This is a genomic window from Accumulibacter sp. (assembly GCF_029255145.1).
Taxonomy (GTDB): domain Bacteria; phylum Pseudomonadota; class Gammaproteobacteria; order Burkholderiales; family Rhodocyclaceae; genus Accumulibacter.
Genome location: NZ_JAPUVQ010000112.1, coordinates 1 through 57,671, shown reverse-complemented (window position 1 = coordinate 57,671; position 57,671 = coordinate 1). Strand labels below are relative to the sequence as shown.

Below are 57,671 nucleotides of genomic sequence, written 5' to 3'. Positions count from 1 at the left end.
AGCGGGGGTGCCAGCCCCCTGTGACGAGCGTGCGGAACAGTTCTGCCGATTTCAAGCGCATGTGCGTGGCAATAGCGTAGAAAAGACGCTTGTCTTCCTTCGCTTGCCGACCCGGACCAACCGCGTGGTTATTTCGTAGAGGATTTTCATGGTTGCCAGGCCCCTTTCTCCCAGGGCTGCCAAGCGAGCCGCTGCCAAGCTGGTCGATGACCTGGGTCGAACCGATCGTAGACGGCTGGAGGATCTGCTCGGCTTGCTCGCCGACGATGGCCGGATCTCACTTGCCGACGCGCTGCAGGCCTTGTTTCCGGATCAGGCGAGGGAAGCCGCGCTGACCGCTTTCCGCCAGTTCAGGAGCCGACTCCGGGAGATCGTGGCGGAACTCGGCGTCAGGTTTTCGCTGGAGGCGGACAGCCAGACCCGGGCAGCGCCCGAGGAGCGCTGGTGCTGGTTCGAGGGCGACGACGGCGCGGTCGAGACGGCGACCCGGCTGGCGATGGAGGAAACGGGCAATGTCGAGCGGAGCGGCCTGTCGGCGATCGAGTTGACCGAGACGCGCGACGGCAAGCCGCTGATCCGCTATTTCGTTTCCTACGCGCACCAGGACAAGTCCGAGTCGGAAAAGCTTCTGCGGCAATTACAGAACCAGCTCGACATTGCCAAGGACTATGCCTTCGAGGCCTGGACCGATCGCAACATCCTTCCGGGGGAGGGGTGGCACGAGGAGATCCAGGGCGCCATTGCTCGTTGTCAGTTCGGCCTGCTACTGGTCTCGACTGCTTTTCTCGGCAGAAAGCACATCACAGCGCACGAGCTGCCGTCATTTGTTGCTGGAGAGCCGGGCACCCCTGACCCAGGCAAGCGAGCGATCCCGGTGGCGTTGAAACGCGTTCTGCTCGATGGCAAGATGGACCTCAAGGGTCTCGAGCGACGCCAGATTTTCCACGACAACGGCGGCCGGGCCTTTTCCGAGCGGACCACAGGCAAGACGCGCGATGATTTCGCCCGCGAGCTCTTTGAGAAGATCCTGGCCGTGGTGGCCGGTCGCTTTACGCTACCGCCGACCCCCACGGCTGCACGCTCCCTGTCACCCCGCGAGCGCGCGGAGAGCGCGCAGCGGCGCTACATCGACGAGGCCGTCGACTGGAGTTGCCATGTGCCGACGCAGGGATTCGCCAGCGCCATGCACAAGCTGGAAAGCGAGCCGGAAAAACCCGCCGCCGAAGTACAGCGCGCCGATGCCCTGGCTTTCCTCGACGACTGGGTCGGCAATCCGCAGGCGCAGCCGTACTGCGCGCTGCTCGGCGAACTGGGCATGGGCAAGACCACCACCTGCATGGCTTTCGCCCGCTCGCTGCTCGAGCGGCGCAAGCACGACCCGGCGGCGCCACTGCCGATCTACCTTGACCTGCGCCACCTTGGCGATCGCGCCAAAGGCGAGCCGGAGCTCAAGCAAATCCTCGAAAGCGTGCTCGTCAAGAGCTGGCGAGGCGGCCACGGCGAGCCAGACCTGACGGCTGACGAGGCGATCCGGCTGGTGCAGAGCGAAGGCGCGGTGGCGATCTTCGACGGCCTCGACGAGGTGCTGGTGCACCTGTCGGCTGCCGGCGGGCAGCGTTTCGTCCGCGAGGTCTTCAGGCTGCTGCCGCCTGTTACGCGGGCCGGGAAGGCTCAGGGGGGCGCAAATCCGGCGGTCAGGCCGGGCCGGCTGCTGATGGCGTGCCGTACGCACTTCTTCCGCACGCTGCGCGAGCAGAAGAATTTCTTCACGGCCGAGGACCGGGACGGCGTCCGCGCCGAGGACTACCGGGCTTTCGTCCTCCTGCCGTTCAGCGAGGAACAGATCCGCAGCTACCTCGCCCAGACGTTGCCGGATCAGGACCCCGGACGGGTTCTGGATCTGATTCGTGCGGTACACAACCTTTCCGAGATGGCAGAGCGGCCGTACACCTTGAGCCTGATCTCTCGCCATATCCCCCAGATCGAGCGCTGGAAACTCGAAGGCCGCCGCGTTACCGGCGTCATGCTCTATCGGCATATGATGCTGTCGTGGCTGGAGCGCGACGACGGCAAACATCAAATCCTGCCAGATCACAAGCGCCGCCTGATGGAGTACCTGGCGGCTGAACTATGGCGGGCCGGGCGGCGGGTGTGGTCGGTGGGTGAACTCGAACAGTGGCTGATCGACTTCCTGGCTCGTCGTCCCGACATCGCAGCGCACTACGAAGGCAAGGACCGGGAACTGCTCAAGGAGGATCTGCGCACCGCGACCTTCCTGGTGCGTGAGGGTGAAGACAGCTTTCGCTTTGCGCATACGTCGCTGCAGGAATTTTTCCTCGCCGGTTACCTGCTGGAAGCCTTGCTTCAAGGCACACCGGAATCCTGGGCTTTGCCGATGCCCAGCCCGGAAACTCTCGATTTCCTCGGCCAGTTGCTGGTCGAGGATGCGTCGGTGGCCGACAAGGCATTGGCGACCCTGCGCGAACTGCGCGATACGCGGCGGCCGCAAGCCAGTGAGCTGGCGTTCTCGTACGCGCTGCTCGCACTGCGCAAGGGCTATCCAGCGCCGTCCACCGTCGGTTTTCGTCTTGACGGGGCTGATTTGCGGGACTGGGAGATTGGCGGGCGCGAAAGCGAGCCGCGGGTGAATCTGCGCGGCGCGTGCCTGCGCGGTGCACGGCTGTCCGGCGCGGTGTTGTCCTGCCTCGATCTGGAAGGTGCCGATTTCAGTGGGGCCGACCTCTCCAGGGCGGTTTGGCTTTCGATCAGGGCTCCCGGAGTGAGCCTCGCCGGGACGCAACTGGCTGGCGCAGTTTTCCGCGAGTGCAATCTAACGCAGGCCGATTTCACCGCTAGCCGCTTGCACCGCACGAAGTTTCTTTTCTGTCATCTGCGCGCGGCAATGGGATTGACCGCCGAGCCTCCGGCGGCATTCCATGTGACATGTGAACCGGCCGACCCTGGCCTTGCTCCGGATCGCGCTGACAGCGTGCTGGCGACCCTCGATGGTCACCCGCAAAGCGCAAGCGCCTGCGCGTGGTCGCCCGACGGGAGTCGCCTGGCGTCGGCGTCGTGGGACGGGACGCTGCGGCTGTGGGACGTGGCGAGCGGCGAATCGCTGCTGGTGCTGCGCGGCCATCAAGGGGGGGTGGCGGCGTGCGCGTGGTCGCCCGACGGGAGTCGCCTGGCGTCGGCGTCGTGGGACGGGACGCTGCGGCTGTGGGACGTGGCGAGCGGCGAATCGCTGCTGGTGCTGCGCGGCCATGAGGAGTGGGTGACGGCGTGCGCGTGGTCGCCCGACGGGAGCCGCCTGGCGTCGGCGTCGAGAGACGGGACGCTGCGGCTGTGGGACGTGGCGAGCGGCGAATCGCTGCAGGTGCTGCGCGGGCATAAAGGGGGGGTGACGGCGTGCGCCTGGTCGCCCGACGGGAGCCGCCTGGCGTCGGCGTCGTGGGACGGGACGCTGCGGCTGTGGGACGCGGCGAGCGGCGAATCGCTGCAGGTGCTGCGCGGCCATGAAGAGGGGGTGATGGCCTGCGCGTGGTCGCCCGACGGAAGTCGCCTGGCGTCGGCTTCGTGGGACCGGACGCTGCGGCTGTGGGACGTGGCGAGCGGCGAATCGCTGCAGGTGTTGCGCGGCCGTAATGGGGGGGTGACGGCGTGCGCCTGGTCGCCCGACGGGAGTCGCCTGGCGTCGGCGTCGTCGGACGGGACGCTGCGGCTGTGGGACGTGGCGAGCGGCGAATCGCTGCAGGTGCTGCGCGGCCATGAAGGGGACATGACGGCGTGCGCGTGGTCGCCCGACGGGAGCCGCCTGGCGTCGGCGTCGAGAGACGGGACGCTGCGGCTGTGGGACGCGGCGAGCGGCGAGTCGCTGCAGGTGCTGCGCGGCCATAATGGGGGGGTGATGGCCTGCGCGTGGTCGCCCGACGGAAGTCGCCTGGCGTCGGTGTCGTGGGACGGGACGCTGCGGCTGTGGGACGTGGCGAGCGGCGAATCGCTGCAGGTGTTGCGCGGCCATAATGGGGGGGTGACGGCGTGCGCCTGGTCGCCCGACGGGAGTCGCCTGGCGTCGGCGTCGTCAGACGGGACGCTGCGGCTGTGGGACGCGGCGAGCGGCGAGTCGCTGCTGGTGCTGCACGGCCATGAAGAGTGGGTGGCGGCGTGCGCGTGGTCGCCCGACGGAAGTCGTCTGGCGTCGTCGTCGTGGGACGGGACGCTGCGGCTGTGGGACGCGGCGAGCGGCGAATCGCTGCAGGTGTTGCGCGGCCGTAATGGGGGGGTGACGGCGTGCGCCTGGTCGCCCGAAGGGAGTCGCCTGGCGTCGGCGTCGTCGGACGGGACGCTGCGGCTGTGGGACGCGGCGAGCGGCGAATCGCTGCTGGTGCTGCGCGGCCATGAAGAGGGGGTGATGGCCTGCGCGTGGTCGCCCGACGGAAGTCGCCTGGCGTCGACGTCGTGGGACGGGACGCTGCGGCTGTGGGACGTGGCGAGCGGCGAGTCGCTGCAGGTGCTGCGCGGCCATAATGGGGGGGTGACGGCGTGCGCGTGGTCGCCCGACGGGAGTCGCCTGGCGTCGGCGTCGTGGGACGGGACGCTGCGGCTGTGGGATGTGGCGAGCGGCGAGTCGCTGCTGGTGCTGCACGGCCATGAAGAGTGGGTGGCGGAGTGCGCCTGGTCGCCCGACGGAAGTCGTCTGGCGTCGGCGTCGTCGGACGGGACGCTGCGGCTGTGGGAGGCGGCGACAGGCGCACCGCTTGGCCTGCAAATTCGCTTCTTCAACACCGGTGCCTGGGCGTCGCTCGATCTGGAGCATAACCGCATCATCGAAGTTCACGGCGACGCCTGGCGCTGGCTCGGCTGGCGAGTTCGTGATCAGGAGACCGGCCAGTGGGAAGTCTGGCCGGCGGAGATCTTCGGCGCGCTGCCGAGCAAGCAGGTGTTGATCTGACTGCCAAGGCTGGACCGCCATGCCGCTGCGCTCCTCGCAGTAACGGGCGGAGGGGGCGTGCGGCTGTCCGGGGCTTGGTCGGATGATCAACGCCTGCATCCTCCGCATTCGGATCCCGACGATTTCTGTCGGCTACTTGCGCGCCAGTCGTGCCACTTGCCCTGGAAGCGGCTAGACTCGGCCCACCCGTTCCGGAGCGTTCGCATGACCACCGCCGTCGACTCGCTGCCCGAAGAAAGCCACGATCTGGAAGTGATTTCGCTGGTCGGTTTCGCGCATGGCGTTTCGCATTTCTTCCACCTGCTGCTGCCGCCGCTGTTTCCGTGGCTGATGCACGATTTCGGGCTGAGCTTTACGGGCATCGGCGCGACGATGACCCTCTTCTTTGTCGTTTCGGCAATCGGCCAGGCGCTGGCCGGTTTCCTGGTCGATCGTTTCGGTGCGGCACGGGTGCTCGGCGGCGGCATCGCCTGCTTCCTGGTCGCCGCGCTGCTGCTCTCGGTGGTCGATGGCCCTCTCGGGCTGACACTGGTTGCCGGGCTGGCCGGGCTGGGCAACAGCGTTTTCCACCCGGCCGATTTCACGGTGCTCAACCGCCACGTTTCGCAGCCCCGGCTGGGGCACGCCTTTTCGATTCATGGTTTGTCAGGCAACCTCGGCTGGGCGCTGGCGCCGGTGTTCATGACCGGGATTGCGGCCACCGCCGGCTGGCGGGTCGCTGCTTTGGCCGCCGCCGGAATTGCCGCACTGGCGTTGGTGCTGGTGGTCTGGCGCCGGCGCACGCTTGCCGACCCGCCGGGCAGCCTGACGGCCGCCGGCCCGGCTGGCGCGCCCGCTGTGAGCGCGATCCCGCCGTTCGCTTTCCTGCGCACGCCGGCGGTGTGGATGTGCTTTCTGTTCTTCCTGCTGGTCACTACGGCGTTCGGCGGCATCCAGAACTTCGCGACGCCGATCCTGCAGAACCTGCACGGCCTGTCGCTGTCGGCCGGGGCGAGCGCGCTGTCGGCGTACCTGGTCGGCGGCGCCGGCGGCATCCTTACCGGCGGCTTCCTGGCGCAGAAGGGTGACCAGGAACGATTGATCGCCGGCGCGCTCGGCGCTGCAGCGCTGCTCACCGTCGCGCTGGCGCTGCTGCCGCTGCCGCAATGGAGCGTGCTGCCGCTGATGGTCGGCATTGGCTACTGCACAGGCATCGCCGGTCCGTCGCGCGACCTGCTGGTGCGCCGGGCGGCGACCTCGCGTTTCGGGCAGGCGGCCTACGGTCGGGTCTACGGCTTCGTCTACTCCGGCCTCGACACCGGGCTGGCGCTGGCGCCGCTGGTCTTCGGCGGCTTGATGGACGGCGGGCACTTGGCCGCGGTGCTGGTCGGGATCGCCGCCTTGTGGAGCCTGTCGATCCTGACCGCGCTAGGCGTTGCTGGCGCCACCCGGCAGGTGGCCGCCTGACCGCTTGCCGGGTGCGGGCCGGCCGGTGGTTTGCGCGGCTTCCCAGTACGGGCGGTCGCCGATGCGCCCGGCGAGATAGTCGACCAGCATCCGCACCCGCTGCGGGACGTAGCGATTGCCCGGGAGCAGGGCGTAGATGCCGAGTTCGGGCATCGGGTAAGCGCGCAGGATCGGTCGCACCGATCCGGCCTCGATTGCCGCGGCGGTGATGAACGTCGGCTGCACGGAAATGCCGAGTCCGCGAATCGTCGCTTCGAGCAGCGCGTCGCCGTTGTTCGCGCGCAGGCGGCCACGCACCGGGAAATTCTCCATCACGCCGTCGACCAGGAACGGCCAGCCCTGCTGATGGACCGGCAGGTAGAGCAGACACTCGTGCTCGAGCAGTTCGCGCGGGTGGGCGGGTTCGCCGTGGCGACGCAGGTAGTCGGGTGAGGCGGTGGCCAGCAAGCCGCTGGTGCCGATCCGGCGGGCGACGTCGAGCGGGTCGAGGCGCGCGCTGATCCGGATCGACAGGTCCAGTCCTTCCTCGACCAGGTTGACGCGCCGGTCGGTGAAGTCGATCTCGGTGCCGACTTCGGGATAGGTGACGTTGAAGTCGAGCAGCAGCGGCAGCAGGTGGCGCAGCCCGAAACTGAGCGGTACGCTGAGGCGGATCAGGCCGCGCGGGTCCTGGCGTTCGCCGGTGAGGTCGGTCTCGGCCGCTTCGACCAGCTTGAGGATTTCGCGACAGCGCTCGAGATAGGCGCTGCCGGCCGAGGTGAGGCTCAGGCGGCGGGTGCTGCGGGCGATCAGCTTGACGCCGAGCTGTGCTTCGAGCGCGGCGATCTGGCGGGTGATCACCGAGCGGGCAACATCCATCTGCCGGGCCACCGCGGCAAAGCTGCCGAGTTCCGCGACCCGGATGAAGATGCGCATGCTGTCAAGCCTGTCCATGCCCTGGCCCTGTTGCTTATATGGCAACGATCAATTGCAGATTGTGCTCTATTTTATCGTCAATAGGTCGGCTACAGTTCGTCCATCGCCAGGAACAAGCCTCGCGAAGCCATCAAGGAGAACAGCATGATCCTCGTCACCGGAGCAAACGGCCACCTCGGACGCGGCATTGTCGACCAGCTCGTCGCCCGTAGTGGCCGCGTCGCCGGCATCGCCGCCAGCGTACGCGATCCGCGCAGGGCCGCCGATCTCGCTGAACGCGGCATCGCCGTCCGCCAGGGCAACTTCGACCAGCCGGAAACGCTGGCTGCCGCTTTTGCCGGCGTCGACACGCTGATTCTGGTGTCGACCGACGGCCCGAAGGAGGTCCGCATCGCCCAGCACCGGAATGCCATCGCCGCCGCACGGGCGGCTGGTGTCAGACATGTCCTGTACACCAGCTTGATCGACGTCGCCGCCGATTCGCCCGCCGATTTCGCCGCCGTCCATCGGGCGACCGAGGCGGATCTGGCAGCCAGCGGCCTTCAATTCACGGCGCTGCGCAACCCGCTCTATGCCGACTTCCTGCCGATGACCGTCGGCGCAGGACGTGCAACAGGCGTCTTCCAGCTGCCTGCCGGAAGCGGTCGCGCCAGCTTCGTCAGCCGCGCCGAACTTGCCGAAGCGACTGCGGCGGCGGCGCTGGCGCCGGCGCTGGCACGCAGCGTCTACGAATTGACTGGCCAGGCGACGCACGACTACCACGAGGTGGCCGCCGCGGTCGCCAGAGTCAGTGGCCAGCCGGTGCGCTACCAGGCGGTCAGCGAGGACGCCTACGCCGACGCGCTCGAAGCGTCCGGCGTGCCGGGCTGGTTGGCGCGCTCGCTGGCCAACATGTACTCGGCGGTGGCGGCCGGCAAGTTCGACCGGGTGAGCAATGACTTTGCCACCCTCGTCGGGCATCCACCGCGGCCGCTGGCGTGCCTGGCGCAGGAACTCTTCGGCGCCCGCTGAACTCGGACAGGAAATGCACATGATCAACAGCTCATTCCCCTCGCTTTTTGCCGGCCACGGCGCACCGACGATGGTCCTCGACCCCGGTCCGGCTGGCGCCGCTCTGGCCCGCGTTGCGGCCGACCTGCCCAGGCCGCGGGCGATCCTGGTGGTCAGCGCGCATTGGCAGAGCGAAGCGCCGACCGTCGGCGTCGCGCCCGACTTCGAGACGATTCACGACTTCAGCGGCTTTCCGGCGGCGCTCTACCGCGTTCGCTATCCCGCACGGTCGGACCCCGGCGTCGCCGAGGAGGCTCGCCGCTTGCTTGGCGAGGACGGATTCGACGTCCGGGTCGACTGCAGCCGTGGTCTGGATCACGGTGCCTGGACCCCCTTGCGCCTGATGTACCCGGCGGCCGATATTCCGGTGGTGCCGGTGTCCTTGCTCAGCGGCGTCGGTCCCGAGCCGCATTTCCGGCTTGGCCGTGCGCTCGCGCCGCTGCTTGCCGACGGCGTACTGCTGCTGGCTTCGGGCAATCTCACCCACAACCTGGCGGACTTCCGCGGCGCGCCCGTGGCCGGCGGCGAAACGCCTGCCTACGTCAGCGAGTTCGCCGAGTGGATGTGGCGGCACCTGGCCATTGGCGACCAGCGCTCCTTGCTGGGCTATCGGCAGCAAGCGCCGCACGCAGCCCGTGCCCACCCCAGCGAGGAACATCTGCTGCCGCTGTACGTCGCTCTCGGTGCCGCCGGTGCCGGTTGCCGGCCAGAACGCCTCTACGCCGGCATCGATTCGGGCGTTCTGGCGATGGACAGCTTCGCTTTCTGGCCTGCCACCAGCGAGCACGCGCAGGACCACCAGTCGCAGTCCGTCCGTTGATCCTGGTCTTGGTCGCAAGGAGAACCCAATGCCCGCAACCCGCTACACCCACCCGGCAATCGCGCTGCACTGGCTGATGGCCGTGCTGCTGACCGGCTTGTTCGGCCTCGGCCTCTACATGAGCGAAATGGCGCTGTCGCCAGAGAAGCTGAAGCTCTATTCCTGGCACAAGTGGGCCGGTGTCAGCGCTTTCCTGCTGGTTCTGCTGCGCATCGCCTGGCGTGCCGGTCACCCGCCGCCGGCGCTGCCGGCGGCGATGCCGCGCTGGCAGCAGGCCGCCTCACATGCCCTGCACCATTTGCTCTACCTGTCGATGGTCGCCATTCCGCTCTCCGGCTGGCTGATGAGTTCGGCGAAGGGCTTCCAGACCGTCTATTTCGGCGTCTTGCCCTTGCCTGATCTGCTGGCCAAGGACAAGGCACTCGGCGAACTACTCGAGACCGTGCACGCGACTCTCAACTACACCCTGGCCGTCCTCGTCGTCGCGCATGTCGCCGCGGCTCTCAAGCATCATCTGCTGGACCGCGACGACGTCTTGTCGAGGATGCTGCCCTGGGCGCAGCGAAGTCGCTGAACCCGGTGCCCGAATGGAGAAAACCGTGAACGCCCTGCGCCTCGCCCAGGCGCTGCTGGTATTGGCCTGCGGTTCCGCGCAGGCGGTCGAGTTTACGCATTTCCAGGCCGACCAGAGTACGCTGCAGTTTGTTTCCAGGCAGATGGGCGTCCCGGTTGACGGCCGCTTCAGGAAATTCGCCGCGACGCTGGCTTTCGATCCGGCGCGGCCGGCAGCCGCCAAGGCCAGGCTCGAACTCGATCTGGCCAGTGTCGATGCGGGCTCGCCGGACGCTGACGGCGAGGTTGTTGGCAAGTCCTGGTTCGACGTCAAGTCCTTTCCGACGGCGGTGTTCGTTTCGTCGTCGATCCGCCCACTCGGTGACAACAGGTTCGAACTGGCCGGAAAGCTGACGATCAAGGGCAGGACGCGGGAAGTCAGCGCCCCCTTCACTTTCCGCCGGGCCGGTGGCAACGGTGTTTTCGACGGTGCCTTTGTCCTCAGGCGGCTCGATTTCGCGATCGGTGATGGCGTGTGGTCCGACCTCGGCGCGGTCGCCAACGAAGTGCAGATCAAGTTCCACATCGTTGCTGGGCCCGCTGCCGGCAGCCGATAAGCAGTAACCCGCAGGCGTCAGTATTTTTCACGCAAGCCCAACTCATGGAGCCAACGCATGCAGAAGCAAATCGCCCTGATCTCCCTGGCCGGCGTTTTCGCCGGGCCGGTGTTTGCCGCGCCGGAGACCTATGCGGTCGACCCGACGCACACCTACCCGCGCTTCGAGTACAGCCACTTCGGCTTCTCCAACCAGGTGCAGCGCTTCAACAAGACGTCGGGCACGATCACTCTCGACCGTGCGGCGAAGACCGGATCGGTAAACATCACCATCGACGCCAGGTCGGTCGATACCGGTTATCCGCTGTTCAACGAGCACATCCAGGCCGAAGACCTGCTCGATACCGCCAGGTACCCGACGATTACCTACAAGTCGAGCGCGGTCCGATTCGACGGCGACAAGCCGGTAGCGATTGATGGCAAGCTGACGATCAAGGGGATCACCAGGCCGGTGACCCTGACCGTCACTTCGTTTCAGGCGATGCCGCACCCGATTGTCAAGAAGGACGCGATTGGCGCCAACGCTGTCGCCAGAATCAAGCGGTCCGAGTACAACGCCGGCAAACACGCGCCACAGGTCAGCGACGAGGTGACCCTGAACATCGCCGTCGAAGCGGTAAAGCAGTAGACTGCCGAGCAAGCGGGCAACGCAGTCCGCAGGCTCCACCCGCCCAAAGCCGGATCATCACCCTCGGTGAGCCGCAACAAACTGGAGACAAGCATGGGTGAAAACGGCCCCAACATCGCCCAGAAATCCCCCTACGCCGTCGCCGTCGAAGCCGGCACCAGCTATTGGTGGTGCGCCTGTGGCAACAGCAAGAACCAGCCTTTCTGCGACGGCAGTCACAAGGGCGGCGCCTTTACCCCCCGCGAGTTCAAGGCCGAGCAGTCGACAACGCTCTATTTCTGCGGCTGCAAGCACAGCGCCAACGCGCCGCTGTGTGACGGCACTCACAAGAAACTGTAGGGACAAGCCCGTCAGTCCAGTCAACCCGGCAGCCTCTGCCTCAATCCGCCAAGGAGACCCCATGCCAGCCCTGCCCGCCGAAGCGCTCGATCAGCTTTTTGTCGAGGCGCGAACCCACAATGGCTTCGCCCCGGAAGCGATCCCGGAGGCGACGCTGCGCCGCCTCCACAGCCTGATGAAATGGGGCCCAACGTCGATGAATTGCCAGCCGGCGCGACTGGTCTTCGTGATCAGCGCGGAAGGCAAGAACAAGCTTGCACCGGCGCTGTCGCCCGGTAACCTCGACAAGACCCTGGTCGCCCCGGCGACGGTCATCATCGCTACCGATACACGCTTCTACGAACACCTGCCGACGATGTTTCCGGCCTACGACGCGAGGCCGATGTTTGCCGGCAACCCCGAACTGGCTGCCAGCACCGCTTTTCGCAACGGCACCCTGCAGGGCGCCTACCTGATTCTGGCCGCCCGCGCCCTCGGCCTTGACTGTGGTCCGATGTCCGGCTTCGACGGCGACAAACTCAACGCCGCGTTCTTCCCCGATGGGCGCTACCAGGCCAACTTTCTCTGCAACCTCGGCGTCGGCGATCCATCAGCCCTGCATCCGCGTGGTCCGCGGTTGAGCTTCGAGGAAGCCTGCGAGATCGCGTAACGGGCAGGGCGGCTCGAGCGACCGGCTGTACCGCTGTAGCCAATCACTCTCTACCGAGACGGTAGGCAAAGGCGGCATCGGTAGTTCCTGGCGGCCGGCCTGGAGGGCGGCGGTGAGGTAATCGCAAGCGGACGCCTTCCGTATCGATGATGCTGCTGAGCAAAGCAAAGGCTCGGGTTCCTTGCTCGCCGCGGGTACCGAAGCTCAGGTGACGGGCAATGACCCAGTGGCGCAACAGACGCTCGGCCGCATTGTTGGTGAGCGGCAGGCTGAGGTCGAGCAGCGGGCGGATGATCGCTTCCCAGTCGTTGAGCATTTCCCGGGAGAGTTCGGCGAGTTTGGCGAAGTTCCTCCGGCTGTTTAGCCCCCTCGTGCGAACGCTTTTTTCCCCACCTACCCCCAGGCTTTGAGAGTACAGCGCTGGCGCACTCATGCGTCAGGGCTGTGGCAGCCGCGGCACCCGGCCGCGACGACTTCGGTCGCTGTGAACTTGGGGCGGCGCCGCCATCAACAGGGTAAAATTGCCCCCTGCCATCCACCGGAAATTGACCAGCGCTCATGCCGTATCTGATTCTCGCCGACGCTTCGCTCGCTTTTGGCCATGTGCCGCTCCTCGATCACGCCGACTTCCAACTCGACCCCGGCGAACGCGTCGCGCTGATCGGCCGTAACGGCACCGGCAAGTCCTCGCTGCTGAGCGCGCTGGCGGGCTGCGGCGGGCTTGACGACGGCAGCGTCTGGCGACAGCCCGGACTGCGCATTGGTTATGTGCCGCAGGAGCCGCCTTTCGACCCGGCGCTGAGCGTCTTTGCTGCGGTCGTTGCCGGCATGGGCGACTTGTCCGCCTTGCTCGCCGAGTACCACGAGGTGTCGCATGCCCTGGGTGAGACCGACGCCGATCACGAAGTGCTCCTGGAACGGATGCAGGAGCTGCAGAGCGAACTTGAATCGCGGCACGCGTGGTCGTTCGAGGCGCAGGCCGAACGCGTCATCCAGCGCTTCTCGCTCGACGCCGACGCGCTGGTCGGCACGCTTTCCGGCGGCCAGAAGAAGCGTCTGGCGCTGGCGCAGGCACTGGCCGTCTCGCCGGACCTGCTGCTGCTCGACGAGCCGACCAACCACCTCGATATCGGCGCCATCGAATGGCTGGAGGAAATGCTGGTGACGTCGAACGTGACGCTGGCGTTCATCACCCACGACCGGCGCTTTCTCGAGCGCGTCGCGACGCGGATCGTCGAACTCGACCGTGGCCGCTTGCTGTCGTGTCCCGGCAGCTTCGGCGAATACCAGTCGCGCAAGGAGGCGATGCTGCACGACGAGGAGGCGAACAATGCCCGCTCCGACAAGTTTCTGGCTCAGGAAGAAGTGTGGATCAGGCAGGGGATCAAGGCCCGCCGGACGCGCAACGAAGGCCGCGTCTTGCGCCTTGAACAACTGCGCCGGGACCGTGCCGCAAGGCGCGAACGGCAGGGCAAGGTCGATCTGGCGCTCGACGCCGGCGTCAAGAGCGGCAAGCTGGTGGCCGCGCTCGAACACGTCAGCAAGAGCTTCGGCGACAAGAGCGTGGTGCGCGACTTTTCGTGCCGCCTGCAGCGTGGCGACAAGATCGGCGTGATCGGTCCGAACGGCGCTGGCAAAACGACGCTGCTGCGTCTGATTCTCGGTGAGTTGCAGCCAGACGCCGGCAAGGTGTATCTCGGGACCAAGGTGCAGGTCGCGTATTTCGACCAGTTCCGCAGCCAGCTCGATGACGATGCGACGCTGATCGACGTCATCTCACCGGGTTCGGACTTTGTCGAAATCGGCAACCAGAGAAAGCACGTGATCAGCTATCTGGGCGATTTCCTCTTTGCGCCGCAGCGCGCGCGTTCGCTGGTCGGTTCGCTGTCCGGCGGCGAGCGCAATCGCTTGTTGCTGGCCCGCCTGTTCGCCCGCCCGGCGAACGTGCTGGTGCTCGACGAGCCGACCAACGACCTCGACATCGAGACGCTCGAACTGCTCGAGGAGTTGCTGCAGGAATACCGCGGCACGCTGTTCCTGGTCAGCCACGACCGGGCCTTCATCGACAACGTCGTCACCCAGACCATCGCTGCCGAAGAGGACGGGGTGTGGCGCGAGTACGCTGGCGGCTATCAGGATTGGGCGGACTATCAGGCGGGTCGACGCAAGGACGAGGCGCAGGCGGCGGGCAACGCCAGACGCGGCGATCTGCGCCCGGCCGAGACGGCGAAGCCCGCCAGCCAGAAGTCGGCAGGCAGCGGCAAGCGGTCCTGGAAGGAGGCGCGCGAACTGGAGGAGTTGCCCCAGCGGATCAGCGCCCTCGAGGCCGAGCAGAAGAAGATCGGTGCACGCCTGGCCGACCCCGCCTTGTACCAGTCGCAAGCGCACGAAGCACAACGACTGTCTACGCGCCTGAGCGAAATTGACGAGCAGCTGCTCGTCCTGCTGGAGCGCTGGGAAGCGCTCGAGGGCTAGAGCTGCCCTGTAGCGCTGCTTGTTTCGCTAGCCGGCCCTCGTCGCACGGGGACCAAGGCCTTCGCGGATCGGTCTGCGCCGAGGTATTTCTTGCCGCGCGGGAGCGGGCCGCCTGGTGGGTCGCGGTGTCCGCCGTGATTCCGGGATCTCGAGGGCAACCGCGCCGCTGCGGGCGGGCAAGGTCGGCGATGGGCGCAGGTCTGGCCCTTTTCGTTCCGGTTGCCGGCTGTCGAATCCCGCGCCCACTCAGCGGTCGATCGTGATCTGCCAGGCGGGCAGGTCGGGACGGCTTTTCTGCCTGGCTTGGACGCCGAGGAACTCGGCCAGCCACTTGTTCTGCTGGATCACTGCGCCGCCAAGGCCGGCCGCTGGTTTGCCGCGCCAGTCGATCGTCGCCGCCGGTGTGGGCTGTCCGCCATGCTGGCTCACGACCTGACGCTCGCCGCTCGACCGACCCGCAGCGAGCGCGGCGCTGGCGAGCACCCGCAGCGAAGCGGGCCTGCCCGGGCCGCTGGCCGGGAAATCCGGCGCTGTCGTCGAGCGCGCCGCGAAGCGCTGCTTACCCCGGTCGCCCGGGCCACCTTGGCCCTCATCGACCGCCAGCCGATCGGCATCAATGGCCGGCGCGCAGTCGGTGAACGGTATCGACGCCACGGTGACGCCTCGGCCGTCGATTGCCAGAGCAGCCAGATCGAGATCGCCGCGATCGCGTATGGATGGTGCATGGCCGGCGCGCCAGGCGGAAAAAGCCAGCGGCGGCGGCGTCCGCCCCGGTTGATCGTTCACCGGCGTAACCGTCAGGCGGATGGTCGCCGTAGCCGTCAGCGCACCGTCGGCGACGCTGAAGGTGAAACCGTCGGCGCCGCTGTAGCGCGGTTGCGGGACGTAGCGCCAGGTGCCGTCGGCGTTCCGCGCGACCGTCCCGTGGCCCGGATCGCCGACCTTCAGCGTCAGCGTATCGCCATCGACGTCGCCGACCAGCGCCGCCAGGTCGATGTCGATCCGGCCGCCGGCGGGCAGCGTCAGGCGCGCATCGCGTGCCACCGGCGCGTCGTTGACCGGCAGCACCGTGATCGCCAGAGTGGCTGACGTGCTGGCGCGAGCCTGATTAGCCTGCTCGATGGCCGTCGCGACGACCGTCAGCGCGAAGCGGCCGTTCGCATCGGGCGGTGGCGTGAACCACAGCTGTTCGAGATTCCAGCCCGTGATCCGCACGCCGGCCGCGCTCGCCTCCTCGTTCCCACCCGCGTTGCCGGTGGCCGTGAACCGGTGCACGCCGTCGCTCAGCGTCGCCGCCGGCGGCAAGCCTTCAATGAATATCTCGAGTGCCTCCGAGCCGTCGGCATCCAGGAGACCGCCGCGGATCGCCGGCAGGCGGATGGCGGTATCTTCGAAACCGGTACCGGCCGGCAGCGCTTCACGGAGCGTGATGTCGTCGATCATCAGGCCGCGGCCCCTGCCCGGATAGCGCGCCGGCTCGGCGGCGATGCGCAGCGTCTGCGGACCGCCGCGACCGACGAACTGGAAGCTGCGGGTCTGCCAGGCAAGTCCGTCCAGCGGACTGGTGCTGGCCTCCGAACCGATCGGCTGGCCATCGACGGCGATCCCGACGCGCGCGAAGTCGGCGCTGTAGCCCGGCTCGCCGGCCAGGTCGAGCGACACGGTGTAGGTCGCCCCGGCGACGGTGTCTATGCTGCGCTCGATCGCCTGGGTCGGGTGCAGGCTGCCGCCCGCGTAGGCCAGTTCAAGCCAGTTCCGGCCATTGCCGGCAGCCGCCGACAGCGTTCGCCACTTGCCCTGGAAATTGAGCAGGAGGTCGCCGCTACTCCAGACCTCGAAGCCACCATCGGCACTGGCTGGCGGCCGGTTGACCAGCCGCCAGCCTTCGAGCTGGTCCTGCTTGACCACGGTCGAAGCGCCGTCCGCGTTCGCAACGCTCTCCCAGCCGGTGCGGAAGACTTCGCGCGCCGCGCCCGCGCGGTCGATCAGCGCCAGCGTCGGTGCATCGGCCAGGGGCGAGACGATCAGCCGCACCGTGGCCACGCCAGAACGCGCCAGACCATCGTCGACGAGGTAGCCAAAGGCGTCTTCGCAGCTCCAGTCGGCGTCCGGCGTGTAGATCACGCGCTGCTCGGCGTCGCGCGTGAGGGTGCCGTGCGCGGGCGGGTGGTCGACGATCAGCGCCAGCGCATCGCCGTCGGCGTCACGGTCGTTGTCCAGCAGGTCGAGGACGATGTGACCGTCCTCGGCAAGCGTCGCGGTATCGTCGGCAGCGACCGGCGCATCGTTCACCGCGTTGATCGTGATCCGCAGCAGGCTCGCGGTCTGCAGCTCGCCGTCGCTGACCGTCCAGAGAAAGCTGTCCTCGCCGCAAAAGTCGGCCACCGGACGGTAGGTGATGGTACCGTCGGCGTTGCCGACCAGCGTGCCGTGCCGCGGGCTCGCGGTCGCGACGCTCAACGCGTCGCCATCGACATTGCTGGCCCCGTCCAGAAGGTCGAGCGTGACCTCGCTGTCTTCATCGAGCGTGACGCTGCGCGCGACGATGGTGGGAGCGTCGTTGACCGGGGTGACGGTGAGGCTGACAACGGCGACGTTGGAATCGACGCCATTGCCACGCAGGCGGTACGTGAAACGATCGTCGCCATGCCAGTCGGCCTGGGGACGGTAGGTGAAGCTGCCGTCGGCGGTGACCGTGACTTCGCCGTGCATCGGCGCGTCGACCAGCACCGGCGAGACGCCGGGCTGGCTGGCGCCAGGGTCGTTGCCCGTCAGGTCGAGGGTGATCGGCGTGTCTTCGGCGGTCGTCGCCTCGTCGTCGCGGGCTTCCCGCACGGCGCCGCCGAGCCGGAGCTGACTGATCGTGACCTGGCTGCTGGTGGCAGCGGCGCCCCGTCCGAAGCCAATCAGGTCGAAGGACAGGTTTGCCACCGTGCCGGCGGCAACGCCGGCCAGGTCGATGAGGACGCTGCGGCTACCGTCCGGGTTGCCAACGATCGTGACGCCCGCCGCCAGGTGCTCGCTGCCGTCGGCCTGCAGGTTGAGGATTGCGTCACTGTCGGCCAGACCGGTGCCAGGCAGCAGCGAGCGGCCGCTGCTGGCGTCGATGAGGGCGACTTCGAAGGCGTCGTCGGGGGCGCCATCGATATCATCGAGGGCGATGCCGCTCAAGTTGAAAGCCAGGAAGCGATCGTTGGCGCCGATCACGAAAGCCTGATTGAGCCGGGTCTGTGTCGCGGCGCTTTCCTTCAGGGTGGCGCTGTCCCCGACGAAGAGGACTTCGCCGGTGGTGGTCCAGCCGCTGCCGTTGGTGAAGGTCGGGTTCTCCAGCGTCAGGTTGGCGGCGGTGTCGAACTGGCTGCGGCCAGGACGCTGGCTGCCGGCACTCGAATCGGCCGGCTCCGAGGGCCGGATGCGGCTGCTGTGCGAGCTTCCCAGGCTGCGGCTCAGCGGCAGCGGTGCGCCGGGTGGGGTGAACGGGTCGTAGGGCAGCGGTGCCGAGTCGGCGCCGAAGAGCAGCCCACGCAGGGCGGCGAGTTCGCTGGAAGAGGGCAGCCGGCGGACGCCGGGAAGGAGCGTCGACGCCATCAGGTCGTGGCTGTCGGCGGTGTGCTCCAGTCCAACGACGTGGCCGTACTCGTGCAGCAGGACGGTGCGCAGGTCCACCCTGCCTTCGGCGCCGCCACCCGGCCTGGCGATCCACTCCAGGGGATTGCTGGTGGGAAGGAATTCCGCGTTGTCGGCGGGGGTGGGGTCGATGAACCAGCCGTGGCCGGCGGCGGTGGGGGAGAGGGTGATGGTAAAGTTGCGGCCTTCGCTAAATGCCTCCCCTAAGGCGGCATGTGCAAGTTCACTGCGTACCAGGGCGACATTATCATATTCTGCGATCATAGCGTCCGCGTGGGACACTGGCAGCACGGCGTAGATTGGCGGTTGCCCATCGACAGATACTTCTCTTAGATTTGCGTTGTCGCTTGGTGACGAAATCCGATAATAGAGATGTTCCCTAGGACATTTTATTAGCATGTCTGCCGGAACATTATCGACACTGTCGGCGACGTACATGGTAAAGACGACCTTAAATCGCTTGCCGTTAGCTTGTACCTCGAAAGTTATCTGATCTTTTCCTCGATAATCAACATTCGGAAAGTAGTGATGGTTGCCGCCGGTCGGGTACGATTCGTGCGGGTCGAGCTCAAGGATGCCGTGCTTGGGTGGATTTAGTACTCTCACTTGCACATCAGTAAGACGCTGGCCTGGTCGGAGCCTTAGGAACTGGGCAACAGGGCTTAGAACCGGAATCCCATTGATCGCAGAATCAAGTGGGGCTCCTGGCTCCGCAAACCGACACTGTCCTAGGACTGCGTCGTAATTCCCAAGCGGCGCTACTTGCGCCACCAGAACGGAAAAGTCACGGCTTTCGTAGAGCGGTTGAATATCCATCGGAACCATTGTGCTCTCCTCTACGGACGGTTTTGCCGAAACAGACGAAGCGATTAAAGACGAGGAATTACTGATTTTCGCAAGCCTTGGGGCGTGGAGGTCCACGTGGAAGTGATGATGGTGCGGTGAAACTTGGAGCCTTCGCCAGCCACTCAGCCCAAGCAAGTCGAGGATTTCGCCCATTCGAAGATGCTGCGCTTCACCGGGCCCACTTCCTCCGACGATAACTCGCTGGATCAGGCTGCCGGTCAACGCCCCATCGCCGAAGAGAGCACTACGAACCCGTTCCCCATTGCGAGCGGGCAGGGAATCCACGCCAAAGCTGGACGGAAGTGGATCCTGTCTCGTCACCGAATATAGTGCTAGGAAGTTGCGCAGGGCGTTGCCCATGAAGTCGTTCCCATGAACCGGATCGAGCTCATTTTTTAGTTGCTCAGCTAATTCCAAGGCAGCGACATTGCTCCAGGCGAAGTCGTTGTTCTTCGCTGGAATGGGCGCTGTCAGAGTTCCAATGGTGATTGTCGCCGGGAATTCGGCCGCTTGGCTACTCATGAAATACCCATCCAGATAGGGCTTGACGGAAAGATCAAAGCTCATTCCCAGCCAGTGGGCACTATGTTTGCCCGGGTTGCCTCCATTTCCATCAATTCCAGCGGTGAATCGGGATCCGGTAGTTGTCAAGCCCGCCAGGTATCGCGGATCAGCGTATTCTTGAGCCCGCATCAAGTCGCGCATCCAACTGACACCATAGGTCTCTTTCTTTGAGTCGCCATTTTGCCATCGGGGTAGGCTGTAGCTCGTTTGCTGTGTGTTCCCCCGGTATTCCATCTGCCCGCCAATATCCATCCAGTGCGGCGCGTTGTACGCGCTTAGCCACTCGATGGATGTTCCGCTGGTGTTGTCGCCGGGGATGATCGGCCCATCAATGGGCGCGATCGCCCCGTCGGCGCCGTTGAAATCGCCGGTGTACTTGTTGTTGCCAACCGCCTTCGGGTCCGGCTTTCCATTGCTCACTGTTCCGTCCTTCGAATAACCAGGTTCGCCCGGCACGCGGAAGCGAATGATTTTTTCGAACAGCTTGAGGGCAGCTTTTTCGTCCCCGTCGAATCTTCCATCAACGGTGTAGTCCTTGATGTTGGTGCCTGAGCCTTTCTGATAGGCAGGGAACCCAAGATACCGCAATCTCTGCTCCACCCGCCACACATCGAGTGGTTGGTTGGTGTTCTCTGCGCCAGCACCGACGGAACTTTCCAGCGCGAACGCGTGATACCCCGGATTGTTCAGCGGCCGATCGCCAAAGAAGACCGTGTCGGGCGCTTTCTGGTAGTCGACCACGCGCAGTTTCAGTGACAGGGCCTTTTCCGGGTCTTTCCGGTCGAATCCCTTGATCGTAATCGAGATGTCGCCAGCAGGCAGGTCTCTGCCCATCCGGAGGCGATTGACGTCAATGATCGGCGCCAGGAAGATGACGCCGCTTTGGCTGAGCGTCTTCTTGCCCTGGTCGGTGTTTACCGCCTGCAGCCCCTTGTAGGTCGGTGCGGTAGCGGCTGCCACCGAAGCCAGTCCGTCCTCGCGTTCGGCGGTGAGCAGGAAGCCCTTGGCATCCTTGACGACTTGCGCCGCGCCGCTGGCCTCGATGTTGTCCCAATTGACGAGGAGATCCGCGTCCTTCAACCCGGCGAGGGTGTTGGCGTACTGATCGCGGATCAGCTTGAAGAGGTCTACCCGGACGATGTCGCCGTAGTTCAACACGGGTACCTGGTGGTCAGGGTCGGGCTCGATGCTCGTCTTCAGGAAGTGGCCGCCATCGACTGGCGTCGTGAATTCCACCGCATCCGGATTCAGGAAGGTGCTGGTGGCCATCCCGTACACCCAGCCGGAAGTCAGCTGCTGGCTGTTCGCGAGATCATGCTTGCTGGGCGTGACGACCTGGCTGGTGACGCCATTGACGCGCTCACGATCGATCGGAAGCGGCTTCGTCGATGCCTGCCTGGCGAGCGAATTCCTTTCTGCGGCGGCAAGCAGTTGCTCCAGATCCCAGACCAGCATCCCGCTTGCTGGCGGCGCTTCGCCGATCGTCGGCCAGTAGCGGATGTCGGCCCACAGCGTCCGGCCGGCGCCGGTCACCTGCAGACGAGAAAAGTTGGCGTCGATGATCGGCGACGTCGCACCCAGGTATTCCGGATGGGCGCCGAAGGGGTCCTTGACGATGCCGATTTTGCCTCCCATCTGTCGGGCGCCGTTCTGCGGGTCGTCAAGGCCGTACAGTGGATCGACAAAGTCGAAAAAGTAGTCGGCAACGAGCGCGTAGTCGATGCCGTTGTGGGCGACGACGGCCGCGGGCGACTGCGCCCGCTGGATGTTCAGCTGATAGCTCCCGTCCAGGCGGCTGATCCCGGGCAGCGTACCCGACATCGCGACCTGCCTGAACACCGCTGCGCCATTGAACTGGCCGGTATCGCGCAAGTCGACGGTCACCGTCGCCAGTCCGGCATTCTGGTCGAGGGCGTCGCTCAGCAGCAGGCGGAGCGTGTTGCCCTGGATTCCCGCAGACGAAATGAACTGCGGTGCCTTGCCTTGCTGCGCGGGAAAATCGACCGGCAGGAAGGCGCCGGCGCCGGTTGCCGCGAGGTGGCCATGCTGTTCAAGCAGTTGGTCGAGGTCGAGGATGAAGACCTTGCCACTCTCCGGCTGGCCGCGTCCGGTGGCAACGCCTGCGCTGTGCCTGGGGGCGGTCACCGCGAGATACGAATGCACACCATGGCTGATCGCCAGGTCGAGGTAGCCGTAGGGTGCGTTGGACCCGCTCGCTGCGGCAGGCAGGTCGATTTGCTCGATCGCCAGGAAGTCGGCAGCGGTTTCGTCGATGTTCACCCGCAACAGGCGATGGCCGCCCGGCCTGTAGTGGCCGCCTTCGGCGACATACAGCGACTGTCCGGAGACCGCGAGGCTGCTGACGTTGGCGGTGCCGACGCTGAAGGTCGCGGCCAGGTTCAGGGTTGCGGTATCGATTACATGGATCTCGCCGCCCGTCCCGGCAACGAACATCAGGCGGTTATCCAGGCTGAAGGCGATCTGGTCGGTCTTGCTGCCGTTGACCCTCGCCGGATTGCCGCTGGCATCCTGGTAGCCGATTTCCTTGAGCAGCTGGCCGTTCCTGAAAATCCGGATGGCCTGGTCTTGGGTGACGACGCTGAAGTCGGTCTGGCCTTCGACGGTGACGCTGGCGGGGTCGCCGTCGGCCAGCCAGCGGGTCGCGCCGGGAACCGCCGGGTCGAGGGTTTGCAGCAGGCGTTGAACGGTCACCCGGTGCAGACCCATCGCCAAGCGCTCGGGAAGGTCGAGGTCCAGCGTCATGCTGGTGGCGCCGGCGGCCAGGGGTTCGACGTCGAGCAGCCGCTGCCACAGGCGCATGCCGTCGCGGCGGGTCGGCTGCTGGTCGCTCCAGAGTTCGGAGCCGGCATTGCCGTCCTGGTCTACGGTCAGCGCCTCCGGCGAGAGCCAGACCCTGAGCGCCGCTGGCTGCGCTGGGATGCCGGCAGCCGTCCCGGGCTGGATCTGGTCCAGCGTCAGCCGGAGCTTGCCCGAGGCCAGCATCTGGACAGCGGTGATCGTCGGCGACCCATTGCTGGCGCTTCCCGACCCACCGGCCGGCGGTGACGCGATGCTCAGCGTGAGCTCGCCGTTGGCGCTGCTCTTCTGTAGCGGCAGGACCTGGTACACGCCGCCGAAGTCCATGCTGATGGCGAACAGTTCGGACAAGCCGGCGAGGGTTCCGATCAGCCCGGTCGCGGTGCCGACGCCGGACAGGCCGCTTTCGGCGAAGCCCGCGGACATCGCCATGGCCAGCGAATTCATCGTCAGGGCGAAGACGTTGAGCCCCGAGCCCTGCACCTTTACCGCGCCGGTCTGGCTGTTGACGGTGGTCTTGACGCAAAGCAGGTCGCCGGAGGCATTGACGCCGCTGTAGGGTGGGCTGGCGGTGCCGGCGACAAGCTTGCCGTGCGCATCGAGCCCGACGAAGCCGTTGTCGACGATCCACCATTTGTCCTGCAGCACGCCGTTGAGGTCCGGCGCCGTGCCGCGCCGCAGAAAGAGGATCTCGTCGCCGACCGCGACATCGGTATCGTCCTGCAGCGGGATCGCCAGCTGGACGGGGCGTGTGCTGGGGCGCTCACCGAGATTGAGGCGGAACGCCGCGAGGGTCTGCAGGAGCGCCGGTTCCGGCACAGGCATTCCCGTTTCGCTGGCGAGGTTCGCCAGATCGATCCGCCGGATGCTGACCACCGTGTCCGCCGCCAGCGCTCCGGCGCCGATCATCACCGTTTCGCCGCTTGCGGCCTGCACGACGCCGCCTTCGTCGGCGGCGACGGTGATCCCTGCCGGGGTGGCGGTGGCCGGGTCGTCGTCGGTGACCTGGGCGGCTTGCACGTTGAGCCGGATGTCGGTCTGGCCGATGATCTGCTGGCTGACGCTGCCGAAGTCGTCGACGATGCTCGCCAGATGGACGACCGCGATCGTCACCTGGCCGGCCTGCACGGCGGTAACCAGTCCGTCTGCACTGACGCTGGCGATGCTGGCGTCCGAGACCAGGTAGCGGGTACCGCTATACACCGCCGGGGTGGCCGGGATCAGCAGTTCGACGGTCTCGCCGGTGTCCGGGTCGGTGTAGCTTTCCAGCACTTCCGGCGTGCCGGCGAAGGCCGTCTGGCTGGCGCTGTGGATGTCGATCGGCTGCTCGCGGTATGGATCGATCAGGTGCACCTTCAACTGTCGCGTGTCGCCCGGTACCAGGGTGAGCGTTCCCGGGTAGACGTCGGGCTCGACGGTCGGCACTTCGTCGCCGGCGGCATCGCTTTCGTCGTCGCTGGCATCCGGGTCGACGGGCAGGGCCGCGGCGTGGATATTGGTCGCCGCCACCGCCTGGATCAGGCGCCCGTCGGTGTCGAGGCGCGTGACGACGAGCAGTGCCGGTCCTGCGCCGCTGGCCTGGACGAGGTCGCGCGAATCGTCCACCTGCAAGGGCGTTGGCGAGGTTCCACCCAGCGCGCCGAGCGCGGCGGCGCTGACCGTGAGATAGGCGGCATCGGTGATGACCACACCTTTTTCGTCCGCGAAGTCGGCAGTGGCCTGGAGGCGGGCGAACTGGCCGGTGCTCAGCGCCGGCAGTTGCGCGAGGTGCAGTTGCAGCAGCCTGGCGCTGCTGACGTCGATCCTGAGTTCGATCGGGGCGCCGGCAGTGAAGCCATCGTCGGCCTGTACGGTGACCGTGGCTTCGCCGGTATGGCCCGTTGCCGGGGTGAAAACGATGCTTTGGCCGTCGGCGCCCAGTCTGGCGCCGCCGTGCGTGCTGCCGAGGATGCGCCAGAACAGGCCGTCGCCTTCGCGGTCCTCGGCAATTTGGTCGAGCGCGCCGCGGCTGGCAAGTCCGGCGTGGGTGGTGAGCGGAGCGAGGTCGGTGTTGGCGAGGGGCGCCTGATTGGCGCGAAAACCGGTATTGGCGTAGAGGATCTGGCGGTCGGCGCTGCCGATCTGACCGTCGCCGTTGAGGTCGGCCAGGCCATCGTTGGCGGCCTCGGATTGCTGCCACGCCTGGCTGTCGATGGCGTCGACCAGACCGTCACGATTGAGGTCGCCAGCCAGGCTGATCCGTAGCTGCGCCGGGCCGGTGCCGCTCAGGCGAATCAGCTTGACGCCGGCTTCGCTGACCCGCAGCAGCCGGGTCACCTGGCCGTTCACCATCGCCGTGCCGACGATCTGCGCGCCGACGACTTCCACCTCGGCGTCGGCCGGAAGCGTCGTCTCCAGCGCCAGGATCACCGCTCCCCGGGCACCGGGGGCAGGGACCGTCGATGCCATTTCGCTCTCGCGAACGGCGAATGCCAGATTGACCCGGTCGGCAGGCCGCTTGCCGGCGAGCGTGCCGCTCCAGGCGTTGGCCGTGCCGCCGCCCCAGTTGGTCACCGCGCCGAGGTTTGCGGCGAGTGGTTCGCCGACCGGTTGGCCGTCGGCAGTGTAGGCGATCGGCGTGCCCAGATCGGCGGCGTCGAGCTGGCGGACCAGGATCAGCCGGCCGGCGCCGTCGTAACGGTAGGCGATCGCCGTGGCGCCGCTGCCGGCGTGGCCCGGGCCGTTGCCCGCGCCTTGCTCGGGCGCGGTGACGCGGACGATGCGACCGGAGCTGTCGCGCAGGAAGTCGATGCGTTCGCCGGGGCCGCCGCCGACCGCCGCGATGCCGGCGTCCGAAACCAGCCAGGTCTGGCCATCGGCGAAGCGCACGCTGCCGATCGCTCCCTGCGCGTCAAGCGCGTAGCGCGTGCCGTCGGGCGCGCTCAGCGTGTAGGCCGCAGGCACCCAAGGCAGACCGCGGACCTGTTCGTAGAGGCGGTCGCCCTGACGCTGCAGACTGTCCGGCGTCGAGTGGTCTTCTGTGGCATGGGCCTGCAGCGTCCAGCCCCGGTCGGCAGTGAACCGGGGGTGCCAGAGCTGCGGTGCGCCCGCATCGCTGCCCAGGCGCTCGTTTTGCGTCGACAAGGTGAAGGAAAGGTTCGTCAGGCCGGCGCTGGCGTCGGCGAGGTCGGCGGGGACGCTCAGCCAGACCCGCGCGCCTTCCGACCACGCGGCCGTGGCGCCACTCGCCAGCGTCGCCGGCTGGTCGCTGGTGAGCCGGGTGGCGAGCAGCGGCAGCGTCCAGTTGCCGAAGTCGCCGTCGAGCTTCGGGTCGAGCGCCGTGCCGCCTTCCGCTTCGCGCCACTGGCGAGCAAGCGCCAGGGTGTGGCCGGCCAGGGTGACGCTGGCGTCGGTTTGCAGCTGGCTGACGAAGGTCTTGTCGGCCGTCTCGATGAGCACCCTGGCGGCGATCTCGCTGCTGCGGCCGGCGACGTCCCAGGCGGCCAGGCGCAGCCGGTAAATGCCGTTGTCGAAGCGGCGGGGATCGAGATCGGGCAGGGCGAGGGCCTGCGCGATCGGGCTGGCCGCCGCGTTGGTCTGGGCCTCGGCGAGCGTTTGCCAGGAGCCGCTGACGGCCGGCGCCATTTGCAGGCGCCAGCCCAGCAGTTGCGCTTCGGTCAGTTGCGCGGCGACGGCGGTGGTAGCCCGTAGCATGCGCGGCTGGCTGTCGGCGCTGGCGCCGGTCAGCGCCCCGCTCCAGGTGAGCAGCGGGGCGGTAGTGTCGGCCGGATCCTTGACGCGTAGCGTTTCGACGCGGCGGCTGACGAAGCCGTCGCGGTCGGTGGCCGTGACGCGCAGTTCGATCAGGCCCGGCTGCGTCGGCAGCAGCTTGACCCGTCCTGCGGCGTCGAGCGCCAGGCTTTGCCAGTCGCTGCCCTGGCTGTCGCGCATTTCTGCCACGACGCTGGCGATGCCGCTCCAGGCATCGGCACGGACGCTGACCAGCACGCTCTGGCCGGGGACGGCCGGTGCGCTCGGGGTAGTCGACACCAGGATCTTCGGCGCGTTGGCGGTCGCGTCGGCGACCACCCGCAGGTTGAAGGCCGCCGAGGTCGTGGCGTTACGCGGCCGGCCGTCGCTGACCCAGGCGGTCACCGTGTAGTCGCCAAGCTGGCCGGGGCCGGGGGTCCAGTCGAGGCGCTGCTGCTGCGCGTCGTAGCTGGCGCCCGCGGGCAGGCCGCTGAAGCTGATGGCGAGCGCGGCGGTCTGGCTTGCCCCGTCGGGGTCCGAAACAGCGATGCCATTGCTCGCGCCGCCGAAGACCACCGGGATGCTCAGGCTGTCGCCGATGACGACCGCGTGGTTGCTGGCGCTGATCCGGGGTCGGCGGTTGACGTCGAACACCCGCGCCTGCACGGTCAGCGTCGCCGGCACGTTGGCGCCGGGGTGCCCGTCGGTGGCGCGGAAGGTGAAACCGTACGGCTGGTCGTCGGCGCTGCGGTTGTCGACGACGCTCTGGTCCGGCGTCCACTCGAAGCGGCCGCTGGCAGCGTTGAAAGAGACGCCGGCCGGGGTGTTCTGGTCATGGACCAGGCTTAGTTGCACGGCGTCGCGGTCGGGGTCGGCGGCGACGAGCGTGAAGGCCAGCGTTTCGCCTTCGTCGATCAGCTGCAGCGGCATCGGCAGGATACGCGGCGCCTGGTTGACGTTGGCCACGGTGATCTCGACCAGCCGGCTGAACTCGGCCATGCCGTCACTGGCGGTGAGCGTCAGCCGCCACAGTCCGGGTGTCTGGCTCGGGTCGTTGCCGTCCTGGGCGGCGAATGCGTCGGGCGTCCAGGTCAGAACGGCGCGATTGCCATCGGCGGTGAACAGCATGCCGCGCGGCAGGCCGGCGACTCGCCAGTCGAGCAGGTCGGCGTCGCTGTCGTGCGCGAAGACCTCGAATTCGAGCGGATCGCCTTCGCTGGCGGCGATGCGCAAGGCGCCGCCGCCGGCGGCGGTGGCGACTGGCTGGCCGTTGACCAGGACGCCGAGCACTTCCGGAGCGGCGTTGTCGGCGCGAACGACGATGCGCAGTGTGTGCCGCGTCTCGTTGGGCAGCGGCTGTTCGGGATTGCTGAAGCCGGCGCCCTGCGGCGGCAGGCCGCTGTCGGTGACGATCAGTTCGACATCGCGGCTGCCGAGGTCGTCGGCGGTCGGCGTCCAGCGCAGCGTGGCGTGCCCGTACTGCGTTCCCGGGATCAACTCGGCGCCGAGCGGCAGGCCGCTGGTGGTCCAGTCCAGCGGGTCCTGATCGAGATCGCTGGCGATCACCGCCACCCACAGCGGCTGGCCGACCAGCGCGACGACCTGGCGCGGCGCGGCGATCACCGGCGCTTCGCTGAGGCTGCGCACGGTGAGCACGAAGGACCGCGCGGCGCCGAGCACCTGCGTGGCATCACCGTCGCCGTCGTCGCTGGCGGTAATGGTGATCGGATAATCGCCGCGATCGCCCGCGCCGGGCGCGAAGCGGATGCTGCCGTCGATCTGGCCGGGGCCAGACGCCGGCGCCTGCGTGTAGCTCGCGAAGCGCGGCAAGCCGCTGATCGTCAGCGCGACCGAATTGCCGTCAACGTCGCCGACGCTGAACGGGATTTCGATGACCCCGCCGGCGTCGACGAAGGCGTTGCCGAGGTCGCCGATCCGCGGCGCGCGGTTGGCGTTGTTGACCACGATCGGCAGCAGCAATTGGCTGACCGCGGGGGGGCCGCTGCCGTCGCCATCGTCGGTGGCGGTGACTACCACGCTGTAGCTGCCGGCCTGCGTGTAATCGGGCGTCCACACCACCTCCATCGTCTCGGCGTCGAAGCTGGCGCCTGCCGGCAGGCCGTTGAGCTGGTAGCTGACGGTCGGCGCGCTGCTTTCCGGTCCGATCGCCTCGGCGCCCGGCCGCGGGCGGATGCGGGCTGCGAACGCCGGGTTGTCGGGATCGAAGGCGAAGACGCCAATCCGCAGCGGCTGGCCTTCGAGCACCCGCCAGGTCTCGGCGGCGTCGAAGAGCGGCGCGCCGTTGGCGTTGGCGACTTCGAGGACGATCTCGCGGCTGACGCTGGTCTGGCTCGTTTCGCCGGCGAGGGTGGTCCAGGTGGCGACGAGCGTGAGCGGCACGCGGTAGCTGCCGTGCTGGTCGAAACCCGGTGTCCAGGCCAGCCAGCCGCTCTGCGGGTCGAGCGTCGCGCCAGCGGGCAGCCAGCGCGCGCCGTATTCGAGGCTGAGCGTGCTGCCGTCGGGCTGCGCGCTGCCGGCGGTGATGCCGGGTAGGCCGGCGGCGAGCTGCAGTGCCCAGGCGTCGCCTTCGCGCAGGTTCTGCGGGGCGACGGCAGCCAGCGTCGGTCGCGGGTGGCCGTGGTCGACGGTGATCGTGAACGACCGGCTGGAGGTGGTCTTGCCGTCGCTGGCGACGACCGTGATGCCATCCCAAACGCCGGCCTGGTCGTAGCCCGGCGTCCAGCTCAGGACGCCGCTGGCGGCGTCGAAACTGGCGCCGGCGGGCAGCTTGCGGATCGCCAGCGTCAGCCGGTCGCCGTCGGCATCGGTGGCGAGCAGCGGCATCGCGAGCGTTTCGCCTTCGGCGAGGCCGCGGTCGACAGCACCGTCGATGAGCGGCGCGTGGTTGCCACCGATCACCGGCACGCGGAAGCTGTGCAAGGCGGCGCCACCGCGGCTGTCGTGAACGCGCACGACGATGCGCGTGTCGGCGTCGGCGCTGTCGTCGCCGCTGGCCAACGGCGTCCAGTGCAGCGTCGCCAGTGCGTGTTGGCCGTCGGCCGCCGAAGCGATTGTCGGCGCCGGGGTCAGCGTCACGCCGGCCGGCGCCGCGACGACTTGCCACCAGAAGCGTTCGCCGTCGGCGTCGATCGCCTCGATCTCCGCGCTCCACGCCTGGCCGGCGGTCGCTGGCGGCAGCACTTCGCCGTCGAGCAGTCCGGCGACGCCCAGGGTCGGCGGCAGGTTGTCGAGCGGGAGCGCGTACACGCCATGGCCGAGGCTGGCCTTCAACAGGTCGGCGAGACCGGCGTGCAACGCCAGTTCGCTGGCCGGCGTCAGTCTGACGGTCTGGCCGGCGATCGTCGCGCCGGCGGCCAGCTTGCCGCCGAGGGCCTGCAGCGCGGCGCCGAGGTCGATGGTCCACAGTCCGGCCTGCGCCGCTTCGCCGTGCTGCGCGTTGGCAATGGCGTCGACGAAGTCGCGGCCGGGGTCGAGCAGCAGGAGCAGCGGCCCGTGGATCGCTTCGCTGCCGACATTGGTCACGCTGACGTCGTAGCTGAGCTCGCCGGTGGCGCGGTTGGCGCGGGTGTCGGCGAAGCTCAGTTGCAGCGCGCTGCTCAGGTCGACCAGCGCGGTGAAGCGGCTCGAATAACTGTCGCCCAGCGGTGTTTCGGTCGCGCTTTGCACGCCGCCGGCGATCGTCAGGTCGTAGCGGCCGGCGGCCAGGCCGCCGACTTCGAGCCAGGCGGTGCGTGTTGCCGCGTCCCAGCGGATGGTCTGCGGGCTGCGCTGCGCACCGGCGTTGGCGCCGACCAAGGTGAGCGTGAAGTTGGCCGGGTCGAGTACGCTGCGTGGGTCGGAATCCACCGTGCCGTCGGCGCCCAGCCACATCGCCTGATCGAAGACGACGCCGATCCGGTCGATCGGCAGCGGCAGCAGCGCGCCATCCGGGATGGTGATCGCCTTGACCAGCGGCGCGCTACGCGGCGCGATCTCGTCGATGCGCGTCGTCTGGGCGAGCAGGATGCGGCCATCGGCGGTAGCGACGACGCTCTCGCCGCGGGTGCCGCCGCCGGCTACCTGGAGCACCTGCCGGCTGGCCAGTTCGATCATCCACAGTGGCGACTGGTGCGGCGTGGCTGCGGCGCCGTCGAGGACCGCGCGCTGGCGCGGCGTGCTCGACGCGATCAGCAGGCCTTCGAGCGGCGTTGCGCTGGCGCCGAAAGCGATGCTGTCGATCTCGCCGGCGAGGCGGAATTCGAGTTCCGCACGGCCGGCGGAGCGGCCGGCGAGCGGGAAGCTGATGATCTCGCCGCTGGCCTGTAGCTGTTCGCCGACGATCTCGCTGCCGGTCCACTTGACACCCCACAGGCGGCCGTCCGGAGCGAAGGCGAGGTCGCCGACGCGCTGGCTGCTGAAGTGCCGCCAGGCGCGGGTCGGAACGTCGGCGGCGGGATTGAAGACTTCGATTCCCTTGCCCGACGATACGTAGATCTCGCCGCTGACCGGGTCGATCGCCAGCGCGTGCGTCAGGGGGTCGCCGCCCGGGCCCCGCTGACGTTCGATCACCTGGCCGCTGGCCGCGTCGACCAGCAGCAGTTCGGCGCCGGTCAGCACCCACAGCTGGCCCAGGCGATCGACCGCCAGGTCGACAATCGGCGCGTCAACCGCAAACAAAGGCGTTGTCCGGGTGTTGCCGCGGATGTCGCCTGACTCGTTGCCATTCTTGCCGACCTGGAAGACCTGGTTGCGTTCGGCGCCGGCGCTGAACAGGAAACTGTGGTCGGGCATCTCGACCAGTGCCTGCGCGCCGATGTCGGCGTCGCTGGCGGCGTAGCCCTGGGTGAAGGCGCGCAGCGTGAACGGCGCGAGCACCGAACGCAGGTCGGCGAGCTGCGTGCTGGCGACCTGTCCGGGAAGCTGCCGCGAAGCGTCGGCAAACAGCGCGTTGGCCGGATAGCTGCGGTCGGCGGTCGCCTGCGGCACCTCGGCGGTCGGCAGCAGCGACTCGTTGACCCCGAGGGCGTCAAGGATCTCCTGGCGCGCGCCGTCGTCGGGGACGATGGCGTTGGCCAGCGAAGCGGCTTCGCGGTTGCCGGCACGGTCGGTGGCGACGGCGAGGAACTCGTAGCGCTTGCCACCGCCGCCGCCGCCGCTTGCGGGCGCGCCGGTGAAGATCGCCTGACCGACCGCCGGGTCGACCTGGCGCTGCCAGATGCGGAAGTCGCCGCCGTCTTCGGCGACGTAGATCGTCACCGACTTGACGCCGCTGCCAGCACCCTCGTGCTCGTCGGCGTGCCAGCGAAGGTCGAAGGCCGGCGCGCCCTCGGCGTTCTCGCCAAGCGCGGCGACCGTCAGGGTCGTTCGCGGGGCGCGGGCGTCGAGCCTGACGACGGCGCTGTCGCTGTCGATCGGCGGCGCCTGGTCGATGAACAGCCGCGCGCTCGCCACCATATCGACGCCCGAAACGATGTCGTCGCGGGCGCTGACGGTGTACGCGAGCGAGCCGCTCCGCTGCCCGGCGCTGGCCGGGCTGCCGGCTGAGGTACCCGGCGAGCTGGCGAGCAGGCCGCGCGTCGCGTCGCGCAGCACTTCGCCGGTCTGCGGATCGATCGCTTGCAGCAGCCAGGTAGCGGTGGCGCTGGAGACGTCGATGCCGGCGCTGACGCGCAGGACGAAGCCCTTGCTGCCGCTGAAGTCGAAGTCGCCCTGGAAGCTGCCGCGGCCGGCCGGGAGATGGACGTTGATCTCGCCGACCTTGAGGTCGCCAAGCCGGAACGAGCGCGCATCGAGACCGGCGTCGAGTTGCGTCACCAGACGCAGCTGTCCCGCCGGCGTTTCGCCGGGGTTGCTGAAGTTGACCGTGTAAGGCAGCGGTGTTGCCGCCGGAACGTAGGAGTTGCCGTCGGTGCCGAGCCCCGCTTGCGGGCCGCGCACGCTGAGCAGCGCCGCTGACGCCGTCGATTCGCTGGCGGCCTGCTGCAGGTAGCGCGTCAGGTCGAGCGCCTGACCTGGAACGGGATTGAAGTCGGCGTCGAGGACGCCGATGTGGCGCAGGTATTCGAGCTCGCTGCGGCTGCCGGCGAAGACGTTGAAATTGATGAAGTGCGTTGCCTGCGTCGCGTGCCGGTCGTAATCGGCGCGCTCGGCCATCGCCGGTACCGGGATTTCGACGCTGCCGGCAAGCGCTTGCCGTATTTCGAGGTAGTCGACCGGCGCCATCGCCGCCTGCGGGTCGCCAGAGCGTCTGGCGGTCTCGCCGTACCACTGCTGGACGGTGGCAAAGAAGCCGAGCAGGTCGCCCTGCGTGCGATAGCTCTCGCCGCCGCGCGCAAGCAGGATGCCGGTGGCCAGCGTGCTGGTCAGGCTGACGACCCTGGTGCCGGCGCGGATCGGCGGTGCCTGGTCGAGCGGGCGCAGCAAGCCGGCCGATTCGAGCGCGCCCAGCCAGCCGGCGACCCACTGCCCGAGGTCGGCGGCAAGCGCCGCCAGGCTGGCCGGCGCCGCCGTGTCGGCGAGGATGGCGGTACGTAACCGGGCCGCGTGTTCGACCTGTTCGGCGATGAATTCGTCGCGCGTCAGCGGCGTCGCCGCGCCGGCGAGGTTGAAGCGGAAAGGCATCGCCAGTGACTCGATGTCCAGCAGGTGCACTTCCGGCACCCTCGACTGGAACTTCTTCGCCAGCCCGCTGGCGATCCGGTCGAGGTCCTCGACGCCGCCGTCGAGCAATCCCTGTTGCTGCCATTCGGGGCGCAGCGCGTAGAGCCTGTCGCGCAAGCCCTCGAAATCCCAGGCCAGCCATTCGGCCAGCCCCGGGTAGGTCTGGACGTTGAAGCTCATACCGGCGTAGCCACCGGCCGCAAGGTCGAGCGCGTAGCCCGGCACCAGGTTCACGCCGTCGCGGTTCAGCACGCTGTCGAGACTGGCCCAGGGGATGTCCGGGCGGCTGGTGCCGGTGGTCGGCGTCGGGCCGTAGCCTTGCGTGTTGCCGGCGGCGTCGACCGTCGCGCCATCGGGGCGACCGCCGACGCCGCTGCCGACGGCCAGGTAGGGCAGGGAGATGCCGTTGAGCACCTCGTCGCTGTAACCCATTTCGGGAACGCCGAAGTCGAAACGCACGTAGGGGGTGTCGACGTTGCTCAGGCTTTGCAGCGAGACGCTGTACAGTCCGTTCTCGCCGGGAGCGAGGCTGCGCGGGCCGCCGATGCCGATGGTCACGTCGGCTTCGATTCCGCGCTCGACGAGAAGGCGCTGCGCTTCGGTGACCCGCTGGCCGTCGGGATTGATCACCGTCAGGTCGTAGAGACCGAGCGGCGCGCGGCGCAGGTCGAAAACCGCACGAATGTGTGTCGCGTCGAGTACCTGCCAGCGATCGGGCTCGGCCTCGTAGACGCCCGGGCGCGTCAGCTTGACCAGCGCGCCGGGCTTGAAGTGCGCGCCGTGGATGTCGAAGCTGACCCAGCGGTGTTCATCGTCGCCGCTGCCACCGTGGTCCGGGCTGATGCGGGTGATCGACAGCGGCAGCAGGTCGGCGCGCAGCGTCACCGGCGAACTGGCAACGCCTTGCCGCGAACGAACGAGGAGATAGTAGTCGCCGGCCTGCGTGCTCGGCAGCCAGACCTCCTGATCGGCCGACAGCGGCCGGTCGTAAGCGGCATCGAAGGCGTAGCCGCTGGGGACCTCGCCGTAACGCAGATACAGTTCATTGTTGCCTTCGTCGGCAGCCGCGTCGAGACCAAGGCGCAGCGTTTCACCGGCGGCGACAGCGACTCTGTAGAGCCGCGCCTGACCCGGGCTCATGGTCGTGCTCAGTGGTGCCCCGACGTGTATCTCGGGGACGCTGACCTGCAGCGTCGCACCTGAAGCCGTGCGGTTGTTGGCCTCGCCAGGCGGCAGGCCGGGCCCCGCCGCCGAGTAGCTGATGGTACCTTCGACGACTTCGTCGTACAGGTCCGGGCGGACGATCACCCGCCAGTTGCCGTCCTTGAGCGGTGGCAGCGATGCGTTGAGAGTGCCGTCGTAGCTGCCGTTGGCAGCGAGGCCGCCGGCGCCGCCCGAATGATCGACCTTGCCGAGCAGCAGGTCGCCGAGGTCCCATTCGTTGTCGGCGGAGAGATAGACGGCGTCGGTCCAGCGTCCGCGGGCCGGGTTGCTGGAAGCGTTGGTGATCGTGTAGTCGATGCGAATCGGGTCGCCGACGCCGGCGCTGGCCGGCACGACGACGTGACTGACGACCAGGTCGGCCGGCGGTGGAATCTCGATCAGCAGCGGCTGCGCCGCGGCCGCGGCGTTGTTCTGCTCGTGGCCGAATTCGCGCACCTTGCCGTATTCGCCGCCGCCCCAGGCGCGCGCCGGGTCGCTGACGACGAAGATGTAGTAGGGGCCAGCGAGTTGCTGTGGGGCGCTGACGCGCAGGCTGGCGTCGTAGCTGCCGCCAGAGCCGAGGCCACCGGAGTGTTCAAGGTAGCCGAGATAGCGGTCCTGTTTGAGGTCCAGGAAGCGGTCGCGGGACAGGTAGGCCAGGTCGTACCAGCGACCCTGGTCAGCGGGTGTATCGCCGCCGGCATTGACGACGCGATAGCTGATCTTGAACTCCTGCCCGGCCAGCACGGAGTCGGGCGCGGTCACCTCGACGACCTGCAGGTCGGGCGGCGTCGCCAGGCTGATCGCCAGCGGCGCCGAGGAGAGGTTGTTGCCTTCGTCGGCGAATTCCCTGACCGCCCCGGCGAGGTCGCCATAACGCGCCAGCGTCGCCAGTCCCTCGCGGATGCTGCTGCGTTCGCCGGGCGACGGGTTGCGCAAGACGGCGGTGTCGGTCTTGACCAGGACGTGGAAGTCGCCGCTGATCGATTCGGGAAGTGTCACGCTCGCCGACGCGGTATACGATTCGCCGGGTTTGAGCGTTTTTGGCTGGCTGTTGTCCTGCAGTTGGACGACATGGGTCTTGAGCGCATGGTCGCTGTAATCGAGCGAAGCGTCGCGCGAGAGGTAGACGCCGTCGAGCCAGTTGCTGGTGCGCGTTTCGCGTCCGCCGCGATTGCTTACGCTCCAGGTGATCGTCAGCGGCCGTCCCGACAAGGCCTGGGGTTCGGAGAGAACGATCTGGTCGACTTGCAGATCGGGTTCGCGATAACTGATCGCCAGCGCCGCGCGACCGAGGTTGTTGTCGTTTCGGGGGCCTTCAAAGACGCTGCCCGGCTGCTGGTTGGCGCCGGCGTACCAGGCGCTGGCGCCGGCCAGGTCGCCGCTCGGCCACAACTCCGATCGGGCGCGGCGCGTTCCCGGATCCCCGTTGTCAGTTGCGCTTTCGGCGTCGGTGATCACGTAAATGTAATACGGACCATCGGCTCCGGCGGGCAAGCGCAGTTTCGCCGAACTGGTATAACTGGCGTTGGCGGCGAGACCACCGATATTGGCGTGCACCAAGCTGCCGAGCGCGGTCGCCCGCTCGGCGATGAAGGTCGGGTCGCGGCTGAGGTAGACGCTGTCGACCCAGTTGCGCGTTCCCACCCAGACCGCGGCGCCGAAGTTGTGGACCGTCCAGCTGACGGTCGTTTCCTCGCCCGAGAAATTGCTCGGCTCGGTCTGGATGTCGGTGACCCGCAGGTCGGCGGCCTGGGCGCTGACCAGCGAGGCCTTGGCCCGGGCGTTGTTGCTTTCGTCCGACTCGCCAACGCGCGCGTCGCTGTCGCTGCGGACGATCAGGTAGCGGCCGGTGACCGACGGCGCGAGCAGCAGCGTCTGGCTGACGGTGTAGCCCTCGCCGAAACCGAGGGCGCGGGTCTGGCGAAAGTCGGCGAGGTGCCAGACCTCGCGGGCAGCGTTCCAGTCGGCGTTGTCGGTCAGATAAACCGAATCGGTCCAGCTCCCGTGGAAGGCGTCGCCGCGGTTCTGGACGCTGTAGCTGAAGCTGTAATTGTCGCCAGCCGCTGCGGCTTCCGGCGCGACGACCTCGCTGACCAGCAGGTCGGGCGGAGTGATCCCGAGAACGCTGATCGGTCGCGCCAGGTAGTTGTTGTTGTCGACTTGGCTGGGGTCGGCCGGATTGATCTGCGTCGCCAGCGTGTCTTCGAGGATGACATCGTAGGTGTCGCTCCAGACGGTGACGAAATACTCGCCCGAGCGCAGCGCGTCGGGCAGCGTGACGTGGACATTGCCGAGGTAGCTGTCGCCGACGGCGAGATGACCGAGATGGGTAAACGAGCCGAGCAGGACATCGCCCTTGTAAGCGCCCGGTCGCCGCTGGTCGCGGGCCAGCCAGATGGTGTCGGTCCAGCTGTTGAGCGCCGCCGATTCGCCACGTGTCGTCTGGCTGCCGTGGTTGGTGACCTGATAGCGGACGTCGATGCTGGCGCCGTGCACGCCCTGGTCCGGGGCGACGACGTCGCTGGTGACCAGGTCGGCGAAGGCTACCGGGTCGACCGTGAGGTGCGTCGCCCGGACGTTGTTGGCTTCGTTCGGATACTCGTCGACCTGGAGATTGCCGTCGGCGACGACGATCAGGTAAGCGTCGCCTCGCATCCGGATCGGGATCGCGAAGGGTGCGCTTTCGCTGGCGTAGCTTTCGCCGGGCGCCAGTGCGCCGGCGTTGGCCACAGTGCCAAGCAGCCGGTCGTCGGCGCTCGGCGTGGCGTCGAGCGAGAGGTAGACCTTGTCGGTCCAGCGGCCGCTGGCAACCGCCGTGCCGAGGTTGCTGATCGTGTAGCGGATGGCGGTGGCGGTCCCGGCGGTGACGTGTTCGGGGACGATGGCGCTGACCACGCGCAGGTCGGGTCGGTCGTTGAGGCCGATGGCGGTCGTTTCGGCGGCCACCAGCGCGTTGTTCTGGCCTGCCGCGCCGTGCTCGTAGATCTGCTCGCCGATGCTGCCCGCCGTGTTGGCAGGACTGTTGCCGAGATTGGCGTTGGTGATCACCTTGAGGCGATACAGCCCTTCGATCTTCTGCGGCAGGCGCAGCTGCTCGGTGCGCGTGTAGTGGATTCCCGCCGCCAGGCTGCGCTCGCTGACGAAGTGGCCGAGGACGACCGGTGCGGTGCTGCCGCTCGCCGGCAGCAGCCAGACGCTGTCGACCCAACTCCCGGCGGCGTCGGCGTCGCCCTGATTGACGACGGTCCACGAGACGTCGACCAGCGCCCCTTCGTGCGCGCTGGCCGGCGCGCTAATGCTGTCGACGCGCAGGTCCGGCGAAGGCGAGAGTTGTACCGGCAGAGCCAGCGAGCTGCGGGAGTTGTTGTTGGTAAAGACGAACTCGAAGGGGCCGCCGGTACGGACGTTGAGGTAGTGGGGGCCGCTGATCCCCACCGGCAGCGTCACTTCGATGCGCCGACTGTAGCGGTCGCCGACCGCCAGCTGGCCGATGTGGCGGGCCGAACCGAACTGCGCGACGATGTCGCTGCCGTCGGCGTTGCGGCTGAGCCAGACCTGATCCGACCACTCGCCAGTGTCGGTGCTGCCGATTCCCTGATTGACCACTTCCCAGGTCAGCGCCAGCGGCTGGCCACTGGCGGCGACGCCTTCGGTGGTCAGCGAAGCGACCTGCAGGTCGGCGTAGGCGACGGGCATCACGTCGACGGCGTGCGCGACGCGCCCGACGTTGTTGGTCTCCGCGTGGTTCTCGAAGACTTCGCCGCGCGCGTCGCTGACGACGAACAACTGGAAGCGGCCGCTGCTCCTCGCCGCGAGGACGATTTGCTCGGCGCGGCTGTACGCTTCGCCGACGGCCAGCGCGCCGTCGTGGCGGAACTCGCCGATGACCTGGTCGTCGGCATTGCCCGGAATGTCGTCGCGCGAGAGCAGCACGCGGTCGGTCCAGCTGCTCGAACTGCCCGCGCCGCTTCCCACGTTGCTCACCGTCCACGCCACGCCCAGGGTCGCCGGGTCGGCGATCACGGTCTGCGGCGCGGTCAGCCCGCTGACTGCCAGGTCGGCGTAGGGCGAGAGATCCACCGTGACGGTGGCGAGCGCGCGATTGTTGCTGCGACCGCGGTCGTCGAGGGCGTTACCGCCATCGCTGACCACGCTCAGCTCGTAGTCGCCGGAAAAATCGAGCGGGATCGCGAGGTCGGCAGCGGCGTCATAGATCTCGCCGGTCGCCAGCGGGCCGCTGTGGGTGACGTCGGCGAACTTGTAAGTCACGCCGGCGCGTGCCAGGAAGATCTGGTCGGTCCAGCTGCCGAGGGCGACGCCGCCATCGTTGCGGACGCTCCATTCGACGTGCAGCGTATTGCCTGACGCGGTGATCGCCGCCGCGTTGAGCGTGGTCAGGGACAGGTCGATACGGGCGAGTTGCAGCGGGGCGGCCGCCCGCGCCTGGTTGTTGTCCTCGGCGCCGCGCTCGTAGAGCCTGTCGTCGGCGTCGGTCCTGACCAGCCAGCGCCATTGGCCTTCGGGCAGCGACGCCGGTAGGGTGAAGGAGGCGGTCCGTGTGACGCTGCTGCCAGCCGCGAGTGCCGCGCTGTTGAAGACGCTGGCGACTTCGCGCAGTCCGCCGCTGCCGTCCTCCAGATAGATGCGATCGCGCCAGGCGCCGGCGGTTGGCGCTTCGCCGGAATTGCTGACCGTATAGCTGACGCTGGCCTGATCACCGGGTCGCAGCGCGCTGGGCCCAAGCACGTCGTCGACACTCAGGTCCGGAGTCGGCGTCAGGTTGACGCGAAGAGGCGCCGCGCTGGCGGTGGTGTTGTTGGTGGTGGTCATGCCGTTTTCGCCGACACCGCGATTGCTGTTCGTTTCGACGACAACGAAGTAGTCGCCGGCGAGGTCTCGCGGCAGCTTCAGCGTCGCCTGCCGGCGATAGCCCTGCCCGGGTCCGAGCGCGCCGTCATGGACCAGCGACCCGGCGAGGACGATGTCGTCGCTGCTCGGCGTCGTGTCCGATGACAGCGTGACGCGGTCGTTCCACTGCGCCTGAACGGTCGTCGCGTTGCCGACATTGAGCACGTCCCAGGAAATCGGCAGCTCTTCGCCGCTGCCCGCGCTGTCCGGTGCGCTGACAGCGACCACCGCCAGGTCGACTACCGGCGCGATCAGGTTGACGGAACCCGTACTCCCGAGGTTGTCGCCGGCGGGGTCGGGTTCGGCCTCGGCGCCGCTGTCGGTACGCACGCCAAGCGTGTAATAGCCGGCGCTGCGGATCGGGATACGTACCGACAGCGCCTGCGTGTAGCTCTCGCCAACACGCAGGACTCCCGGGTGGCGGATGCTGCCGATCACCAGGTCGTCGGTGTTGCCGATCAGCGGATCCTTGCTGAAGATCAGTTGGTCGGTCCAGCTACCGCCCGCGTCGACCGTGCCGTGGTTTCCGACGCGCCAGGTAATCTCGGCGAACTCGCCGCCGACGACGCTCTGAGGCGCGCTCGCCATCTCGACGCGCAGGTCGGGATAGTCCCTGGCCGCCGAGATCACCTGCACGCTGGCGCCGTTGTTGCTCTCGGCGTTGCTGCTGGCGTTGGTCTCGAAAACCACTCCGGCGCCGGTCAGGCTCTGGTCGGCGGTGACGCTGATCGCGATCCGGCCGCTGCCCTTGAGTCCCTCGGGCAATGTGAAGCTGAAGGCGCGCTGGCGGCTCTCGCCGGGGCGCAAGGCGCTGCCTGGCGAACCGCCGACTTCGGCCAGCGGGTCGAAGCGCAGATCGGTATCGAGAATGATCTGGCCGCTTTCGAGATTCCTGACGATGATCCTTTCCATGAATGCCGTGTCGGCGGCACTGCCGCCGTCATTCCCGTCTTCCCAGGCGATGTTCAGTACGCCGCCGGCCTGCAACCCTGCCGCCTCGGCTGCCTCGGCGTGCAGATTTCTGACCAGCAGATCCGGGCCGGTGACGCGAAACAGTTCGGCCGTATTGTTGGTCTCGGCGCTGCCGCCGGGGTTGGCTTCGGCGATCTGCGCACCGGCGTCGGTGATGACTCGCAGCGAGAAGCGCCCGGCAGCCTCGACACCTTGCGGCCAGAGAAACTGGACGCTGCCGGGGCGGCTGGCGCCGGCGGCGAGCGAAGCGCCGCCGGCCAGGTCGATGGTGGCTACGACGCTGGCGGTTTCCAGATTGCGCAATTCGAGGTGTTCGCTCCACGTCTGTTCGAGCGCCCTGGTTCCCAGGTTGCTGGTCAGCCAGCCGGCGGTGACCAGCTCGCCAGGCTGCAGAGGACCCGCGGGACTCAGTGTCAGCTCGTCGACGACCAGGTCGACGGACGGTGCCAGGAGGACGGTCAGCGGCGCCGCCAGGCGATTGTTGCCGCGGCTGCGGTCAGCGAGGGCCGTGTCGGCATCGGTGACGACGGCTACCTCGTAGGCGCCGAAGAAGTCGACCGGTACCAGCAGTTCGGCGCTGGCCGCATAGCTCGCGCCAGCATCCAGCGGGCCGCTGCGCGCTACCTCGGCGAACGGCTGCACTACGCCATTGCGGATCAGGAAGACACGGTCGCTCCAGCTCCCCAGCGCGACAGCACCGCTATTGCGCACGGACCATTCGACATGCAGCGGCGATCCGGACTGCACGCTGTTCGCGGCGCTCAGGCTGCTCACCCCCAGGTCGCTGCGAACGATGCTGACCGTTGCCGCCGAAGCGGCGTGGTTGTTGTCCGCTGCCGGCTCGGCAATCGTGTCGTCGGCGTCGACGATCACCAGCCAGCGGAACTTGCCTTCGGCGGTGGCAGCGGGCAGTGTGAAGGTCAGGCTGCGGTTTGCGGCGGCACCCGCCGCCAGCGGCGCCGAGTTGGCGACGCTGCCCACTTCCAGCAGTCCGGCCGCGCCTTGATCGAGATAGAGGCGGTCGCGCCAGGGCTTGACGGCGTCCAGGGTGCCAAGGTTGCTGGTGGTGTAGCTGATGGTCCCGGTCTGGCCCGGTTGCAGCGCCGTCGGTCCGACCACGTTGGCGACCGCCAGATCCGCTGCCGGCGCCTGGCCGATGTGCAGTCGCGCCGCGCTGGCCGCGCTGTTGTTGGCGGTCCGGCCGTTCTCGGCAAGCCGGCGCTCGGTGTCGGTGTCGACGATCACGAAGTAGTCGCCGGCGAGCATCGCCGGCAGCGTCACGCTGCGCCCGGCGAGATAGGCCTGGCCCGGTGTCAGCACGCCGGCGTGCGGGACGGTGGCGGCGACGACGATATCGCCAGCATCGAGAAGGTCGTCGGACGAGAGAACGATTCGGTCGTTCCACAGCGCCAGGTCGCTGGCCGCTTCGCCGTCGTTGCGGACCAGCCAGCCGATCTCGATACTTGCGCCGCCGATCGCGTGATCCGGCGCCGTGATCTGCGCCACGCTCAGGTCGGCGGCTGCAACAAGCAATTCGAAAGCAGTGACGGCACTATTGTCGCCGCGGGTGTCGGGCTCGATCACCGCCTGGCCGGCGTCGGCGCGTACGCCCAGGTAATAGTGCCGCGGCCCGAGGAGCGGCAGCGTGACGATGCCGCTGGCGGCGTAGCTCTCGCCGATGCCGAGCCCGCCGCTGTGCCTGAAGCTGGCGACGACCAGGTCGTCGGCGTTGCCGATCACCGCGTCGCGACTGACGACGACCTGATCGTCCCAGTCGGCGCCGCTGTCTGCCTGTCCCTGGTTGGCGACCTGCCAGTCGACGGTCAGCAGGCCGCCGGCGAGCGCCGTTGCGGGGACGCCGGATAGCGCGACGCGCAGGTCGGCGTAGGCGGAATTTGCCGACAGGGTGTGAACAATGGCGCGGTTGTTGCCCTCGGCGTCGCCTTCTGAGTTGGCTTCGAAGAGCGTGCCGAAGCCGCCGCGATCCTGATCGGCGGTGACGCTGATCTCGATAGTGCCGCTGCCGCGCAGGCCCTCAGGCAGGCGAAAGCTGAAACTGCGCTGGCGGTGCTCGCCGGCGCCGATCGGGCCATTGCTCTGGCCGCCGGTTGCAGCGAGTGGGTCGTAGGTGACGCTGGTGTCGAGCAGGGTCTGCGCGAGATCAAGATTCCTGACCACGACACGGTCGTCGAAAGCGCTTGCGGTCGCGCTGCCGCCGTCGTTCCAGTCGTCCCAGTGGATGCTCAGCAGGCCGCCGGCCGTTATTTCGCCCGGGTCCAGGGCAAGATTGCGGACCTGCAGGTCGGGGCCGACGACGTGGATCAGTTCCGCCGAACGGATCATGCCGCTGCCCGGGTCGACCCCGGGCCCGACGCGCAGCGAGAAGCGACCGGCGGCGGACGTGCCGCTCGGCCAGGTGATCGCTACGCTACGCACGCGGTGATCGCCGGGGGCCAGCGGGGCCGCTTCCGGCAGGTCGTACACAACGCTGCTGGCGACCAGCTCGCGGGTCGACAAGTTGCGTAGCTCCAGGCTTTCGCGCCAACCCGGTGCGGCGTCCTGGTCGCCGCGGTTGATGGTTTGCCAGCTGACCGTGAGCTCGGCGCCGGGGTCGAAGGCGGCGGCCGGGTCGAAGCCGAGACCTTCGATGTGCAGGTCGCTGTGTGGCGCGCGGATCACATCGATCTCGACCGAGCGCGCGTTGTCGCGCTCGTTGGCGCCGCCGGCGCTGCTCTCGCGGACGACGTTGCCGGCGTCGGTGATGACGAAGACGCGCAAGCGGCCGGCAGCGGCGGCATCGGCGGGCAGGGTGAGCGCGTAGCTGCGGCTGCGCGAGTCGCCGGCAGCGATCATGCCCTTGCCCGGGTCGCTGCTGTCGTAGGGGACGTCGACATCGGCGACGACCCGGCCGCTATCGAGATTGCGGACGATGATCCGGTCGTGCCAGCGGCCGGCAGCGGTCCGGTCGCCACGATTCCCGATCTGCCAGTCGACGCTCAGCGTTTGCCCGGTTTGCAGCACCCCGAGCGGATTCACGGCGAGCGCGCTGACGACGAGGTTGGGCGCCGGTTGGCCCGGGAAGGCGTCGATGACGATGGGTGGCGCCTGCGGCACCTTGATCAGCTCGAAGGAGAGCAGCGCCGGCTCGCTGCCGGCCGTGCCGCGACCGTCGAGCAGCAGCGTGTAGCCGCCGCTGATCGGCAGCGTTGCTGTCTCCTGATCGTTGCCGTGGAAGCCGTGGCGGAAGATCGACTGGCCGGTCTGGGCAACGAGGTGGTCGAAGGCGACGCTCGCCGAGCCCATCGGGACTGGGCCGACGACCGTACGTCCGAGGGGATCGAGCAGTTTCCACTGCGGCACGGCGCGGGCCAGCCCCGAGGTCGACAGGTCGCCGACGGTGCTCAGCGCGTCAAGATAATAGCGCTCGCCGGCGAGGGCGTCGAAACGGAAGAGTTGTGTGCTGTTGGCGGGCGTGAGGCGGGTGGTCACCGGTGTGCCGGCGGTGAGCGGTGCCGCGCCGGCCAGATCGCGAACGCGGAACGAACCGCTTTCGGGCTGGCCGCCAAGGTTGCTGATCAGCAGCGTGTAGTCGCCGGCGGCCAGCCGGCCCGAGAAGTCGCTGCCGGTGGCGGCCGGGCCGGGGGCCGCGGTCTGCGCCATCGCTTGCGAGAAGACGATCTCGCCGGCCGGGCCATCAAGCCGCCACCACAGCTTGCCGCTGCTCGTCAGGCTGTCGAAGGCCAGCAATTCCGCTTTCTCGAGGTGCAGCGCGTAGCGTGCCTGGCCACCGGCCGCCAGCGTCGCGCCGGTCCCGGTGTTGCGAAGCAGCTCGGGAGCGGCTGTGGCGCTGGTCGGCGGGGTGTTCAGAACGAAGCTGTAAGTACCGGTGCCGTGTCCTGGGCCACCGTCGATCAGCAACAGGTAGTCGCCGGCGGCGAGCGGCAGTGGCGCGCTCTGGCTGCGGACCTCGCCTTCAGCCAGCTTGCTCCCGTAGGGCGAGACCAGCGTCCACCGCAGACCACTCGCGGTCGCCGGGCTGCCGTCGAAGTCGAAGCTGACGCCGTCGGCGGCGCTGAAGCGATAGGCGTCGACCCCGTTGCCGCCGCTCACGGTGCCGCTGCCTGCGCTTCCCGGGGTCAGGCCCGTCGCCGCGCTCAGGTCGGCCAGCGCGAAGCTCAGCGTCCGCTGTTCCGGTCTGCCGTAGGCGTCGCGCAGTTCGATGGTGTAGCTGCCCGGCGCGGGCAGCTGGATCGTCCGCTGGGCCTGGCTGAAATAGTCCGCCGCGTGTACCCGCCAGCCGGCCGCGTCGCGCACTTCGACGTGCGCATCGAAGCCGGCGCTCAGCGGCACGAGCCAGAGCGTGCCGGGCGTTGTCGTCGCCACGCGGTAGCTGAGGCTGCCGTGCGCGTCGAGCGTGCCACTGACGATACTGTTCGGCGCGATGGCTGGCAGCGGCGCGACGCCGGTCGACAGGCGGAAGTTGTAGTCCCGTGTCGCCGGCGTCGATGCCCCGCCGGCAGCGCTGCCGTCGTCGTCGAGGAGCAGGGTGTAGCTGCCGCTGCGTGGCAGAGCGTCGACGCTGCCGGAGCCGTCGCCTTGTGCAACTTGCTGGCCGAACTCGCCGACCAGCCACCAGCGATCGTCGTTGCCGGAGAGTTGTTCGAGGGTCAAATCGGTGCCGGCGGTGGCGACAAGCGCAAACAGCGCGGCCTGGCCGGCAGGCCGTTGGCCGGTCGCCGCCATCCCGGATTCCAGGGGCTGCGACTGCGCCAGGTCGAGCAGCGCGAAAGCGAAGTCGTCGGGCTGAGCGAGCGGCTGCTCAGCGTCGAACTCGAGCAGATAGCGGCCGGCCGGCAGATCGACGATCGCCAGATCGTCAGCGAGCGTCCCGGCGTTGGTCAGCGTGCCATGGACGATCGGCTGCCCGATCGGCTGCTCACCGCGCAAAATCCGCCAGGCGAGACTGCCGTTGCCGGCGAATCGCGCCGGGTCGAGCACGACGCGCGTCGTCGTCGACGTGGCAAAGCGGTACGAAGCGCGCGTGCTGCCGGCAAAGGCCTGACCGTCGACCCGTTCGCCGAGCGTGATCTCCTGTGGCGTCTGCAGGGCGAAACGGTAGGTCGCCGCAGGCTCGGTCTTTGGCACGTTGTTGCGCACGACGAAATAGCCGCCGCCGGGGGTCAGCGTCGGGACGCTGGCCGGCTCGGCCATATCACCAGACGCCAGCCAGGTGCTGTCGCGATCGAACAGCTGCCACCAGCCTTCGAGTCCGCCGGGTTCGGTTGGCCGGTAGTCAATGCGGCCCCCGGCCGTCCCGTCAATACGGTAGATCGCGGCTTCGCTGGCCTGCAGGCTATCGGCGACTTCGACGTTCAGGGGCAGCACTGGCGCGTGGGCGAAGTCCAGCAGCCGCAGTGTGTACGCCGTGTCGCTGGTCGTCCACTGGTTTGGCCGGACCTCGACGCGGTACTCGCCGGCGGCCAGATCGATGAAGTCGCCGACAAACGAATCTCCCGCATAAGCCGATACGGTGGCGATCGCTTCGCTTTCCCGGAACAGCAGCACCTGCGCCGGGGAATCGAGGTGCGCCAGGTCGAGGTAGAGGCGCTTTCTTTCGCGCAGCGTCAGGTGGTAGGTGTCGCCGGAGCCGCCCGCGGCGAGCTGGCCTTCGATGCGTTCGCCGACCCCGATCGGATTGAGCACCTGGCCGACGAACACTGTCGCGGCGCCAGAGTAGTCCTCGTCACGAGCGAAGTACCACGGGCCGTCCACCGACGCCACGAAGTGCACGACGTCCCGGCCGGTAAGCGCCCGGGCAAACGTGAAATCGGGACGGTAGACCGACCAGGCGCTGTCGCTCCCGGCCTGTAGCAGATAGTGCTCACCGGCGACGAGATCGATCCGGTAGACCACCGCGCCGGAGTCGCCAAAGCTGGCGCCGACGTCAGCCGGGATGGCGGCGCCGCTGCCGTCGACCCGAAACGCGATGCTCCCGCCCGTCCCATAGAACACCGAGACTTCGAGCGTGTACTCGCCCGCCGCCAGCGACAACGGATCGACGCTGGTCTCGAAGGCGTCCCAGTAGCCCTGGTCGCCGGTCAGGAATCCGGCGCCGTCACGCAGCACCCAGTGTGCCCACCAGTGCTCGGCGCCAGGGTCGGCGCCGGTGCTGCCGCTGATTACTGCCAGGCCGGGCTCGGTGATGGTCAGGCGATAAGCCTTGGTCGTCCCGGACAGCGTGTCGCTGAGGTCGGCACCGATCGCCAGCGGCGTGCTGGCGATCGGTGGCCTGCTCTCCTGCGCAAGCAGCGTCGCGGCGATCGAGTAGCCTGCCGGCCCGGCGAGCGACGGGTCGCCGACGACGAGCACGGTGTACGTTCCTGATTCTTCGAGTTGCCCCGGCAAGGGACCGTTGGCAATCTGGTCGCCGGCGACGAGCTGCCCGAAGGGGTCGAAGAGGTACAAGCTCGCCCGATCAAGCTCGTCCGGGTCGCCGCCCACTACCGGGCTGGCCGCAATCGAAACGCTGTCGCCAGCGCGCGCCCGCAGGTGATAGACGCGCGTCAGGCTGCTGCCCGGCGCCACCGTGCCGTCGGCCGGGATGCCCATGGTCAACTCGGGATGGTCCGCTCGTGCGGCGTTCAGCAGGCGGAAGCTGAAGTCGATCGACGAATTGCCGCCGCCTGGCGTCGCCCAGGAGTAGACCCTCAGGCTGTACGTTCCCGGCCGCAGGTCGACCAGCGGCTTGTCCCTGTCTCCCAGGTAAGAGTTGGCCAGACGCCAGCCATTCGCGTCGAGGAGGTCGTAATCGACATCCGACAGGGCCGAGAGGAGATCGAAAGCAATGCGGCTGCGCTCGCCGACGGAAACGGTAAAGCTCTGTTCGTAGCCGGTCGACTCCGCAAGGCTGACGGCGATGACCTCGTCCACCTGGATGGCTTGCGCCGCTGTGCCGGCCAGAGCGACGCGCGCGGTCAGCGCCGAATGGCTGGCAGGCGAGGGTGGCCGCTTGAACTCGATGGTGTAAGGACGGTCGTCGAGTCGCGTCGTGATCGACGCGCCGGCATGGCTCCCCTGTTCGACCAGCGACTGGTTGGCGTCAAACAACAGCCAGCGGATTTCTTCGCCGGGATCGGTGGCGATCGCGAGGCTCGGTATCGTTCCGGCGAGATCCGGGTCGACACGGAAGACCTTGAGCTGTTCGCCGGGAGCGAAGGCGAGGACGGTGTCGCCGGCCGCGAGCACGGGCGCGTGATCGAAATCGAGCAGGCGGAAGCTGAAGGCTGCGTCGGCGGCCGAGGACACCTCGAACACGTAGCGGTCGCTGTCGAAGAAGTCGAGGTAGGGGTACGCGGCTTCACGGTCGTGGCCAGCGAACTGCGGCTCGTTCAGGCTGACCCAGTCGGCCAGCTCGGGTGGCGTCGCGAGCGGACGGATTCGCCACTTGACGCTGGCGCCGGAGCCCTGGTCATGGACCTGGAGATACGTTCCGAACGGCAGATCCAGGGCGTAGCTGCGCGTCGGGTCGGCAGCGGTCAGGTGTCCCGACACGAGATCGCCGGGGCGGACGGTCGTTGGCGACATGGCGACGTCGTAGTCGATGCTGTCGGTGGCCTCGGCGCGGCCCGACACCAGCAGCAGGTACGGTCCGGCGGCAAGCTCGCTGAAGTCGAAGGTGCCGCGCTCTTCGCCATCGCCGCCAGCCAGTTGCTCGCCGCCGCCATCGTACAGCGCCCATTGCAGGCTCGATTCCTCGGTGCTTTCAAGCTGCAGCAGGTGGCCGCCAGCGGTGCCGGCATCGTAGCGGTAGACCCGTGCATCGCGACCGTGCGCGAGCTGTCCGTGCTGGCCCGTCGCGGCGAGGGCGGGCGCGCTATCGCCGGCGAGCAGTTGCAGCGTGAAGGTGGCATCGTCGGCGGTCGCTTCGATGGTCAGCTCGTAATCGCCGGCCGTGACCAGCCAGTCGTAGGCGTCCGGGTCCGCTGTCTGCTCGACGTCCGGCCACCAGGCGGGGGCTGCGCCGGGGGCTGCGCCGGGGGCGGCAGACGCGGCGCCGGACGGCGCCAGCCGCCAGCGAATGGTGCTTGCCCCCGCATTGTGCACCCATGCCCGCGCCGGCAAGGCCTGGCTGAAAGGTACCGCGATCCGGTAGCTGACGCGATCGCCGCCGTGCGCCAGCGTCCCGGTCAGGGTGTCGCCACGCTGCGCGCGCAATGCTTCGGTCTGCCGGGCGTTCAGCGAATAGTGCAGCGCCGTCGTCGCTCCGGCGAGGCCATCGACCACCAGCAGGCGCTCGCCGCCAGCCGCGCCGCTGCTGGCGACGCCAGGCACGGCGCGTGCCGGCAGGAGGTAGTCGCCGACAGCGACGCCGTCGGGATCGAAGACGGCAAGGCTGCCGATCCCGCCGTTGCTGGCGACCGCATCGATGCTCAGTGAGCCGCCCTGTTCCGGTGCTGGCACCCGGAAGATGCTGGCCGCGGTTGCGCTGGCCAATGTCCCGCTGACTTCCTGGTTCAGCGGCAGCGTCGCGGCGCTGGCGAAGTCGAGCAGCCGGAAAGCGTAGGGGCCGAGGTCTTCGACCTGATCGGCTTGCACTTCGAGGGTGTAGGCGCCGGCGTCGAGCGCCAGCAGCCTGTTGCTGCCACACCAACCCGAATCGAGCGGTGCGCCGTCTGCTGCGCGCAGCGTCCAGCGCGTCCGCGTCCCGGCGAGCCCGTCGAACAGCAGGCGACTCGGCCAGTGCAGCGAGAACTGCCATTGGTCGGCAAGGCCGCTGACCGCGGTGCTGCCCTGCGCCTCGCTGCCGACCGCCAGCGTCGCGATGCGCGGACTGGCCAGCGTCGCCGAATAGCCCAGCACCAACGGTTCTTCGCTGCTCGCCCGGCCGACGACCATCAGCAGCTGCCTGCCGCCGCGCGCCAGCGTCGTGCCGATTGGCGAACCGGCACTGGCCGAGGCGCTGAAGACCTGTTGCGGATCGCCGGCGGCGAAGATCTGCAGCGACGCCGTGCCACCGACCAGGCTCTGGACGTCGAATGCCAGGCGCTCGCCGGCCTGGCCGTCCACGTGGAAAATCCGGATGCTGCTGCCGGGGTTGAGCACCAGCTCCTGCGCGCTGTTCAGCGGCAGCGCTTCGGCGCGGCTGGTGTCGAGCAGCCGGAAGCGAAAGTCGCCGGTCGCTCCGACCTCGGGAACGACGCGCAAGCGATAGCTTCCGGGGCCGTCGAGAGTCAGCGGCGCGACGATGCCCTGACCGCCGAAGCGGCCCTCCTGGCGGAGCACGCCGGTCGGCCCGGCAAGTTCCCAGCCGAGGTCGTCGCGCTCGCTCAGGGCATCGAAAACCAGCGTCGTCGGCGAGTCGATCGAGAAGCTGTATTCGTGGACCTGGCCCGGATGGTCGACACTCCCCGCGACTTCGGTGACTCCAGTGGCGCCACCATCCAGGCTGATCGCCTGCCCGTGAAGCAGCAGGCGCCGCATGACGAATTGGCAGGTGTCGCCGCCGGCGCCGAGCGGGCGGCCATCGGCGACGAAGCTGTAGTGGCCGGCCGGGAGCGCGAACGGACCCTCGATCTGCGACATCGTGCCGCTGGCCAGCGTCCTGCCAAGGCTGTCGAGCACCCGCCAGTCGCCATCGCGCGCCGGTGCCGCGGTGGGAACGAACAGCAACTCGCTGTCGGCGTCGACGACCAGCGAATACGCTTGCGCCCGGGTCGCCGGCGCGAGCGTCAGCGCGACCGGCGTTTCGAAGGGCAGGGCCGGCTGGGTCGCCAGGTCGAGCAACCGGAAACCGAAGTCGCCGGTGGCCAGTGTGCGACTGGCGACGACGAACTCGTAATTGCCTGCTGGCAGCGACAGCAGGCTGGAGCGGGTGCTGGCGAAGGTCTGTGGCGGCCCTTCGCGGCCGCGAGGGCCGCTGAGGGTCCACGAGAAATCGTCGGGGTTGGCGGCGGCGCCGCTGTCGACCAGCAGTGAGGTCGGGGCGTCGAGCGTGAAGCCGTAGCTGACGGACTCTCCCGGTTGCTCGATGCTGCCGACGATGTCCTGGTCGAGCGTCAGCGGCAGCGTCCGCGAACTCGCCAGTGCGAAGGTGAAGGCGATCGGTCGCGCCAGCTTGTCTGGCGGGGCGTTGGCGAAATCCGGAAAGACCGCCAGCAGGTACTCGCCGCTGACCGGCAACGCGGCCTCGGTGACCCCCGGGCCGAGCGCCACGAGCTGGTGGCCGTAGGGGTCCCACAACTGCCACGAGACTTTCCCGTTGACGCCGTAGCCATCGAGTCGGGAAAAGGTGGCGCGCTCGCCGGCCTCGGCCGTAAAGCGGTAAACACGCGTTTCGCCGGCAGGGATGGTTTCGTCGACCGTGGCCCCCGATGGCAGGTCGACGACTGCGCCGGCGCTGTCCTCGCCGTCCGCGGCGGCGGCGTCGAGGACGCGGAAGCGGTAGTCGGCGGCTGCGACGCTGGTGGTCTCCAGGGTCAGTACGTACTCGCCGGCCGGCAAGCCGAGGATCTGGCCGTCGTCGGCAAGGAAAGAGGTCCATCCACGTACCACGCCCAACGGGCCGGCGAGCATCCAGCGCGAGTCCGGGCCGCTCAGCGCATCGAAGACGACGGTGGTCGCCCGGGCGAGCGAGAAGCGATACTCGGCGACGCTGCCGGGGCCGGCCGAACTGGCGCTGATCGGCCTGTTGAAGACCAGCGGCGCGCTGACCTTGACCGGTTCGGTGAGCAGGAAGGTGACGCTCGAGCGGCCGTTGGCGCCGAAATGGCCATCGCTGAGCAGCGTGTAGGTGCCGGTGGCGGGGATGTCGAAGCGCGTTGCCAGGACCTGGCCGGCATTCACCGAACTCACCGAGACCTGGCGGCCGAAGCGATCGAGCAGCCGCCAGACACCGCCCGATGAATCGCCGCCCTGCAGGAGCAGCGTGCTGCCGGCGGTGGCGGCAAGGCGATGGCCAATCGTCGAAGCGGCCGGCGAACGCGTCGTGGTGAGCAGCTGGCCGAGGGTGATTTCGGGAAATCCCGCGGCGTCGAGCAGGCGGAAGGCGTAGGCGCCATGGCCGGAAACGCTGCCCGCTGGAGGGGCTCCTTCGACCGTCAGGGCGTAGTCGCCGGCCGGCAGGGTGAGCATCGGGCTCTGGGCCGCGGCGTCGCTGCTGAACAGCGCTCGCCGATCGACTTCGCTGCCACGGGGTCCGAGCAGCGACCAGACGGCGCTGCTGGCGCCGCCCTGCGTGTCGAACACCAGCTGGCTGTCGCTGGCCAGCGCAAGACGGTAGGTGCGGCTGGACCCGGCGGTGGGCAGCAGGCCGGCGACCAGCGAGCCGATGCTGAGCGCTTCGCCGGCGGGCAGGCCAGCCGGTGTCAGGTGGCCAGCGGCGTTGAGCTGCAAGTCGTAGCTGATCGGCGTCGCGGCGCCGGCGTTCCCTTCGATCAGTAGCGTGTAGGCGCCGCCGGTGCTCAATGACACTATCCCGGGGGCGGCGCCGGGCACGGGCAGGGCGGTGGCGCCACTGACCTCACGGCCGAAGCGGTCGATCAGGCGCCAGCTTGGGTCGGCGGAATTGCCGGCGCTGCCGGTGTTGTTCTGCAGGGCGATCTGGTCGCCGGCGGCGACCGCGAAGCGGTACGCCATGGCGCTGGTGCCGGGGCTCAGGCTACCGCTGACGGCCGCGCCCAGCGACAGTTCAGGAGCGGCTGCCAGGTCCAGCAGCCGGAAGGCAAAGGCCCCCGTGGCGCTTGCCGCGCCCCGCACGCTGAGGCGATAGCTGCCGGCCGGCAGGGTCAGGCCGCTGAATCCGGCGGCGCCGTCGCTGTGGTCGAAACGCCGATCCGTGACCTCGTTGCCGCGCGGCCCTGACAAAGACCACAGCAGGTCCGCGCGATGGCTTTGCGCGTCGAATGCCAGATGTGTCTCGTTCGCCAGTTCAAAGCGATAGACCGTCGTCTGCCCGGCGACCGCGACCTGATCGGTGACCAGGTCGCCGATGCTTAGCGTGCGCTCCAGATCGGGAACGACGTTCGGCGCGAACTGGTAGCTCAATTCGGCGGTGGCAGGATTGCTGTCCGCGCCATCGAGCAGCAGCCAGTAGTCACCGGTCGTCGCCACCGTGAACGGAGCGAGAGCCGGAGCAGGAGCGGTGTTGGCGCCGGCACTGAAGCTGGCAGCCGCGACGCGAACGCCGTAGGGGTCGATCAGGCGCCAGTCGAGCGACCCGCCGGTGACGGAACGCGGGTCGAGAAAGAACTTGTCGCCTGCAGCGAGCGCGATCCTGTACAGGCTCGATCCACATGCGAAATCGAGTTGCCCGGCAATCGTGCTGCCCGCGGCGAGTGGCTGCGCCGCGTCGGCGCCGAGCAGCCGGAACGGGAAGCTGCCGGTGCTCGCGCCATCGCTATCGACCGAGAGCGTATAGCTCCCCGGTGGCAGCAGTAGTCGTTCGAAGCCATCGAAGCGCGTGCTGCTGTTTGCCAGGCGACGCGCAAGGTGTTGGCCGGCGGGCCCATGCAGCGACCAGTAGAAGCTGACGTCGGTCAGGCGGTCGAAAAGCACCGGCGTCGGGACCGCCAGGTCGAAAGTGAAGTGGGCGGTCTTGCCGGGCTGATCGATGTCGGCGGTTGCGGTCTGGCCGAGCAGCAGCGGTGCGACGCTGTCGCTGATCGCTTGCAGGGTGAACTGGTAGCTGGCCGGTGCCGCGTTGCCGACCGCGCCTTCGAGCAGCAGCAGGTATTCGCCGCTGCGTTCGACCGAGAAACGATTGCGGTCGCGCGCGGCGTCGAAAGTGCTGCCCTCCTGACGGCCAAAGGGGTCGATCAGCCGCCAGCCGAGCCCCGCTGCTGTGACTGGTCCGGCCTTGAAGTGGAAGCTGTCGCCGGCGCTCGCGCGGAAGCGGTAGAGCGCGGTCTCGTTGCCGTGTTCGAGAACGGCGCTGACCGGCGCGCCGGCGACGAGTTCGGTGGCCGAAGCGGCGTCCAGGAGGCGCAGCGCGTAGTCGCCCAGCGCGTCCTGCTGGCCATCGATGCGCAGCCGGTAGGTGCCTGGAGCGAGTTCGTGAGCCGGCGAGGCGGTGGCAAGATAATCGGTGGCGCTGAACGAGCGGCCGGTTTCCTCGCCGGCCGCACCGTCGAGTCGCCAGCGCAGGTCGCTGCGATTGCTCAGGCTGTCGAAGACGATCCGGCTTGGCTCGGCGACAGTGAACCGGTAGTCGTCCTGCTCGCCGGGAACGCCGATGCTGCCGGCGATCGTCAGGATCGCCGAGCCAGGATCGCCCGCGAGCAGGACGCGCGGTTCGAGCGCCTCGAACTGGAGTGTCGCCTCGGGAATTGCACCTCGGGTGCGCGGCCGTGTTGGTTTCTCGCGATCGTCGCGGGGTCGGCTGAGGGCTGCCAGCAAAGCCGCGAAGAGGGGTCGCAGCGTTGGTCGCAGGAGTCGCCGCAGGCTGAATTTGCGGCCCTGACCGGGATGATCGCTGGAAGCGGCAGACTTGCGCATGGCCATTCCCCCCTTGCATTGCGACGCTCAATGCCAACGGTCAAACCCCATGTTCCTTGCCGGCCGGAACTGGCCGGAAGGCTGACTGCGAGTGTACGGGTGTGGCGTGAACCAGGGTGACACGGTGATGATGCGGATGTGATTCGACGTCTGGTGCTGCGCTTAATGCCGCCTGCGATCTGGCGTGTGATCTGACTCCCATTCGGAATCGCTGCGGCTGCGCTGCAGAATCAATGCGGCGTTCACTCTCCCATGCTGCTGCGCTGGTAGCGCATACAGCTTAGTCAACGCCCAGCCAATTTGCCAAGGTCCGACGAACATCGTGTTCAGGCGCGAAGGCCGGTTTCCCTCGCGGTGTGCTCTCGGCTGTTCCGTGGTCAACACGGCACGCGGCGAGCGCTGCGTGCTCGCTTTCCTGCTATCCTGTCTGACGTGATTGTCAGCAAGAAGTTGCTGCATGTCAACAACTTCTTGCTGACATTGTCTGCTCGCCCTGCCTGGAATCGATAGCGATGTCTGAAACCCCAGCCAATACTGCCTCGCAGGATTCTGCGAAGACGCCGGAAGTGGCCTACGATCTGGCGCCGGTGGCCGATTTCGCAACGGGCGCGCTTGCTGCGCGCCTGAAAGAGCTGATCGGCACGCAATCGGTGGCGTCGTTTTCGCGGCAGTGCGGGATCGCCGAATCGGTCTTGCGAACCTACCTCCGAGACGGCCGGATGCCGCCTCTGGACAAGGCTTTCGCGATCGCCGCGGCGGCGGGCGTGACGGTCGATTGGTTGGCCACCGGGCACGGCGCGGGCGTCGCCGCCGAAGCCAGGGCAGCGTACGCGGCGAAGCAGCTGACAACGGGCAATCGCGAGCTGCCGGTGATCGATGCCGCGGTCCTCGAAGGCATCCTGAAGGCGGTGTTGACCGCCCAGGGCGCGCAGGCCTCGCCGGCGCAGCTCGCGGCACTGGTCGTCGATCTTTACCAGCGCGCGCTGAATGCCGGCGACCATTAGGCGCTCGGCCGCGGGGCTGGTCGCGCAGCGCCTCCGGCCTTGCTCACGGCGGGTTCAAACCGATCTGCAGCAGCACCTGACGAGCTGGTTCGGTCAGCGTGTCATGTCCTGCTCCGGCGCGGCCCGGTGTGGCCGGAACTGTGCGCCCGCTTCAACAGTGGCAGGCGAGCGAGCGGGGAGGCTCAGCCATCGTTGGTTCCGAACGTCGACGGGCGGCGCTGACTGCCACCTTGCGGCAGCGACCGGAGACGCAGTTCGTCCACTCCTTGCTGGTGACCTCGGTCGTAGTCCGGTGAACGGTAATCCAGGTCGCGGGCGCCGATCATGGCGTCGCGATAGCCGCGTTCGTACTCTGACGCTGCGGCCCCCCCCGTACGGCCCGCCCAAGGTGGAGAGGCAGGCGCTTGCCGCGAAGATGCTGCTGAAGGCGGCCAGAATGGCCAAAGGCTTGTTGTACCGAGACATGGTTTCTCCATGCGGATAGGGGTAAATCTGAAACCGGGATCTCGCCGTCATCGAGATCGTGGCGTACATTCTTGCCCGCTGCCTGGCGTGTTGTCCTCCGCCCGGTCACAGCATCTTCGCCAGCCGGGAGGCGGGCAGGCCTGTTATCCTGTGCCGATGAACATCGTAACTCATTCCGCTGCCGCGCCTGGCCGTCTCGCGCTGAGCCGGAACGGTCATCGGAGCGGACCGAGGCGTGCTCGATGGGGCACCGAGCGATGAATTACACCTTTGCTTCGGCGACCATCCTGCTGATCCTGATCACCGACCCGATCGGCAATATCCCGATCTTCGCCAACGCGCTGCGCCACGTTGCCCCTGAACGGCGATCGTGGGTGATCCTGCGCGAGGTGCTGATTGCCTTTGTTCTGCTGCTGCTCTTCATGTTTGTCGGCGATGGCTTCCTGCGGCTGATGAACCTGAGCGAATTGTCCTTGCAGATCGGCGGCGGTGTGATCCTCTTTCTGATCGCGCTGCGCATGATCTTCCCGCAGCCGGCTGTGAACACCCCCGACACCGTGGGTGAGCCGCTGATCGTGCCACTGGCGATTCCGGCCATCGCCGGGCCGTCGGCACTGGCCACCGTCCTCCTGCTGGTCTCGCAGGCGCCTGACCGACGCATGGAATGGATCGGCGCGCTGTGCATCACGATGGCCGTCAGTGCTGTCGTGCTGGTTCTTGCCGAGCGCATCCAGCGGGTCGCCGGCGACCGCTTCGTGGTTGCCCTCGAACGGCTGATGGGCCTGGTGCTGGTGGCGATGTCGATCGAAATGATGCTGCGCGGCTTCAAGACCTTCGTGACCCAGTTGGCGATCGGCTGATTTTCAGCGGCTCCTCGGAGTGCTCGCAGCAGGGGACTTGAAGCGGAAAGCCTCCGCACGGACCTCGCCAGACATTCTCCGCCTGGCACGCGGTTCTATTTCGATTGCGGTGGTGCTGCCACTGGTTGCGAGGCAGGTGAACCTGTGCTTTCCAGACCCGTCGTCGTCGCAGGTGATGGAGGGGTCCCTTCGCAATGGATGCCGGTTCAGGGTGAGGCTGCTGCCATACCAAGGCCCAAGCCGGCACTCGGAAAGAGGCGGGTGGGTGGCGAGTGACCGCGCACTCGTAGCGAAACAAAGTCCGATGGTGAGTGTCGGAATTTCTTACATAGGCTGTGAACGAGGCGGCTGCCCGCGGTGAATAAGTGGCCATGAAGCGATAGAAGCGCATTAATTCAGTTGCATGGCGCGGCGTTTGAGATGTCTGGCACGATTGATGCTTTGCGTAGGTGTGATCGGCGATGTCGCCGTCAAGCGGTAGCATCAGAGCACCCGCCAATCTGCCAATGTACCGAATACAGGAGGTCGCCATGTTCAAACCACTATCAATACTTTCCCTGTCCTTGCTTGCAGCGAACGTGTCACATGCTGCATTGGTCACCGATCCGGACGACGCGCGTTCCTGGCAGGGCGCCACGGTGGGCACTTTCGCTGCACTTTACTACGGCTCCAACACTCTGGCGAACCGTCAGTTGGTGGTTAGCAATCAACTCCTGGACGACGGCCATTTCAATCCAGCCGGTTTTGCCGCCGCGCAGTTCATCAAGTACAACGGTGTTGACCTCGTTGCAAACCCGGGTTTCGGTAGTTACGGCACTTCGCTCGACCAGCCAAACGTGAATGATGTCAACGATGGCACCTACAATTACACGTTCGTCGGGTCGGGAGCCGCTGTCGGCGGTAGCAGCGTCGATCAGCACTGGGTGCAGACTGATAACACGGTCGGCAACTCGATTTGGGATCTCGGATTCCAGGCCACCAAGGCCGCCGTTTTCAACACCATCGACCATGGCCCATTGCCACAGGAAGCAATCGAATCAACGGTCTACCTGTCCAACGACAAAATCAACTGGACCCAGGCAGTTACCGAGCGCGTCTGGCTTGAAGGCATCTACGCTGACACCACGGTGATCTGGGACGGATTTGCGTATGCCGTGGGCACTGGCACTAGCGCGACCTTCCGCTATGCGTCCGTGATTTGGGGCGGTCCCGGTGCCTTGCAGGCTGATGGTGACAACGAAATCAACGGCATCATGGGTCTGGAAGCGAATTTTCAGCCACCCTCACCCGGGATTCCCGAGCCAGTCTCTCTGGCGCTGCTGGGATTCGGTTTGGCCGCTCTCGCAGGCAGCCGTCGCCGCCGTAGCGCGTAGTTGAGCGCTACGCAGGATTTCCTTCCTCACCGGCGTGACCGCGACGTACCTCTGCTGGTCTTTCGGGCGCCAGCCTGGCGCTTGGACAGGATCTTTCGATGGTGCTTGCCGAGCGCCGTGGGCTCGCTCTCAAGCACATGACCGGCCCGGTCCTGGTCGCCATGTCAGTGGTTGCGCTTCAGCGTGTAGAACTCGGCCGTGCTTGCTCGGGCGCGTAGCGGTTGGCGTATTCGACGATGCTGGCGGCTGGGCGTGGCACGAAGTCTTCGCGGTAGAAGTCGAGAATTTCGCTTAGCCAGACGGTGCGATTGGCGACAGCAAGGCGGAAGTTCTCGTGGCGCGCAAGGAAAGCCAGCGTCTCGCGGTCTAGCTGGGCGTCGGGCCCGGCGGCGGTGAATGGCACGCGCGGATCGTCGCGTGCCCGCGTGTACGGCCGGATGACGTCTTTCTCGAAGCTGTACGGCGACATCGTGCGGCTGCCGATATCGAGTTTGCGAATCACGAAAAATCTGAGCCTGTGCCAACCAGCATGGGTTTCCGGGATGCCGGCTTCGACAACGTTGAACATCGACAGCGCGTTGTACCTTGACGCTCTCCGGAGCTGACCCGCCCTTGCTCACCAAAGCTGACCCATCAAGCGTGACCCAGTGGGCCCTGGTTGAGGTCCGCAGCGGTTCCCGGGAGCCGAACTTCGTAGCTCCCCAAGCT

At 67.8% G+C, this 57,671-nt stretch carries 17 protein-coding genes; 13 read left to right on the top strand and 4 right to left on the bottom strand.

The features are described from left to right. Nucleotides 1-148: 148 nt before the first annotated feature. Both Q1L50_RS12195 and Q1L50_RS12190 read left to right on the top strand, forming a co-directional pair. Nucleotides 149-4,951, top strand: coding sequence for a pentapeptide repeat-containing protein (locus Q1L50_RS12195; RefSeq protein ID WP_300339138.1), 4,803 nt, complete (start codon nt 149-151; stop codon nt 4,949-4,951). 204 nt (nt 4,952-5,155) lie between these two features. Next, nucleotides 5,156-6,397: an MFS transporter gene (locus Q1L50_RS12190; RefSeq protein ID WP_300339136.1), complete on the top strand. Its 1,242-nt coding sequence runs from the start codon at nt 5,156-5,158 to the stop codon at nt 6,395-6,397. Here the strand turns inward: Q1L50_RS12190 and Q1L50_RS12185 are convergent. After that, complete coding sequence (locus tag Q1L50_RS12185; RefSeq protein ID WP_300339134.1) at nt 6,359-7,330, bottom strand: LysR family transcriptional regulator; 972 nt, start codon at nt 7,328-7,330, stop codon at nt 6,359-6,361. The genes Q1L50_RS12190 and Q1L50_RS12185 overlap by 39 nt on opposite strands. A 126-nt stretch (nt 7,331-7,456) precedes the next feature. Between Q1L50_RS12185 and Q1L50_RS12180 the strand changes: the two genes are divergently transcribed. From Q1L50_RS12180 to Q1L50_RS12150, 7 genes are all read left to right on the top strand, one after another. Next, the gene (locus Q1L50_RS12180; protein WP_300339132.1) at nt 7,457-8,323 is read left to right on the top strand and encodes an SDR family oxidoreductase; all 867 of its coding nucleotides are present in this window, start codon (nt 7,457-7,459) and stop codon (nt 8,321-8,323) included. Nucleotides 8,324-8,342: 19 nt separating this feature from the next. Continuing rightward, entirely contained in the window at nt 8,343-9,182 is an 840-nt protein-coding gene (locus Q1L50_RS12175; RefSeq protein WP_300339130.1) for a class III extradiol ring-cleavage dioxygenase, read from the top strand. A gap of 28 nt (nt 9,183-9,210) precedes the next feature. After that, the gene (locus Q1L50_RS12170) at nt 9,211-9,756 is read left to right on the top strand and encodes a cytochrome b (RefSeq protein ID WP_300339128.1); all 546 of its coding nucleotides are present in this window, start codon (nt 9,211-9,213) and stop codon (nt 9,754-9,756) included. A gap of 25 nt (nt 9,757-9,781) precedes the next feature. Beyond that, nucleotides 9,782-10,351, top strand: a complete 570-nt coding sequence (locus tag Q1L50_RS12165; RefSeq protein WP_366145233.1) for a YceI family protein — start codon at nt 9,782-9,784, stop codon at nt 10,349-10,351. A 57-nt stretch (nt 10,352-10,408) separates the two neighbouring features. Continuing rightward, nucleotides 10,409-10,978: a YceI family protein gene (locus Q1L50_RS12160; protein WP_300339124.1), complete on the top strand. Its 570-nt coding sequence runs from the start codon at nt 10,409-10,411 to the stop codon at nt 10,976-10,978. Between the two features lie 93 nt (nt 10,979-11,071). Next, nucleotides 11,072-11,317, top strand: coding sequence for a CDGSH iron-sulfur domain-containing protein (locus Q1L50_RS12155; RefSeq protein WP_300339122.1), 246 nt, complete (start codon nt 11,072-11,074; stop codon nt 11,315-11,317). 61 nt (nt 11,318-11,378) lie between these two features. Continuing rightward, complete coding sequence (locus tag Q1L50_RS12150; protein WP_300339120.1) at nt 11,379-11,966, top strand: malonic semialdehyde reductase; 588 nt, start codon at nt 11,379-11,381, stop codon at nt 11,964-11,966. Between the two features lie 43 nt (nt 11,967-12,009). Here Q1L50_RS12150 and Q1L50_RS12145 read toward each other — a convergent pair whose 3' ends face one another. Continuing rightward, on the bottom strand, nt 12,010-12,399 hold the full coding sequence (locus tag Q1L50_RS12145) for a transposase (RefSeq protein WP_300339119.1): 390 nt from the start codon (nt 12,397-12,399) through the stop codon (nt 12,010-12,012). A 125-nt stretch (nt 12,400-12,524) separates the two neighbouring features. On the opposite strand from Q1L50_RS12145, the gene Q1L50_RS12140 reads away from it, so the two are divergent. Continuing rightward, nucleotides 12,525-14,441: an ATP-binding cassette domain-containing protein gene (locus Q1L50_RS12140; protein ID WP_300339117.1), complete on the top strand. Its 1,917-nt coding sequence runs from the start codon at nt 12,525-12,527 to the stop codon at nt 14,439-14,441. A 246-nt stretch (nt 14,442-14,687) separates the two neighbouring features. On the opposite strand, the gene Q1L50_RS12135 is transcribed toward Q1L50_RS12140, so the two are convergent. Beyond that, on the bottom strand, nt 14,688-53,261 hold the full coding sequence (locus Q1L50_RS12135; protein ID WP_300339115.1) for a CARDB domain-containing protein: 38,574 nt from the start codon (nt 53,259-53,261) through the stop codon (nt 14,688-14,690). A gap of 512 nt (nt 53,262-53,773) precedes the next feature. On the opposite strand from Q1L50_RS12135, the gene Q1L50_RS12130 reads away from it, so the two are divergent. The 3 genes from Q1L50_RS12130 (at nt 53,774) to Q1L50_RS12120 (ending at nt 56,963) form a co-directional block, all read left to right on the top strand. Beyond that, complete coding sequence (locus tag Q1L50_RS12130; protein ID WP_300339113.1) at nt 53,774-54,265, top strand: helix-turn-helix domain-containing protein; 492 nt, start codon at nt 53,774-53,776, stop codon at nt 54,263-54,265. A gap of 722 nt (nt 54,266-54,987) precedes the next feature. After that, nucleotides 54,988-55,590 carry a MarC family protein gene (locus Q1L50_RS12125; protein WP_300339111.1) on the top strand — a complete coding sequence of 201 codons (603 nt, stop codon included), beginning with the start codon at nt 54,988-54,990 and terminating at the stop codon, nt 55,588-55,590. A 530-nt stretch (nt 55,591-56,120) separates the two neighbouring features. Continuing rightward, nucleotides 56,121-56,963, top strand: a complete 843-nt coding sequence (locus Q1L50_RS12120; RefSeq protein ID WP_300339109.1) for a PEP-CTERM sorting domain-containing protein — start codon at nt 56,121-56,123, stop codon at nt 56,961-56,963. A 178-nt stretch (nt 56,964-57,141) separates the two neighbouring features. On the opposite strand, the gene Q1L50_RS12115 is transcribed toward Q1L50_RS12120, so the two are convergent. Further along, the gene (locus Q1L50_RS12115) at nt 57,142-57,531 is read right to left on the bottom strand and encodes a hypothetical protein (RefSeq protein WP_300339108.1); all 390 of its coding nucleotides are present in this window, start codon (nt 57,529-57,531) and stop codon (nt 57,142-57,144) included. Nucleotides 57,532-57,671: the final 140 nt, after the last annotated feature.

Excerpts from the sequence above, each read along its gene's own strand:
- Q1L50_RS12195 (WP_300339138.1), top strand. The coding sequence starts at position 149 with ATGGTTGCCAGGCCCCTTTCTCCCAGGGCTGCCAAGCGAGCCGCTGCC.
- Q1L50_RS12190 (WP_300339136.1), top strand. The coding sequence starts at position 5,156 with ATGACCACCGCCGTCGACTCGCTGCCCGAAGAAAGCCACGATCTGGAA.
- Q1L50_RS12185 (WP_300339134.1), bottom strand. The coding sequence starts at position 7,330 with ATGGACAGGCTTGACAGCATGCGCATCTTCATCCGGGTCGCGGAACTC.
- Q1L50_RS12180 (WP_300339132.1), top strand. The coding sequence starts at position 7,457 with ATGATCCTCGTCACCGGAGCAAACGGCCACCTCGGACGCGGCATTGTC.
- Q1L50_RS12175 (WP_300339130.1), top strand. The coding sequence starts at position 8,343 with ATGATCAACAGCTCATTCCCCTCGCTTTTTGCCGGCCACGGCGCACCG.
- Q1L50_RS12170 (WP_300339128.1), top strand. The coding sequence starts at position 9,211 with ATGCCCGCAACCCGCTACACCCACCCGGCAATCGCGCTGCACTGGCTG.
- Q1L50_RS12160 (WP_300339124.1), top strand. The coding sequence starts at position 10,409 with ATGCAGAAGCAAATCGCCCTGATCTCCCTGGCCGGCGTTTTCGCCGGG.
- Q1L50_RS12155 (WP_300339122.1), top strand. The coding sequence starts at position 11,072 with ATGGGTGAAAACGGCCCCAACATCGCCCAGAAATCCCCCTACGCCGTC.
- Q1L50_RS12150 (WP_300339120.1), top strand. The coding sequence starts at position 11,379 with ATGCCAGCCCTGCCCGCCGAAGCGCTCGATCAGCTTTTTGTCGAGGCG.
- Q1L50_RS12145 (WP_300339119.1), bottom strand. The coding sequence starts at position 12,399 with ATGAGTGCGCCAGCGCTGTACTCTCAAAGCCTGGGGGTAGGTGGGGAA.
- Q1L50_RS12140 (WP_300339117.1), top strand. The coding sequence starts at position 12,525 with ATGCCGTATCTGATTCTCGCCGACGCTTCGCTCGCTTTTGGCCATGTG.
- Q1L50_RS12135 (WP_300339115.1), bottom strand. The coding sequence starts at position 53,261 with ATGCGCAAGTCTGCCGCTTCCAGCGATCATCCCGGTCAGGGCCGCAAA.
- Q1L50_RS12130 (WP_300339113.1), top strand. The coding sequence starts at position 53,774 with ATGTCTGAAACCCCAGCCAATACTGCCTCGCAGGATTCTGCGAAGACG.
- Q1L50_RS12125 (WP_300339111.1), top strand. The coding sequence starts at position 54,988 with ATGAATTACACCTTTGCTTCGGCGACCATCCTGCTGATCCTGATCACC.
- Q1L50_RS12120 (WP_300339109.1), top strand. The coding sequence starts at position 56,121 with ATGTTCAAACCACTATCAATACTTTCCCTGTCCTTGCTTGCAGCGAAC.
- Q1L50_RS12115 (WP_300339108.1), bottom strand. The coding sequence starts at position 57,531 with ATGTTCAACGTTGTCGAAGCCGGCATCCCGGAAACCCATGCTGGTTGG.